The following is a 57,671-nucleotide window of genomic DNA, read 5'->3' as shown; positions in this document are numbered from 1 at the left end:
AGGTCGTTACGGGCGGTGCGTTCCTCCGCGATGACCACGAGGTCGCCCTTCATGCTGCTGCCATCCTCGAACAGGATGCCAGTTGCCGGCAGGTTGGAGCCCGGCATTCCCGCGGCAGTTGAAGCAGCAGAAGCAACGGGAGTGGGGTCGGCAATCACCGCGGTAGGGCGAAGGGTGGTGCGGACGGGACGGACGCCACGGGCTCGGAGCACGGCCTCTGCCTGGCCCGCGGAAGGCCCACTGCCCACCAGGATTCCGAGGGGACGGCGGCCCACCATCCTCGTGACCTCCTTGACGGCTTCACCGATGGTGGCGGCGTCGTCGATGGTGGAGTAGCTCAGGCCGGATTCGGCTCCGGCTACGGGCGGGAGGGAAGGCGCAGAACCGGTGGCGATGACCAACTGGTCGTAGGAGAATTCCAGGCCGTCCACGGTGGTGACTATTTTGGCGTCGGAGTCGATGAAGCTGGCCGGCTGCCCGAAGCGGACCGAAACCTGGGGGAGCTCGGCGAGTTCCAGCAAAGCGTCCGGGCACTCGTCGCGGTTACTGAGGACGGTGATGGTTCCGTCGAAAGCACGTTGCCTGGAGTCTGACCTTCCCGCAAGCCGCCGCACCAATGCCTGGGCCGCTGGGCCTGCGCCTGCGATGACGATGTGGAGGGAGGTTGCGGACGGGGTGGCGGACATGTTTGGCCCTTTCGCTCAGATGACCTGCTGTTGATCTTCAGCGTAGGCGGCCGGTTTTTCGCGGGTGTTTCCCCGCTGTTGCCATCTTGGGCGGATCTGAAGCGTGGTGTTTACCGGCCGGTAATAACGTGCGTCACATTGGGCCTGCCGCTGGCGTCAGTATCGGCGCAGGAGCTCGCGGAAACCGTTCCCCGCGAAGCCTGCCACCGCGCCCGCGCGGTCCACGAATCCGTGGGCGCCCACGGGTTCAACGGACGCCAGAAAGCCGGCAGCATCGGCCAGGCTCATGGTCAGATCGGTCGCCAGTCCACCCACTTCAAGCCGGGCACGCCGCGAATCCGCCCAGGCGTCCGGCCCCGGGTCATCGCGCAACGTGCGGGCCACCACAAGACTTTGCCACCCGCCGTCGACCCTGATGCGGGCACGGTAGGTGACGTCGTCGCCGTGGGTCTCTACGCGCCCGCCCGCCAGGAATGCCCGCCCGAACCGGGAGTGTTCCAGATAGCCGCTGAGCTGCGGCGCTTCGTCCCCGGGATCGGAGGGAAGGACCACTGTGGCCTTGAACGTCACGGGCGATCCGTCCAGGTCGCCCCGGAGGGTGTCGTTGACGCGGACCCCCGGTGGAGGCTCTGTCATCGCCGTGCAGTTCGCATCCTTGGCCAATCCGGCGTCAGTCATCGAACCGAGGTAGGCGCGGGCGTCCCGGTAGCCCATGCCGATCAGCGTATCGGCGTCGATCCTGCCCAGATAGAACTCCGGATCCAAAGGAAGGGGATGCCGGGGACGGACTACGTGCAGCACAAACTCGCGTCCAGCAGCCTTGGCAGCATCGAAATCAGCCAGGAGGGCGCCCATGGCACTCATCTCGATCATGTGCACGTACTGTTCCAGCGGTCCGTCGCCCCAGTAAGGCGTATTTCCGATGCACCAGACCAGCCACACTTCGTCGGCCCCACGCCGCAGTGCTTCGGCCACATTGGCGTCCCTGATCCAGACGGCATCGGTCCAGACTTTTCCGTCCCGGCGCAGAGGCGTCAGGAAGATTGGAAGTGACATGCCAGCAGCCATGAGCCCGGCATCAATGTCCGTGGCGTCTATGGCGTGGCAGCGCTTCTCGGTGAACTCCACCACGTTGAAGGAACCCTCGACGGCGTCCGGTTCCGCTGCGTGGGCCCGGATAGTGGCGTCATTGATACCCAAGGTGGGGAAGACCTTGCTGAGGATACCGTCGGCGTCGCCAACGGCAGGCAACGACCACGGACCCTTGAGATAGTCGCCCACGGGCAGTGCTGAGCCGAAGTCCTTCACGTCGACGCCCGACCACCGGGCACACATCTCATCCGGCGAGACGCCGGAGAGAATCATGCCGGCGGTGAGGATCCCGCCGGAGGTGCCGTCGACGTGCTGGAATTCCAGGCCTTCCTCGGCGAGGGCCTTCACCACTCCGGCCTGCCACGCCACCCGCATGCCGCCGCCGGCGAGGACCAGTGAGCGTTTTGCCGTGTGTTTCATCCCGCCAGCCCGGAGTTGGGAGGCGCGGCGCTGAGACGGCGCCAATGGATGTAGAGGAGAATCGCGGTTGCGAGGTCAAAGAAGGCCACCATCAGGGCAATGGGCGCGAAGACACCGTTGAGGACGCCGATGCCCACGGCCCCGAAAGCGCCGGTTTTCTGGAGCCCGGACCACAGCACCACCTCGGGGGAGGGAACAGCGTTGAGCAGGGTATGGAGGAGCAGTCCACCGACCACCACCATGAACATTCCCACGGTGCCGAACAGTTGGCGGGTTTCAGGTGTGGAGTCCGCGCCGATCAGTTGCAGGACTTGCCCACCAAACGGGACCTGCACGGCTCCGGTCAGGACCGTGATGACGGCGATGGCCGCGAGCACGGCGCGGAGGGGATCGGCCACGGCCCAGGCAATGGTGCCGGGCGGGTGCGTCTTCCGGGGCTGGCGTCCGGAGCGTGCCGGCTGGTGCGCGGTCACGCGTAGGACTCCAGCAGCCGGCCACGGTCCACCAACAGCCAGACCATGGCGGCCCAGGTCAGGGTGGAGACGTAGAAACGGATGTCATTGAGCATCATCCAGCGTTTGAGCAGCAACCTGAGCTCGGCATCGTCCGCGAAATCGCCGCCACGGATCCGGACGTTGATGGGGATGATGATCCCTTGGCCCACCCAGGTCAGGACGATGATTCCCAGCAGGCAAATGACGGCGGGGATTACTCGGACGGTGCCCCATTCAGACCAGACAAGGATGCCGCCGGAGATGAACATGATGGGCACCACGATGGTGAAGAACTTGGTGGCCGCCCGGGTGGGGATGCCGAAGTGCATGTCCACGTTGTCGCGGGCCAACGATTCCCAGGTGGGGTAGAGGAAGAACTTGAGCACCCACATAGTGCCCACGTACATGGTGGCCCCGAAGAGAAAGTAGAGGGCATTGAGCAGGAGGAGCCAGTTCACTGGGCACCGCCACGGGGGTCCGCGCTTGCCCCGGCAGCGCCCGGGACCCGGCTCCGGTCCGGCGGAGCCAGCCATTCCTGCCCTTGGCCCAGGTCCACCACGCTGTCCATCATGTCCCCGCCGCGAAGGGCCACGGCCTCGAGCTGGGTGGGAGCCGTGAGGAACCACGCTTCGTAGTGGTCATCCAGGACTCCGTGGGCTTGGGGCAGCCAGGCAGTGAACACCGGTTTGCTCTCTACTTGCAGGTCCTTTAGAGGCTCGACGCCGGGCGCGTCACCGAGGATGAGCCGCGCCTTGGCTTGGGCGCCGAGGGCGATGTCCCCGGTGGCTTCGAAGTAGATATCCGATTTCCAGAGCATGTTCCGGAAGACGCAGTAGTTGGACGCGTCAAGTTTGAGGGGAAGCTGGGTTGCGCCCGGGGCCGCGGGCCTTTCGATTTCGATGTAGCAACCCAACTGGCCGTCCTTGTCGTACTGGGCTGACACGGTGGAGTCGGTGACCACGAAGTCCAGGTTGGCCTGGTGCTTGGGCATGCCCCAAATTCCCTTGCCCCCTTTCACGGAGACTTCGGTACTGACGGGCAGGTCCACCACGAACTGGCCCAGCTTGAACGTCTTTTGGAAAAGCAGCGGGAGGATGGGCGGGGCAGGCCTGCTGCCGTGGGTGATGGCGATGGCCAGGGAGTACTCGATGTACTTGCCGATGTCCGTGGATTTGTAGTTGACCACTGTCACCACCAGCAGCCCTTTGCCGCCGAGGGTGAACGGCCGCATTTCCGAACCGGGGAGTGCAGCGGCGGCTGCCCGCTTGTTGATGGGGAAGGCCGCCATCAGCACCGGCGAGTCATCGGAATTGACGGGCATGGTGTATTTGATTCCGTCCGCGAACGCATGCTGCCCGCGAAGCCGTTCCTGCCTCCGTGGAACAGGTGAGGGCAGGAGCTTGAGTAAGGGTGCGGCCAGTTCGGTGAGGTTTTTCATGGCTTCGACTCCGGGGCTCGGTTCAGTTCGTCGACGATGATGGGGAAGGTGTCCTGCCAGGCGTGGTCGCCGAAGAAAACGTCCAAATGGCCGTAGCCAGGGATGAGGTGGAGTGAATCCTTCCCGGGGCGGTGCTTCTGGAAAAATTCGAAGGTGCGTTGCTGGCTTTCGGGCAGGAAGCACAGGTTGTCCATGCCGGCGATCAAGGCGAACCTCGCATCGGTCTGAGGGGCTTTGGCCACCAGGTTGTCCGGCAATTCCGGATGGTTGCCGGCGGCCACCATGTGCCCGGCTTTGATGCTGCGGCCCATTTCCTCGAAGAACGTCACGGGCACCTCGGCGAACTCGCCGGCGAGCCATCGGTGGGTGGCGTCGTCGAGGTTCTCATGGGACCAGAGTGCGGGGCGGCCGCTGCCGTAGGTGAAGCTGACCATCTTGCAGACGGTGTTGTCGCATTCATGGTGGGTGGCTTTGACCAGGCCCCGGATGGCCCGGGTGAAGTAGCCCTGGGACTTGTACCCCCATGCAGGCGACAGGTACGGCGTGAAGGCTTTGACCACGGGCGTGAGGTAGTTGATTTTCAGCTGCGAGAACGCCGGCACGACCGGATGCAGGGACACCGCGTTGGACACGATGGTGTCCACCTGCGGCAGCAGCCCCGCCACGGCCGACATCGTGAACGACGTAGAGCCCTGGCAGTGGATCACGGCTTTCATGGTCTCCGCACCGGTAGCGTTCAGGACGTGCTCGACCGCAGCCGGATGGTCATACACGGCGGCGTCGGCAAGCGTCCAGGACAACGGATCAAGGTCGATCGATGCCCGCCAGTTCAGCATCCAAACATCCCAGCCGTCTTCCAGGAGGACATCGACGATTGTGGTGCGGACCGGTGGCCTGAACAGTTCAGCCCGCACTCCGGAACCGTGAACCAGGATCACCGGCCCTTTGATTGCTTCAAGGGGTGAGGTGACGTGGACCAGGCTCAAGGGCGTGTTGTCCCGGGCACGGAGAGGAATGACCTCGGTCCTGTGCTCGGCACGGGTGATGATCATGGGGTGTTTCCCTTCCGTGCGATGGTGATGGGTTCTTCAAGCAGCCGCACGGCAGGCAGACCTGTCAGCGGCACTAGCCGCGCGCCGTCGTCGTTCGTTGCCAGTTGCCAATCGCGGCAGACGGTGTCCACCATCAACGGGTAGACGGTGAGGTTGGCATCCGGCGAGAGGTGGATGCGGAGGAAGCCTTTGTGGTCCTCGATCGCCTGGCCGGACATCTTCCACGAGGCAACCTCGCCGCTGGGCGTCGCCAGGACGTACAGGGCGAAGGCCTCGCTGCCCAGCGCCCACCCGCCCAGATGTACCAAGGCAAGCACCAGAAGCAGGATCACCACGTCCGGCCAGTTCTCCGGCCAAGGAACCAGGATCACGACGGCGGTACTCACCGCGAGCGCGGACAGTTGGTACAGGGAACCGCGGGCGAAAACGACAATGCCCGCCTGGGCCACGCCCATCGAACGCGCGAGCAACGAGGCAATCGCCAGGAGGAGAGGCCCTGCAAGGAGCAGGACAATGACGAGTACCGGGGTGTCTCCGCGGCTCAGGCTGCGCAGGCTGTCCACGAAGGCTTCCCCGCGAAAGGCGCTGAAGACCGTCCACAGCGCCAGGGCGGCCACCACGTGCATGATGCCCAGCGATATTCCGAAGCCGGGGTTGCGGATGGGGAGCCAGAACTGCGAGAAGGGGTTGGCCAGTTGCGGGCCGAGCAGGCGGGAGTTCCCTTGGCCGGGGAAGGTGGTGGGGGTGCGGGTGAAGATGCGGCCTGTGCCCGTCTGTGGTGTGCCTCCTTGTTGTGAGTGCCGGAGGCTGGACGATTCACCGGGAGCGGCCGACGCGGCAGGCAGGGTGAGATGTTCCGGCAGTCCGTGGGTATCCGAGAGGTAGGCGCCGCCCAGCCCGCAGGTGATCATCTGGGTCCTGCCTGGGTCCGCGGTCTGGTGCTGGTTTTGGGAAGGGGAGTCCTCATAGCGGGAGTAGTGGTGGAGGTCTCCGGTGAGCCAGAGCCTGACGCTGGCACCTGTGGCGTCGAACAGGCCCGTTTCAGGGTTGAAGCGGCGGCGCAGGTAGTCCTGCTCGAAGAAGTTCACCTGCCGGAATTCACCCCACCCTGGCTGGGTGGCATCAACCCAGAACGGAGCGGCGACGCAGAGGATGATCGCATCGCCGGGCTGCAGTTGCAGAGTAACGTTCCGGTAGAAATAGTCCAGTTGAGGTTCGTCGATGTACTGCCCCAGTTGGCTGTCCAAGCCCAGCAACCACCAGCCGGGGGTGCCGTTCCGGCCCGGTCCGGGAGGGGTTCCGGTCAGCCGGACGGCAAAGTAGCTCCTGGTTTGGATGGTCCGCCAGCTTCCGATGCTCCGCTGCCTGGTGAACACCCGGATGAACGAGGTGAGGCCGTCGTACCAATCGTGGTTGCCGGGAAGCGCCAGCATGACCGGAGGCGGGTTGTGGGGCCCGGTGTGCGCGGCTTCGGCGCGTCTTGGGGTGCGGAGCGGGCCTCGCAACTCGGGTGGGAATGCCGTCCGGTACGGGCCCGCCATCCGGTTCTCGTACGCCGCCGGGGAGGCCACCGGGTAGACCTCGTCCCCGCCAAGGACCAGCACCCTGCCGCGGGGCAGTTCATGCCCGTCCACCGTCAGCGTGTCCTGGGCCAGCAAGGAGGCCACCGTGTAGGTGGCATCGAAGCCATCGCCGAGGTCGGCCGTGAAGTCGAGCCACATTTCCGTCGCTGCCGGAGCCGCGGCGCGCCCATCCTCGAGGTCGGCAGGTGAGGGAAGCCCGCGGCTGCTGACAACGGGCTGCGCCGGTTGGCCCGGGACAGGAAGTTTGTCCAAGCGCAGGGGGTCCGCAGGAAAGCTGCCCTCAAGCTCGCGCTTATCGCCAAAATCGGCAAAGACTGTGGCCGCCGCGACCTTCAACGCGGTTCTTGCCAAGGACATGGGCGAGAGCCAACGAACCGCCGTCTGGGGTGTGAAGCCCAGTACGGCGTGGTGTTTCGCGAGCTCCCGGCTTTTCATTGCTTTGACGTGAACGGGAAGGGGACGCGTCTGAGACCCTGCCCGTAGACCTGCCAGAGTTCGCCAGCGAACAGTTTGCCGAAGGTCACCAAGCCTGCGGCTGGAGCCGGTCCTTCGGCCCGGAACGTGGTGAGTTGTTTGGCGAAGTCCAGAGGCCGGATATAGAGGATGCCGGCGCCAACTACGCCTGCTTGGACAGCGCCGCTTGCAGCAGGCTGTTCGGGGTGCGGCGGCACAATGTCCGGCGTCCCTGGATCGGGTGGCACAGCATCCGGCGGCACATGGCCACGGAGGATGGTGGCGTACAGGGTGGTGGTATCCGCCCAGAGGTCGAAACCTGCCTCGTTATGGATCAGTTTGTGCCCGGTGAACGTGAACGGCGTGCCGCCCGGGTCCCGCAGCCACAACCGGTAGAGCATGCGCCTGGCTGGTGCCCCGTCGTCGGATGCGTCCGGAACAAAAAGATTGAACCAGCCCCGCTCTACCGGCATCCGGCCACCGAAGTAGTCCGCCAGCACGTAGCCCTCGGCCTTGGCCGGGTGGTTCGGATCGGTCGCGAACGCCTCCATGTCCTGGGCGGTAATGGTCAGCTCGAACATGATCTTCCGGCTGCGGTCCCGGCCCAGGCTCCACCCCTTTTCCGGATCGGCGATGCCTGGACTGAACCAACCGTGCATCTGCTCGGTGAACCGTACGGAGGTGGTCTCCTGATCGGGGGCGACGGGAGCGCCAGGCCTGCCGAGCCCGCGGCTTCGCGCCTGAGGCACCTCAGACACTGCGCTCGCAGGCTGTTCCTCTGGTGCCGCCTTTCCCTTGGTTGCGTCCGGCGCCAACGCGCGCGGAGCGGATGCACCGACGTCGACGACGGCACCAGCTGCATCCCGCTCAGCGCCCACCTTTTCGCTGGGCCCGCCGGAGCCCTCCGCATCTTCCGGACGGATGCCCCGGTGGCCGGCCTTGTCCGCGTTCTCGATGATGTGGGCGCAGGTACGCTCTGCGAACGCCGCGATGGTCAGGGATGGGTTGGCGCCCACCGGACCGGGCATCGCGGCTCCATCAACCACGAATAATCCCGGGTATCCGAACACTTCGCCATACGAGTCGCAGACTGCTTCCCCCGGATGACGGCCGGAGGGGGCTCCTCCGATGGGGTGAACCGTGATGACGCGCTTGGCCCACCACAGGGGGTTGTCAATGAAGTCCCCGTCCAAGTCCTTGGAAATCGACTCCATGGTTTCGCGGACGCGGCCGAAATACTCCTTGGACGTTGCCATGGTCCAGGCGATGGCCAGCCTCCCGTCGCGAAGGGTCATGACACCGTCGGGAATGTCCCTTCCCATTCCCAGCAGAGGCACCGAACTGGACGACAATCGGCCGTCGCCCAATGCTGCGGCGAGGTCGGCGGATACGTTGGAGCGGCCGGCGTCGAACAGCCTGTCCTTGAGCAGTTGTCCTGCCACTTTCACCGTCCGTTTCATGGTGGTGCGCAGCTGGGCTGTTTCCATGAGCCAGTTCATGAAGGCCGGATACCCGGCATCCTCCACGTAGTAGCCGCGACCATCGCCGTCGTCGTCGTTCGAATCGGGGACCCTGATGGCTGTGGTGATTACCGGGCCCCGACTGCCGGCCAACGTGCGGACGCCCGGCCGTGAGCCGTTGGCAGGGGGAGTTTTGGCGCCCATGACGAACGTCAAAAGGTCGCCGTTGCCGCTGAAACGGGCGCCCAGGGTGTCGCTGAGCGCCGGGAGGGAGCCGTGGTTGCGGAGCAGGAGGAAGTTGGTGCCGAACGTGCCGGCACCCAGGACGAGCCGGCGGCAATGGATGATGCGTTCCGTGAGGAGTTCGCCTTGGCGATCCGGGTGATGCACCACATAGCGGACTTCATAGCCCCCGCCCTGCGTTCCGGAGCTTAAGGGCCGGATACCGCGGACGTCGTGGAACGTCCTGACATCGGCGCCCTTGTAGGACGCCGCTGAGATGTAGTTATGGTCCAGCGTATTCTTGGCGCCGGCGTTGCACCCGATGTCGCATTCACCGCTGAGCGTGCAGGTGGTCCGCACCGTGGTGGGACCATGGATGCTGCCGTAGCCGGGCAGGGGCAAAGCATGATTGGTCCGCGGCTCCGTGTCAGGCGCCGCTGAGAACGTGACCGCAATGGGAGGGCGGGTGATGGACAGTCCCAGATTCGCGGCGGACTTCTCCATGGCCAGGGTCTTCGCGGTGTCCTTGTAGGGATACGGGACAGGCTGCAGCATGGCTTCGGCGGCATCGTAATAAGGATCAAGGTCAGCCCGGGTGAAAGGCCAGTTCTCGTAACCACCGCCGGGAATGGGGGATTCGTTGACGAACCACTTCTCGTCCTTGCGCAGGAGGACATTGGCATAGATGAGTGAGCCGCCGCCCAACCCGCTGGACACCAGTCCCTCCGTGCCGCGGAACGTCCAGGCATCAAAGAGTCCGTACAAGCCGCGGTCCGGATCCCAGAAGTTCCGGCCCATCTCCGACGGCGAGCGCGCGAAGCTGCCCGGCGGGTACGGTTTGCCGCGTTCCATGAGCACAACGGACTGTCCGGCCTCGGCGAGTCGAAGCGCCGCAACGGAGCCTCCAAAGCCGGAGCCCACCACCACTGCGTCGACTTTTTCGATGCCGCTGCCGCGGTGGCGTGGCGGATCAGACGCGGGCTCAGACCCCGCATCCCCACTGTTCCCGGTCCCCAGACGACCCATGGCCGTTCCTCTCAGAGGAGAGCTGACTACATAGCTGCAGCTGACGGCGCCGGGTGTGGCCGGGCGTTGCCTCCGCGGACTATGGGGCTTATGTTCCCACCGGGCAGGGGATCTGTAAATGAGGTGGCGTACTTGGATTCAGGGTGCGCTAAACAATGCGGGTGTAGATCATGTCGAAGTCGTGCTCCAGCGGCCCGCCCGGGTAGGTGCCGCGCTCCAGGCGGGCGGTGATGGTGTTGCCGTCCTCGGTGAGGCGGCCAACGAAGCGCTGGGGCCAGTCCGGGTCATCCCGGAAGAGAATCCATAAATTGTCCTTGAGCGTCATGTCGTAGATCCGGGCGATGCCGCGGGAATCGAAATAGTGCTGCTGGAAGGCTCCGTCCGAGCCCGTGGCACCAATGACGCTGACTGCATTGGGGTACTCCGGCCGCTGGACCGTGGATCGTTGGATGAGGAAGCCTCCGCCCTCCAGCCACTCGAAAGTCGTCCGGCCGGAGACCTCCAGGCCAGGGACTGACGTTTCCCACTCGCCGACGAGGATATTCAGTTGCTCCAACGTGGGTTTCGGATCCCGTGCCATGGCTGCCTCTTTTCGCGTCGTCGCGCTGGTGGACAGGTTCAGCGTAGGACTCGTCCGTTCCGCCGTACAGATGCGCCGCCGGATGCTCCGCATAGAACCACCGAACGCCATGCAGGTGGTGCTGTGACGGCCGGGCCGGCCCCTAGGCGCACCGGGCGTGCGGTGGCAGGATGGGCGCATGAGCCGTGTCACTTGTGATCTGACTGTTTCCCTTGACGGATTTGTTGCCGGGCCCAACCAGTCCCTGGACAAGCCGCTGGGGGAGCGCGGCGAGAGCCTGCACCGTTGGCAGTTCGAGGAACGGGAGGCCAGCGTAGCTGAGATCGCTGGCATCCTCGAGGCTGGCGCTTACATCATGGGCCGGAACATGTTCGCCGGTCCAGGATCGGGCCCGTGGGATCAGGAATGGCGCGGCTGGTGGGGTGAGGAACCCCCGTATCATGCACCTGTCTTCGTCCTGACCCACCACCAGCGCGAGCCGCTGGCGATGGAAGGTGGCACCACTTTTCACTTCGTCACTGACGGCATCGAATCGGCCTTGGCCCAGGCCCGGGAAGCCGCCGGGGACAGCGATGTGGCGATTGCGGGGGGAGCGCAAACCGCCCGTCAGTATCTTTCCGCAGGGCTCATGGACGAGCTGCGGCTTCACATCTCGCCGGTGATCCTGGGTGGTGGCGAACGGCTGCTCGACGGCGTGGGGGACGTGACGCTTGAACCGATTGACGCGCGCGGGACCGGACTCGTCACCCACGTGCGGTATCGGGTGCAGCGCTGATCCGGGCCCGGCGCCATCGCGGTATCAGTGCTGGCGGGTGACCCTGCGCGTCTCACGGAACTCCGCGGGTACCGTGATGGCGCCCTTGGGGACGGCGACGGTAATGCCCTTCTTTGTCACACTGGTGACGTTCTGACCCCACTGCTGCGCGTACTCGACGATGGGTCGCGCCGCAGCCCTGTTGCGGACGATGGCGACGAGCACGATTGTGAGGAACCCGAGGGTCAGCAGACCAGGCACCATGATGGCGACCACCGGGCTGATGAGGCCGTTCAGGAACAGGGCCGGACCGAGGAACCAAAGCGCAACCGAGGAGAACATGAATGCGAGAACCAATTTCTCGGAGCGTGCGTGGACGGCCTGCGCGCGTGCCAGCTCATCCGGGTAGCGTTCCTTGACTATGCGTGTGACATCGGCGCTGAGCGCATCAGCGACGTCCTTGCTCCGGGCGGTCATGGCTCTCCAATGCGCGATATCCGGCCACCGCGGTATTGAACCCTGTAGCCGAAGACGGTGGTTTGTTCAGTTCCTGCCAAGTAGCAGTTCGCTTGACCTTCCCTAAAATACCTGTCTTTCGCCAAGACGCATGAACGGCGGCCCTCCATTCCGCCGGCTCCCTGGCGCCGCAGCAAACGTCGCGGAGTGACAACAATGTCCGTCATCCGCTGTACACTCGAGTATCGAACATATATTCGAATAAAGGTGTGTTGTGGGCGTGATAGTCGGCCCCCGCGTGATAGATGCGGGCTTTTCCCTGATGTCGGTTTTGCTGGCACCTCTCCCGGTGGCGGCCGGGTATCCGTCGCCGGCGCAGGACTATTTTGATGGCCGGATCGATCTCAACGAGCACCTTATCAAGGACGTCACCAGCACTTTTGTGGTCAGGGTGACGGGGCAGTCCATGGAAGGTGCCGGGATCAGCGATGGAGACGAGCTGATCGTCAACCGTGCGCTGGAGCCGAAGGATGGGTCCGTCGTCGTGGCTGTCCTCGATGGTGAACTGACCATCAAAAGGCTCCGCGTCACGCCTTCGGGAGTGATCCTTCAGGCGGACAATCCCAAGTATCCGGACATCCGTGTGCCGGCACTGTCCGAACTCACCATCTGGGGAGTTGCCACCACGTGCCTGCACCACATCTGAATCCGACCCGTTGGCAAGGCCCCATTCCCAGCGGGCTTTGGGAGCGGATGGGCGCTGAGTTCGGCCTGCCAAGCCTGGAAAGGGTCCGGAGCCGGCTTGCGCAGATACATGAGGATCCGGAGCCTGTGATGCAACAACTGATGCGGGTGTTTTCTGCGGAAGGAACGTACTGCCCGGGCTTCCAGTTCCGGGAAGACCTGTCCTTGCACCCCGCGGTGACGGGCCTGTTTGTCCGGGCCATGGCCCTGAGGATTCCACATAATTACTTTGCCGCGTGGATGGTCACCGGATGCCCGGAGCTTCGCGGCGCCAGGCCGGTGGACCTGGTGGACCGGCTGGCACCAGCTGTTCTCATCGCAGCCTTGGAGCGCTCTTTTGGACACGGCGCAGGAGGTGGGCGCCCTTCAAGCACGGGAACGTTCCAATGACTATGGCCGCTTCCACTATGGCGGAGTCAGTTTGTCGTGAGGTCGCTGTAGAGGGTTTGGACGCGGGTTTTGATGTCGTCGCGGACCAGGCGCATGCGTTCCATGCCTTCGATGCCACGTTCTGAGGGTTCGTCGGTTTCCCAGATTTCGAAGCGTTTCCCGGTCGGTGGGTCGAGTTTGGCTTCGGTTCCCAGAACGATGACGGCGTCCACGGTGTTGAGGACTTCGTCGGTGATCGGTTTGGGATACTCGCCGGTGACGTCGATGCCCAGTTCGGCCAGGGATTCCACGGACTGGGCGTTCAACGCCGCGCCGGGTTTTGTTCCGGCTGAGTAGACGGTGACGTTGTCCCCAGCCAGTTCCCGCATGAGAGCTGCGGCGAGCTGGGATTTGCCGCCGTTCTTGCTGCAGACGAACAGGACGGCGGGATGTTCTGAGGTCATTAGAGTGCAGTCTCTTTCGTCAGGGATGCGACCAGGTTCTTCACACGGCCGTGGATTTCATCACGGATGGTCCGGACGGTGTCGAGGGGCTGGTCAGCGGGGTCGGTGAGTTCCCAGTCTTCGTAGCGTTTGCCGGGGTAGATGGGGCAGGAGTCGCCGCAGCCCATGGTGATGACCACATCGGAGGCGCGGACGACGTCGTCGGTGAGCGGTTTGGGGTATTCCTTGCCCAGATCCAAGCCCATCTCGTTCATGACTGTCACCACGTTGGCGTCGAGTTCTGATGCGGGCAGGGACCCGGCGGAGCGGACGCGGATTTTGCCTTTGGCTTCGACGGTGAGCAGGGCGGCGGCCATCTGGGAGCGGCCCGCGTTCTGTACGCAGACGAACAACACCTCCGGGGTCTCCGAGGCAAGGGAGCTTTTTGACTTGGCCAGGGCATGGAGCCTGTCGTTGGCAAAGTGCTCGGTGGTCGCGGGCAGGTAAGCGCTGACCTTCGCGGTGCGGGCCAGTGCTGTGTAGGACTCGAAGACGTAGCGTTCGACGGTTTCTGCGGCGAAGATCCCTGCGTAACGTCCGGCGAGCCGGTCACTGATGCGGTGGAGTACTTCGGTGTTGTCCTGCAGGCCGAGCGTGGTTTCCTGGTGGTCGGTCATGACAGTGCTCCAATGGTTGTTTGGGTGACTGGCTTTCAGCTGGTGGTGCCGGATCGGCCGTGTGCGAGCCCGGTCGGGAAGCCGACAAATGCCGGTTCCGGTGTGGAGCAGCAGCCCGACCCTGGCTCCTGCGACGCGGTGGTGGCAGGGGCGGGAACATCGCAGCTGGTACCGGCGTCCGCGGAGCAGACCCCCGTTTCGGGCAGTTCAAGGTGGACGGTGTCCGCCGATTCCTGGTCACCGGCGAGGGCTGCGGCGACGGAACGGACTTGCTCGTAGCCGGTAGCGAGGAGGAAGGTCGGTGCCCGGCCGTAGGACTTCATCCCGACGATGTAGAAGTCTTTTTCAGGGTGGGCCAGGACCTTCGCGCCGTGCGCCGGGACCGTGCCGCAGGAGTGGAATTCAGGGTCGATCAGCGGGCCGAGCCCGGTGGGAGCTTCAACGGCGGGGTCCAGGTCCAGGCGCAGTTCCCGCAGGATCTCCAGGTCCGGGCGGAAGCCGGTGCAGGGGACGATGACGTCGGCGTCGATGGTGCGTCCATCGACGGCTTCGACGCTCACGTGCGAGTCGAGGTTTTTCAGGGCAGCGATGCCGAACCCGGTGTGCAGTTCGATGGTGCCGGCCTCGACCAGGCGGCGGAGGCGGGAGCCGAGCTGGCCGCGTGCAGGGAGCCCGTCGGCGTCACCGCCGCCGTAGACCTTCTCGGCGGAGTTGCCGCGGACGGCCCACAGGATGCGGGTATCGGGTTCGTCCTTGGCGAGGTCTGCGAGGTTGATCAGGGTGTTCGCTGCCGAGTGGCCGGCCCCGACAACGAGGGCGCGGCGGCCGGCGAAAGCGGCGCGGTCGCGGCCAACAACGTCGGGCAGGGGCGAGGAGATCCGGTCAGCTGCCGGGCCTTCGCCGATGGCGGGCAGGCCGGAGGTGCCGAGCGGGTTGCGGGTGGACCAGGTGCCGGAGGCGTCGATGACGGCAGCGACGGTGTGGTCCCGTGTTTCTCCGCCGTCGTGCTCAACCCGGACAACGAAGGGGGTGGTGTTGCGGTCCCGGACGTGGGTTTTGTCCATGCCCTGCCGGGTCACGGCGATGACGCGGGAGCCGGTCTGGAGCCGGGAAGCGATCTGGGGTGTACCCGCCAGCGGGGTGAGGTAGTTGTCGATGAGTTCGCCGCCGTAGGGCAGTGCGGTGGGACGGGGTGATTCCCAGCCGGTGGGTTCGAGCAGGCGGACGGCGGCGTCGTCGAGGTTGAAGCGCCAGGGTGAGAACAAGCGGATGTGCCGCCACTGTTCGATGGCGGCGCCGGCGGAGGGGCCTGCTTCGAAGATGACCGGTTCGAGTCCGCGTTCGAGCAGGTGGGCCGCGGTGGCGAGTCCTACCGGGCCTGCGCCGATCACTGCGATGGGAAAGTTCGTCACTGAATCCATGCTGTCCTCTTGTTTCATCCGTTGGCGTGGCGTTTCGAGTGGTTAGGCGTGGGTTGGTTCTTCGACCAGGGCGGTGGCGATGCTGTGGGCGTCATCCAGGGCGGCAAGGAACCGTTCGGCATCCAGCGCGGCCGCGCAGCCGGTTCCGGCTGCGGTGATGGCTTGGCGGTAGCGGTGGTCCACGGCGTCCCCGCAGGCGAAAACGCCGGAGAGGTTGGTTACCGTGGTGGGTGAGTCGACCTTGATGTAGCCCTCGTCGTCCAAGTCGACTTGTCCGGCAACCAGCTCGGTGCGGGGCAGGTGGCCGATGGCCACGAAGATCCCGGTGGCGTCCTGTTCACGGGTTTCACCGGTGCGGGTGTCCGTGAGGGTCACGCCGGTGACTTTGCTGTCGCCGTGGATGGTGGTGATGGCCGAGTTCCAGGCGAACTTGATCTTGGGGTTGTCCTTGGCGCGCTGGGCCATGATCCGGGAGGCGCGGAGTTCGTCCTTGCGCACTACGACGGTGACGGTCCTGGCGAAGCGGGTCAGGAAGGTCGCTTCCTCCATGGCGGAGTCGCCGCCACCAACCACGATGATGTCCTGTTCGCGGAAGAAGAACCCGTCGCAGGTGGCGCACCAGGACACTCCGTGGCCGCTGAGTTTCTTCTCCTCCGGAAGGCCCAGTTCCTTATACGCGGAACCGGTGGCAAGGATGACGGCCGGGGCCTCGTGGGTCTCGCCGCCTCCAGTGACCACACGCTTGAGGTGACCCCTCAGATCAACTTCAGTGACGTCGTCGAACACTATCCGGGCGCCGAACTTTTCCGCCTGTTCCTGGAGCCCATCCATGAGCTCAGGGCCTTGGATGCCGCCGGGGAAGCCGGGGAAATTCTCCACTTCGGTGGTGTTCATCAGCGCACCGCCGGCGGTGACCGACCCGGCCAGGACCAGCGGGTTCAGGCCTGCGCGGGCGGCGTAGATCGCCGCGGTGTAGCCGGCTGGGCCGGAGCCGATGATGATCAGTTGCTCGGTCTGGACGTCGGTGCTCACGGGAGACTCTCCTGGTGCTCGAAAAAGTGGGTTATTTGGCAGCCGGGACGAGGGAGGCGATCAGGCCCTCGATGCGGGTCTTGATTTCATCGCGGATCGGGCGGACGGCGTCCACGCCTTGGCCGGCGGGGTCTTCCAGGACCCAGTCTTCGTAGCGCTTGCCGGGGAAGTATGGGCATTCGTCGCCGCAGCCCATGGTGATGACGACGTCGGATTCCTTGACGGCCTCGGTGGTGAGGACCTTGGGGACTTCAGCGGACATGTCGATACCCAGTTCGGCCATGGCTTCGACGGCGGCCGGGTTGACCTTGTCGGCGGGCTGGGAGCCTGCGGAGCGGACTTCGATCTCACCCTTGCCAAGGGTTGTCAGGAACGCTGCGGCCATTTGGGAACGTCCGGCGTTGTGGACGCAGACGAACAGGACGGAGGGCTTGTTGGTGGTTTCGGTGCTCACGGGTTTCTCTCCTGAAATCGCGTTGTGTGATCGGGTGGCGGGTACGAAGCGGTGCGCCCAAGCCGAAAGCTCTCCGTGACGAACATTGATGATGATCGATATGTAGAGTATCGGGCGGTAGATTGATGAATGTCAATATTGCGGCGGGCGCCAAGGTGACTAGGCGGCGGTGATGCGTGGCGCGAGGTCGTTGATCCGGCGGGTGATGTCATCGAAGGCACGGTCAAAGGCGGCCGTAGTGTCCAGGCGGAGGGGATCCGGCACGGACCAATGGATTCCGCCCAGCCTGGTCAGTTCTTCGTGCGCGTTGTCGCAGACGGTCACTACCAGGTCGGCCTCCTCTGCAACCTCTTCCAGGGTGCGCGGTGCGATGTCGGGCAGGTCCAGCCCATGACGCCGGGCGGTCTCGATGGCTCCGCGGGCGATGCGGTTTGCGGGGCGCGTTCCGGCCGAGGCTGCGGGGATGTCGCTGACCTGCCGCCAGAGGGCGGTGGCCAGCTGGGAGCGGGCACTGTTGCGCGTACAGACGAACAGGACACGGCTTGCTGTATGTGCCGCCCCGGGCACCAGCCCACTGAGGGCACCGGTGGCGAGGCGGAGGTAGCTGCGGCGCTTGTCGGCTTCGGAGCGATGGCGGGTTGCCAGGCCGGCTTCCTCCAGAGTGCGGAGGTGGTGGGAGAGCAGGTTGGCGGGCATGCCCAGTTCGGCCTGCAGTTCCGATGGCGAGAAGTCACCCAGGGTCAGCAGGTCCATGATGCGCAGGCGTGCCGGATCGGCAAGGGCTGCGTGCCTGGCTACCCGGGCCTGGAATGTGTCGACTGCTTCAATATTCATTGATTCAATTTTGACTGAGTTAATTCCATGCGTCAAGCTGTTGGCATGACTTCACTCCAGCCGCCCCTGTGGCGCCGTGCCATCGCTGAATTCCTCGGCACCGGCCTGCTCGTTGCCATCGTCGTTGGTTCCGGAATTGCCGCAGCCCAGCTCTCGCCCAATGACGCAGGCCTGCAGTTGCTGCAAAACAGCACGGCCACGGTGCTTGGCCTGACGGTGTTGATCCTGGTGTTCGGGCCGGTCAGTGGCGCCCACTTCAACCCGGTTGTCTCCATGGTGGACTGGTTCCTCGGACGGCGCGGCGGATCCGGCTTGTCCTTGCCGGACCTCGGCCTCTACGTCCTGGCCCAGATTGCCGGTGCCATCGGTGGCAGTGTCTTGGCGAACGCGATGTTTGAAGTGGGTACGTCCATCTCGACCAAGGAGCGGGCAATGGTGGGTCATCTGCTGGCCGAGGTGGTCGCGACTGCCGGTCTGGTCCTGCTGATCTTCTCCCTTGCGGCCACCAAACGCGGCGCTTTGGCCGCCCCGGCTGTAGGTGCCTACATCGGCGCTGCGTACTGGTTTACGTCCTCGACGTCGTTCGCGAACCCGGCCGTGACCATCGGCCGCATCTTCAGCGACACCTTCGCTGGCATTGCGCCGGGTTCCGTCCCGCCATTCCTCGCCGTCCAGGTCGTCGGCGCTGCTGTTGGTGTTGGAATCCTGCTCCTGCTCTTCCCGCATGCCGGCCGGGCCGCCGCCGACGTTGTCATCCCTCACTCCGTCGAAGCGGCCAAGCAGTAGTCCCGTCGGCCTAAACATTGATGAATGTCAATGTTGCGGCATAATAGGTAGATGACCTCGCTGCCCTTGCTTGAGCCGGACACGCAGACCATCTGCTGCCCGCCAGCTACCCCTGCCCTTGGCGCTGAGGAGGCACAGCGCCGGGCCATCGTGTTCAAAGCGCTGGCGGATCCCAACCGGCTGCGCCTGCTCTCCATCGTCAAGGCCGCCGACGGCGGTGAGTCCTGCGTCTGCGACCTCACCGAACCGCTGGAGCTGGGCCAACCCACCGTCTCCCACCATTTGAAGATCCTGGTCGAGGCCGGTCTGTTGCACCGTGAAAAGCGCGGCACCTGGGCTTATTACTCGCTGGTCCCCGGAGCCTTGGATGACGTCGCCGGAGTCCTCGCGGCCCTATGAACCGTGATTTTGATGTCCGGTCCATGCATCAAGGCGACTGGCCTGCTGTGCAGCGCATCTTCCAACAGGGTATCGAGACGGGGCATGCCACCTTTGAGGAGAGCGCTCCCGCTTGGGAATCCTTCAACGCCTCCAGGTTGAAGGCGCACCGGCTCGTCGCCGAAGCGTCCGGGCGGGGCGTTCTGGGATGGGCCGCCGTCTCCGCCGTCTCGTCCCGGCCTGCCTACGCGGGTGTGGTCGAACACTCCATCTATGTTGCGCCTGAAGCCCGCGGGCTCGGTCTAGGCAAAGCCATTTTGCAGGCACTCATCGAATCCACCGAGCGCGACGGGGTGTGGACCATCCAATCCAGTGTCTTCCCGGAGAATCAGTCCAGCCTCCGGATCCACGAATCGGCCGGTTTCCGGGTCGTCGGACACAGGAGCCGCATCGCCCGCATGACCTACGGTCCCGCCGCCGGCCAATGGCGGGACACGCTCCTGCTCGAACGCCGCTCACCCGCAGTGTAACTATCTGATTGATACCGCTCACCGAACCGGCGGCATTCTTGTCGATGGTCCGGCCGAAGCCTTCTTGTCGGTGCGGGGCGGTACAGTAGAGCTATTCGAATATATGTTCGAATGTGCGGCGTGTCCTGCTCCGGAACAGCGGCGTGCGTGCTAGGGCCGAACGGAGGAGGACGATGTCCAAGCCAGCGCTCATGCATCAGATGCAGGAGATCGCGCACGTGGATATCAACTGCTTCTATGCGTCGGCGGAGCGTGCGTTCAACCCCTCGCTGGAGGGCAAGCCGCTGATCGTGCTGTCCAACAACGACGGCTGTGCAGTCACCAGGTCTCCGGAAGCCAAGAAACTGGGGATCGGCCTGGGGGAGCCATGGTTCAAACTTGCTCCACGGGCCAAGGAATGGGGACTCATTGCCCTCTCCAGCAACTACGAACTCTATGGGGACATCAGCTCCCGTGTCATGGAACTCCTGGCCCGCTACTCGGCGTGGCAGGAGGTCTACTCCATTGATGAGGCGTTTCTCGGAGTGAAAGGTCAACCGGAAGACCTGCTGGAGCTGGGACGCACCATCAAAGCGGCGTGCCAACGGCACGTGGGGGTTCCGGTCTGCGTTGGCATCGCCAGGACCAAGACCCTCGCCAAGCTGGCCAACAAATGGGCCAAGCACAATCCGGTCTTCAACGGCGTGTGCCGCTGGGATTCGATCCCCGAAGCCCAACGCGAAGCTCTCATGGCACGACTCTCCGTGATGGAGATCTGGGGTGTTGCCACCAGGCTGACCAAACGCCTGAATGCCATGGGAATCTTCTCCATCCTGGACCTGGTCCGGGCTGACCCCGTGGCCTTGCGGGACAAGTTCTCCATCGTCATGATGCGCACGGTGCTGGAATTGCAGGGAACCCCGTGCATCCCGATGGAGGAGGAAAGGATCGGGAGGGACCAGTTGATCTTCTCCCGCTCCTTTTCCACGCCGATTACGACGGCGGCGCAGCTGCGGCAGGTGCTCAGCATCTACGGACAGATGGCCAGTGCCAGGCTGGCCAAACATGACCTCCAAGCAAAGCTGTTGACGGCCTTTGCTGCCACATCGGTCTACAACCCCAACGACAAGTCGTTTCCCACCGTTAACGTCAAACTGCCCATGCCCACTTCGGATCCGGTGCTGCTGACCAAGGCAGCGCATGCGTTGGTTCCAAGGATGCAGGAAGGCGTGAGATACGCCAAAGCCGGGATCATGGTTACCGACCTCCGCCCCAGCGGCAACCAGAAGCCCCTGGAGATCTTCGAAAACCGGCACGAAGAGCGTGGCATCGGCCCCCTGCTGGAGCAAGTCAGCAAGCGGTACGGCCGCGGCTCCATCGGTTTGGGGCACGCTGGAATCAAGGGAGGACCGGATTGGTCCATGAAACGCGACATGCTCAGCCCCCGGTACACCACCAACTGGGATGAACTTCCCTTGGTGAAGGCGGCCTGACGCGGGAGCTAACCACCTCGTAGACGCAGGGAGGCTACGCCCGCAGCCGGTAACCGCGCTTCACTACGGTCTCCACGAGCTTGCCATCCGGTAGCGAGGAACGCAGACGGCTGACCGTCATGTCCAGCGCATGCACAGAGCCGCGAAGGTCCAGCAGGTCCGAGAGCGCTTCCCGGGACAGTACTGCTCCGCCCGCGCCGAGCAGTGCCCGCAGGAGCAGCAGGGGAGCTGGTGCCAGGTCCACCACCTCACCGTTGATCCGCAGGCAGCGCCCGCGCAGTTCGATCGTGGCGCTCTTGGTCTCCAACCGCCGCACATGGTTGAGGGACAAGTGTTCGGTCACCAACCGGATCAGCGCGCCCATCCGGTAACGGTCCGGGATCAGTGGCGTCAGCCCGGCGTCGACCAGCGGTTGCGCGGTGACCGGCCCAACAGCGGCAACGGTGACGGGGCCCTTGAGGGCTTCGATGAGCTGGCGGTACAGGCCCATTTCGTGGGCTGTGCTCCACATGGCGTCTACGGCTGGAGCGCTGGTGAACGTCAGTACGTCCAGGTTGCCGCCCACCACTGCCTCGATCAGGCGCGGCAGCTTGTCTTCACCATCGGGCTTCACCCAGCGGTACGGGGTCACCGTCAGGACCGTGGCGCCGGACATGCGGAGCCGTTCCAGCTGGCGGACATCGGTGTATCCATGAAGTTGCACGGCCACGGTTTTGCCGCGCACGCCTTCTGCAAGCAGCATGTCCACCAGCGTGGCGGTGGTTTCGTCGCTGCTGATTCCGACGTCGGCAAGTCCGGCAGCGCGCACGGCACCGCGGGCCTTGGGGCCACGGACGAACATGCGGCAGGCGGACAGGGTTTCCAGGAGTTGCTCACCGATGCCGAAGGAGTCGGCGGCCTCGCACCAGCGGCGCATGCCGTAGGCGGTGGTGGCGATGCAAATATCCGGCTTTGCAGCAATGATGGTGCGCGTGTCCTCGATGAGGACCATGTCTTCCTGCACAGGGGCGATCTTCAGGGCGGGGGCGTGCAACACGCTGGCACCGCGACGCTCCAGTGCCTCAATGAGGTCACGGGAGCGGCGGTGCGAGGTGACGCCGATTCGGAATCCGTCCAGCGGGGCGTCGACGGCTTCGGAAACCTCCGGAGCGGCAGTAGCGTCGTGGACTTCGATGGCGCGTGCAACAGTCATGTGTTTTTACCTTCAGGCTTCAAGGAGCGAAGCCGCCAGGCGGCTCAGTTCAGCGGATGCTTCTGCATGGTTGCGGTTGGCTTCAGCCACCCGGACCACCTCGCCGATGACCAGCACGGCCGGGTTGCTGCAGCCTGTGGCAGCTGTTTCGATCGTACCCAGATCAGCGATGGTGGTGCGCTGCCCCGGGCGGTAGCCACGTTCCACCACAGCCATGGGCATGTCCGCGTCCATGCCTGCCCGGCGCAGCCCTGCTGCAAGCTGGGGAAGGGTACCAATGCCCATGAGGACCACAATCGTGCCGCCAAGTCCGGCAAGGTGGGTGTGTTCCTTCTCGGTCAAGGGGGCATGGCCGGACACTACGGTGAACATGTGGCTGACTTCGCGGTGCGTGACCGGGATCCCGGCCGCGGCGGGAACGGAGATGGCGCTGGTGACACCGGATATCACCCGCACCGGTACGCCGGCCGCAACACAGGCGGCCACTTCCTCGCCGCCTCGGCCAAATACATACGGATCGCCGCCCTTGAGCCGGACCACGTTCTTGCCCAGCAGCGCAGCTTCCACCATGAGCTTCTCGATGTCACGCTGGGTCACCTTGTGCAGGCCCGGCTGCTTGCCAACATCCACCAGTTCGGCCGAGGTCAGGTCGGCCAGCTCCTGGTACGGGGCCAGACGGTCGTAGAACACCACATCGGCATCACGCAGGGCGTCCACGGCGCCAACCGTGAGCAGGTCCAAGGCTCCTGGACCTCCGCCCACCAAGGTCACGTGGCCGGCGGCGCCCGGTGCCGGCTCAAACGCGACAGGTATCCCCGCATCGCGGCAGCGTTCCACCAGCGGCAGCCACCCTGCGTCGCCGTCGTCCACTATCGCCACCAGGAACGGGCGCTCCGGAAGTTGACCGTCGCCCGGTACACCTTCCGGGGTGCTCAGCCGGTACACGTTGGCACCGGCGGACTGATAGCGGCGTACGGCTTGGCGGGCAGACTTTTCCGATCCCGTGACAAGGACGTCACGGCCGGTGAGATCAATGGTGAGCTGCATGGTGAACCCCTAGTTTCCTGCGCCGACGGTTTCGCTGCGGACCGGGATGGTGGAAGCGATGAGCACGCCGCCCTTTTCCTCGTTGGTGGCCGGGCGGATCTGGCCACGCTCCGGAACGAAGGAGATGGACTCGTCCTTCTGGTCGGGGGCGTTGACAAACGAACGGAAACGGCGGAGGCGCTCCGGGTCCTTCAAGGTCTCGGCCCACTCGTCCTCGTAGGTGTCGATGTGCTTGGCCATGGCCGCTTCAAGCTCTTCGGCGATGCCCAGGGAGTCGTTGACCACTACCTCCTCGACGTGCTTGATGCCGCCGTCGAGTTCTTCCTGCCAGCGCGCGGTGCGCTGGAGGCGGTCAGCGGTGCGGATGTAGTACATGAGGTAGCGGTCGATGTACTTGAGCAGGGTTTCGTCGTCCAGGTCCTTGGCCAGCAGCTGGGCGTGGGCCGGAGTGGCGCCTCCGTTGCCACCGACGTACAGGTTCCAGCCATCGGCCGTGGCGATGACGCCCACGTCCTTGCCGCGGGCTTCGGCACATTCGCGGGCGCAACCGGACACGCCCATCTTCAGCTTGTGCGGGCTGCGGAGGCCACGGTAGCGAAGCTCCAAAGCGATGGCCATGGCTACCGAATCCTGGACACCGAAACGGCACCATGTGGATCCAACGCAGGACTTCACCGTACGGAGGCTCTTTCCGTAGGCCTGGCCGGACTCGAAACCGGCGTCCACCAGTTCCTTCCAGATGTCCGGGAGCTGCTCCAGGCGGGCACCGAACATATCAATGCGCTGGCCGCCGGTGATCTTGGTGTAGAGGTTGTACTTCTCGGCAACTGCGGCGATGACGCCGAGGCCCTTGGGCGTGATCTCACCACCGGCGATGCGGGGGACCACGGAGTACGTGCCGTCCTTCTGCATGTTCGCCAAGGCGCGGTCGTTGGTGTCCTGAAGGGAGCCGCGGCCGGCATCCAGGACGTAGGCCGAGTGCTGGCTGGCCAGGATGGAGGCGATGGTCGGCTTGCAGATATCGCAGCCCGCACCAGTGCCGTACTTGGCCATGATCTCTTCGAATGAGGTGAGTTCCAGGACGCGGATGGCGTCGAACAGTTCCTGCCGGGAGAGACTGATGTGCTCGCACAGCGCCTTGGAGACCTCGATGCCGGACTTCGTCAGTTCGCCTTCGAGGAGCTTCTTCAGCATGGGGACACAAGAACCGCACTGCGTGCCGGCGCGGGTGCAGCCCTTGAGTTCGCCTAGTTCCTGGACGGGAGCATTGCCTTCGCAGGCTCCGCATCCGTTGATGGTGTCCCGGATGGTCCCGGCCGCAACGTTGTTGCAGGAGCACAGGATGGCGTCGTCCGGCAGTTCGGTCTCGGGAGCTTCGCCGCCACCGGCGGCGCTCAAGTATGCACCGGGCTCTGCCGCGAGCTCGCGTCCCAGTAGCGGGCGGAGGCTCATGTAGGGGGAAGCGTCGCCCACGAAGATACCGCCCAGGAGGGTCTTGGCATCGTCTGTGGTGACAATCTTCTGGTAGACGCCACGTGCGGGGTCGGCGTAGACAATTTCCAGGGAGTGCTCGGTCCGGGCAAAGGCGTCGCCGAAGCTGGCAACGTCAACGCCGGACAATTTGAGCTTGGTGGCAGTGTCAAAACCGGGGAACGTCGCTTCGCCACCATGCAGGCGGTCGGCAACGATCTCGGCCATGGTGTTGGCGGGTGCTACCAAGCCAAGGCACATCCCTTCAAAGTTGGCCACTTCGCCGATGGCCCAGATGCCGTCCACTTCAGTGGCGCAGAAATCGTTGATGACCACGCCGCCGCGTTGACCCAGGCTGAAGAGCTGTTCCTCGCCTTCTGCGGCGCGGAACAGATCATCACGGGGCTTGACGCCAATGGCAACAATCACGAGGTCGGCGTCAATCGTGCGACCGTCAGCCATGAGGACACCGGTGACGTTGCCGTCGTCGTTAGTCACCACCTCCGAAGGGAAGACGCCACCGTGGACTTCGAAGCCCTTTGCTTCGATCAGGCGACCGAGCGACTGGCCGGCTCCCTCATCCAACTGGGTATTCATCAGCCAGGGCGCGCCGTTGATGACGATAGGAGTAGCGCCCAACTGCTCGGTACCGGCAGCGGACTCGAGCCCCAGCAGGCCACCACCAATGGTGACGGCGTTGACCTTGCGGCCCAGCTTTTCGCGCAGTCCGGCAATGGCCTTGTTAATCGACCACACGTCGTCGAGCGTGCGGTAAACGTGGGTGTGTTCAGCCCCGGGAATAGGAAGACGGGCAGCGTCCGAGCCTGAAGCCACCACCAGGTGGTCGTATTCGTACTTGTTTCCCGCCGCGGTGAGGACGCTCTTGGCCGCCGGGTCAATCTTGACGGCGCGCTCGCCGGTCTTGAGGGTCAATGCCTCGTGGTCCCACATGGACGCTTCCCCCAAGGTGAGGTCAACGTCGGTTTCCGTGAGGGCTCTGCTCAACGCTACGCGGTCGTAGGGGAGGTGTGCCTCTTCGGTCAGCACCGTAACCTGCCAACCTTCAAGACCGCGATTGACCATGGCATCAGCGAAACGGTGGGCAGCGGGCCCGCCGCCGACGACGACGACGCGGCGCGGGTTCTCTGTACTTGAAGTGTGTCCGGTCACTGGTGGGCCTTTCGCAGATGTTGCAGACGGATCTGTCGCAACTTGTGGTTCCAGCCTAGGGACGGGCAGTTTCGCTTCAGTTTCCCTTTTGTTTCGTGATCTTAACTTCTGCATCACAAGAGCATTTCGTGGGGTGTGAGGTCTCTTTTACGCGTTGGACACACACCCGGACACCTGACGAAACACCCGGGTCCTAGCGTGGAAGAGCGGCCGCAAGCGTGGCCCGGTCCGGGGGAGTGACGGTGTGAACAGCCGCCACCCGGACACAGTGAGAGGGGCTGAAATGACCGTAATTCTGGACCGTGCCGAGGATCTGACCACCACCGGCGAGTGGCACGTCGTGTGCCCGGTGGATGAGCTCGAAGTCGCCTGGGGCGAAGCGGCACTGATCGCTGGCCGCCAGGTTGCCCTGTTCCGCACTACGCCCACCGAAGTATTCGCTGTGGCACAGCAGGACCCGGCAACGCTGGCCAACGTCATGGCGCGTGGCATCATTGGATCCCGCGGAAGCCGGCCGACCATCGCATCGCCGCTCCACAAAGAGGTCTACGACCTCGAAACCGGGGAGTGCTTCACCAACCCCGAGCTGAGGCTCGATGTGTTCGCCACCCGTTTGGTGGACGGCTTTATCGAGGTTGAGCTCTAAGCCAAGCCGGCTAAAGGCCCATGCTTCCTAGAGGCCCAATGCTTCGCGGACATCCCTGAGGACATCGTCCAGGGATGTCCGCGCTGCCTGGCGGGCAGCGGCGAGTTCCGCCGCGGAGTCCACGGCCTGAATGACTTCCAGGTAGCACTTGAGTTTGGGCTCCGTGCCGCTTGGACGGATGATGACCCGGCTTTGGTCGCGGGTGAGGTACAACAGACCGTCTGTGGGCGGCAAGGCTTCGCTTCCTTCGGCCAGGTCAGTGAAGACCTCGACGGCGGAGCCACCGAACGCTTCCGGCGGGTTGACCCGCAGGCGGTTCATCATGGCATCCAGGAGTCCCAGATCCGCTACCCGGATGCTCAACTGGTCGCTGGCGTGCAGGCCGTGCACCAGGTAGAGGTCATCCAGGGTGTCGAAGATCGTCTTGCCCTGGGCTTTGGCAGCGGCGGCAAATTCCGCGATCAGGACTGCAGCTGAAATGCCGTCCTTATCGCGCACCAGATCCGGTGCCACACAGTAGCCAAGTGCCTCCTCATATCCGTAGCTGAGGCCGGGAACCCGTGAAATCCATTTGAAGCCCGTCAGGGTTTCCTCATGCTTGTACCCTGCGGCCGCGGCGATCCGCGACAGCAACCGCGAGGAAACGATCGAGTTGGCGAAGACGCCGTCCCGGGGTTCTTCGCCTTCACTGACGGCCATGCGGGCCACAATGTGGGCACCCAGCAGCGCACCCACTTCATCGCCCCGAAGCATCCGCCAGGATCCCGTCGAGGGGTCCAAGGCCGCGACCGCAGCCCGGTCGGCGTCGGGGTCGTTGGCCAAAACGATGTCCGCACCCGCGTCTGCGGCGGCCGCGAGGGCCAGGTCCAGTGCGCCGGGCTCCTCCGGGTTGGGGAACGCGACTGTGGGGAAGTCCGGGTCCGGCTCGGCCTGTTCGGCCACGAGGGTTACATCCGTGAAACCCGCTGTCTTCAGGACGGAGACAGCCGTTTCGCCGCCCACACCGTGCATGGGCGTCAGGACGATCTTGAGGTCCCTGGCGGGGAAGTGTTCACGATCCACCAAGCCGGCCATGGCGGATTCATAGTCGGCGGCAATGGCCGTCGGCAGCACTGTCCACCCACTGTCTGCCAGTTCGATGGAGTCCAAGGCACCCACGGCTTCAATCCGGGCGGCTATCTCTGCGTCGTACGGCGCGACGATCTGCGATCCGCGCCCGCTCTCCGGCACTGCGTGTCGTCCCAAGTAGACCTTGTAGCCGTTGTCCTGCGGCGGGTTGTGGCTGGCTGTCACCATCACGCCGCCGTCGCAGTCCAGGTTCCTGACCGCGTAGGCGAGCAACGGCGTCGGAAGTGCTGCCGGCATAAGGAACGTCTCGATGCCTGCCGCCGTGAAGATCGCGGCAGTCTCTTCCGCGAAGATGTCCGAGTTGTAGCGGGCATCGAAGCCGACGACGGCGCGAGGCCGGGTTCCCGGCGCAGCGGCAGCTACCGTTTCGGTGAGGAAGGCCGCCAGGCCAGCCGCGGCCCGGCGGACAACCACGCGGTTCATGCGGTTTGGCCCCGGGCCGAGGGCTGCACGTAGGCCGGCTGTGCCGAATTGCAGGGTGCCGTTAAAGCTGTCGCCCAGTTCCTGGGCTGCTCCCGCATCACCGCCGCTGGCGAGGTCGGCCAGCTCCTCCAGGGCAGCGGACGTCGCCGGGTCTGGATCCTGGGAGGCCCACTCGCGGGCGTCGGTGAGCAGCTGTTCAAATGCGGCATCGCTGGATGTCATAGGGTCAAAACTATCCTCAATGAGCCGCGAAGGGGCAACGGGGCGTGGGATCCCGCCTCCAGGGGTGGTTGTAATAGGTGGAATCCCACCCCTCGGCGAACCTTAGAGCGAGCGGGAAGTGATGGTGAAGTCCGTGTTGCCGTCCATGCTGAAGGCTGACGATCCGGTGTTGTCCCAGTCCGGGAAGAAGGTGTCTGAAATGACCGCCTCTCCAGAGCCAATGAAGACCTCCACCGAGGACGCATCCAGGAGAATCGTGAGCCGGACGGTGCGATCGTTTCCGGAGGGCTGCAGCTGAACCTCATGGAACGGACTGAACTTCTCCGAGAAGTTGCTGGTCCCTGCCTTTGACCGATCCACCCTGACGGTGCGTGATTCCTTGGCGTAGGAGATGCGGAGACCGGCTTTGCCATCGGAGGAACGGCGGAGGATAAGGCCGGACTCGCTCGCCGAGGCGAGGTCCATCTCCAGTTCAATCAGCTGTGTCCGGGCTGCGAAGTCCGGACCCAGATCCTGGAGTGAGGAACCGACGGTGAGGTTTTTGTTCTTGACTTCACCGGAGCGTTCCAGCGTTTCCTTTGCGGCACCGGCGATTGCCGATCGCAACTCAAACCGCTTCCCGCCCCGAACAAGGGTGAGTTCACGGGGAACGGCCATGGAACCACGCCACGGCGTGGTGGGCACATCCTGGGCGTAGTCCCAGTTCCCCATCCAGCCCAGGAGCACCGGCTTGTTCCCGGGCGCACCGGAAAAGGAGTTTGCTGCGTAGTAGTCCGCGCCATGGTCCAGCCACTGCGATTCCACGAGCGGTGCATCAGCGGCAGCCGCGTTTTCGGCGGTGAAGCGGGTCCCGTCGAACTCACCCACAAAATACTGCATCCCTGAGCCGCCGGCGATGCCCCCGGGATTGATGCTCAGGAGCATGACCCACTTCTTGGCAGTGGAGTCCTCCACGTCCATCTGCACAAGTTCAGGTACTTCCCAGAGCCCACCTTGGGCACCGGCCCCGGAGAAGTCACTCAGGAACTCCCAGCGGAGGAGGTCCGTGGACTTGAACATTTTCACTACCTGGGCGTCGGCCACCACCGTGGTCATCACCCAGTAGCGGCCGGGCTCGTACCATGTGATCTTGGGGTCGCGGAAATTGTTGTTGGTGGGGGCGAGGTTCAGCACGGGGTTGCCCTGGTACTTCTGCCAGGTGGAGCCGCTGTCCAGGCTGAACGCGATCGATTGCGCCTGCGCGCCCTGGGGGAGCGCGCCGTTCTTGCCATAGGCGCTGGTGTACAGGGCCACCATGGGCGGGTTCTCTGCCGAGCCAAGGCCGGACGCATTGTTCGTATCCATCACGATGCAGCCCGAGAAGATCTCTTCTTCAGAGCTCGCTTGAATGGCTACGGGCTGCTCTTCCCAATGCACCAGGTCCTTGCTGGTGGAGTGGCCCCAGGACATGTTGCCCCACGAGTTTCCGTGCGGGTTGTACTGGTAGAAGGCATGGTAGGTGCCGTTGTGGTGGACAAGGCCGTTGGGGTCGTTGAGCCAGTTCTTCCCAGCCGTCAGGTGTGTGACGGGCCGCCATGGATCCGAAGGGGACGGGCGGTGCCCGCCCGGGGCGGGGGCCGCCGTCGGGCTTTCCGTTTGCGTGCAGGAAGCGGCAGAGAAGGCGACCACGACGGCGGCACTTGCGGCCAGCAATTGGCGGCGGGAGAGGTGGGGGCTGGGGTAAGTCATGGGGAGAAATCCTGAGGGTTGGGGGCGGCAAGGGTGCCGGCTCTTCTGGAGCCGACACCCCTGCCGTGGCCTAAGGGCCGGGGTGTTGCGGCCTACTTGTAGTGGCCTTCGCCGCCAACGCGGACGTTGGTGGGCAGGTAGCCAAACGGGCCAAGGCCGTTCGTGCCGAAGCTGCGGTCAACCTTCGTCACACCGGCTTTGAAATTCATCTTCACGGTGGGCGACAGGGAACCGCCGCGGACGCCGTCCACGTTGTCGATGAAGGACTGGACGAGTCCGCCGGGCTGCACGTAGTGAGAGTACGCCTGGAACTGCCGGCCGTTCTGGCGCGGGTCCGGACCCTCAGGCGCATTGGCCTGCATATTCAGGTCCGTAGGGGAGCCAAGGGCCAAGCCGCTGTTGTTGACCGGTTGGTAGTCGGAGCGGATGCCGTTGCCGACGAAACCGTAGACGCCGTCGGGGCCGCGCATGCCGTCTGCGTACGTGAACTGGTGGCTGATGGTGAACAGGTAGTACTTGTTCTTGCCGTTCTCATTCTGGATGAAGATCTGCGGACGTTCAGTCTGGTCGTTGACGCAGTTGGCGGACAGGATTGGCGGGAGGAAGCTCCACTTGGTCAGGTCCTTGTTATCTGCGACTGCCAAGCCCACGTTCGCGGTCTGGAACCAAGCGCCGGTGCTGTTGACCTGGGCCAAAGTCTCGGCGTTGGGGTCGCCGGCGGCGTAGCCAAGGTCTTCCTGCTTGCACTTATAGGAGCCGCGGGTGCCGCCGGTGTTTCCTTCGAAGACCATGAAGGTCTTGCCGGGGTGTGCCGGGTCGGCGAAGGTGTATGGGTCTCGGAACGCGAAGCCGGGGTTCTGCGCCTTGTTCTGGTAGAGCTTTCCGTCCGGTTCCAGGAGTTTGGTGTGCTGGAAACCGTCGAAGGTCACGCCGTTCTGGTTGGCGTGGATGTTACCCAAGGCCTTGGCGATCGCGGCATCGGGAGCGATCCCGCCGCCCCCTGCGTTCCGCTCGGCCACATCGTAGAACGTGGTGGCCGTGTAGAAGACGTTGATCTTGTTGCCTTGCATGAGGCGGGTGGAACCGGACCACTCCGTGTTGCCGATGGAGGTGTTGTCCAGGAACAGGTGTCCGCCGTAGTTCCACTTGTCCTTGGCCGGATCGGCGTTGGTCTTACGGAAGAAGTAACCGATTCTGGCATTCCAGTGGCGCTGGTCGAAGCCGTAGCCCTCATGCCGGTCGGCCACCAAGGAGAAAATGACGTCCCAGCCTTTGTAGCTGATCTGGTTGGCATTCTCGTCGGTGAGGGACCAGGTGTCCCATACCCAGACGTCGTCGTTCATGGCCGGGAAGTCCTTGGGGATTTCCGGCATCGTGACGTTGGGGCTCATTGAGTTCTGGCCGGGCGCAACGTTGGGATTGCTCTGGGCCATGATCTGCTTGGCGTCGGCCCGCGTCCACTTGGACGTGAAGTCCGCCGCGGGATCGTAGGCCTGCTGCGTGTGCTTGGTAGGCAACGGGAAGCCGGGTGTGGGTGCCGGCATGGTGCTCGACGGCGGATCGGCCGGCAGGTTCGCCTGCGCCGCCGGCGTCACCAGCAGGATGCTGCTGGCCACGCTGGCTGCGGCTGCGAGGGCTACTGCCTGTCGCAGCCGGCGGCGCGGCCGTTGAGGGGTTGAGTGCGTGTTCATGCTTGCTCTTCTCGCGGAGTGTTGGACTTCGTGGAGTGGGGCGCATGCCCTGGCCCCCGGTTGGGGGTTCTCTACAACTGGGGCGTCCATCGATCCGCTGGAGGCGTCACCGAGGGACGCCATCGTTTCGAGGTGCGGCGGAGCCTCGTGGGCCTCCACCGCGGTGGTCCCGGCACGTCGACTTACCGGAACACATTCCACGCTAGACACGTGTTAGGTCGGACATCAAACGGTGTTTAGCGGGTCATTTGAGCTACCGGCGAGTATTTGCGCAAGCGTTTACATTGCCAACGGGCGCGCGTGCCACATCTTGCGGTGCTGGATCAAATGTTGCGCCATAAAACAGATTTATCCTGAGAATTTACAGTGCGTTTACTTCCCGCTCGAGATTGTTAGCGTGCACTTTTAAGCAGCAAAGCGGGGCCACTATGGGATGGTGGCCCCGCTTGTCCGTGACGCGCCTAGAGCTTGGCGATGATGTCCGCCAGCAGCTTCGAGATACGCTTGCCGGCTGCCTGGCCAGCTTCCAGAACTTCGGCGTGGCTCAAAGGAACCGGGCTGATGCCGGCTGCGAGGTTGGTGACCAGGGAAATGCCGAAAACTTCCATTCCCGCATGGCGGCCGGCGATTGCTTCCAGCGCGGTGGACATGCCCACCAGGTCTGCGCCGATCCGCTTGGCGTACTGGACCTCTGCCGGTGTTTCGTAGTGCGGTCCGGTGAATTGTGCGTAGACGCCTTCCTGCAGGGAGGAGTCCACTTCACGGGCGAGGTCGCGGATGCGCGACGAGTAAAGGTCGGTGAGGTCGACGAAAGTGGCGCCCTCAAGCGGTGAGGTCGCCGTGAGGTTGATGTGGTCACTGATGAGTACAGGGGTGCCCGGGGTCCAGTCTTCGTTGAGCCCGCCGCAGCCGTTGGTCAGGACCAGGGTCTTGCAGCCCGCTGCTGCCGCAGTGCGCACGCCGTGGACAACGGAGCGCACGCCGCGGCCTTCGTAGTAGTGCGTCCTGGCACCGAGGACCAGCGCGCGCTTGCCCTCCTTGGTCAGGACGGAGCGGATGGTGCCAACGTGGCCCACCACCGCTGGTTTGTGGAAACCGGGGACCTCCGAAGCGTTCAGGGTGGCGGTAGTTTCGCCGATGAGGTCGGCGGCCTCCGCCCAGCCGGATCCGAGCACCAGGGCTACGTCATGGGACTCGACGCCGGTCTCCGCGGCGATGAAGTCTGCGGCGGCCTTCGCGGCCTCAAAGGGGTCTGTGTTCATCAGCTCAGTGTTACTCACTGGTACAAGCTACCTTGCGGCTGCAGGACTTTGGTAGGGACCCGCGCACTGGTGAGGGTGGGCTGAGTGGCAGCCGACGCGGCGATGAGCGAGAATTGAGGATTGTGACCACCCAAGTTGACTTCAGTGCCCCCCGTATCGCGATCCTGGGAGGTGGTCCCGGCGGATATGAAGCTGCCATGGTGGCCGCCTCACTCGGCGCCCACGTCACCATTGTTGAGCGGGCAGGCCTTGGCGGCTCTGCCGTGCTGACCGACGTCGTGCCTTCCAAGACCCTCATTGCCACCGCCGATCTCATGACCCGCGTCGGTGAGGCGGACGAGCTGGGAGTGAAGTTCGACGGCGACGGCACGGCCTCGAAGCCCCGCGCCGACCTCAAGCACATCAACGACCGCGTGCTCAACCTTGCCCGCGGACAGTCCGAGGACATCCGTGCCGGCCTGGAGCGCCTGGGCGTGGAGATCGTTATCGGTTCCGGCAAGCTGCTGGACAACAACACCATCGAGGTCCTGACCCTCGAGGGCACCCGCACCATTGATGCTGACGCCATCCTGCTGGCCGTCGGCGCCCACCCGCGCGAACTCCCCACTGCCAAGCCCGACGGCGAACGCATCCTCAACTGGGCCCAGATCTACAACCTGGATGAGCTCCCGGAAGAACTGATCGTCGTGGGATCCGGTGTCACCGGCGCCGAGTTCGCCTCCGCCTACAACGGCCTGGGTTCCAAGGTGACCCTGATTTCCAGCCGCGACCAAGTCCTCCCCGGCGAGGACACCGATGCCGCCAAGCTGCTTGAAGGCGTCTTCGAACGTCGCGGCGTCAACGTTTTGTCCAAGTCACGCGCAAATGCGGTGGAGCGAACGGACGACGGCGTCAAGGTCACCTTGGGTGACGGATCGATCGTCACGGGTACCCACTGCCTGGTGTGTGTTGGTTCCATCCCGAACACGGCCGGCGTCGGTCTTGAGGAAGCCGGTGTAACCCTCACGGAGTCCGGCCACATCAAGGTGGACGGCGTGTCCCGCACCACCGCCCCCAACATCTATGCTGCCGGTGACTGCACGGGCGTGTTCGCGCTCGCCTCCGTGGCAGCCATGCAGGGCCGCATCGCGATTGCCCACTTCATGGGCGACGGCGTGAAGCCGCTCAAGCTCAACCAGGTGGCGTCCAACATCTTCACCTCCCCGGAAATTGCTTCAGTGGGTGTGTCCGAGGCCGACCTCGCGTCCGGGAAGTACCAGGGCGATGTTGTGATGCTGTCCTTGCTCAGCAATGCCCGCGCCAAGATGCGCAACACCAAGGACGGCTTCGTCAAGATCATCGCCCGCAAGGGATCCGGCACCGTGATCGGTGGCGTGGTGGTGGGCCCGAACGCCTCCGAGCTCATTTTCCCGATCTCCGTGGCCGTCACGCAGAAGCTCCACGTGGACGACGTCGCCAGCGCGTTCACGGTGTACCCGTCGCTGACCGGTTCCATTTCGGAGGCTGCGCGGCGCCTGCACGTGCACATGTAGCTTCCCCACCCAGCACAGACGCCCGTTTCGGGGCTTCGCTGCGCACCATGCCGTTCGCCCGGCACCCTGCGCAGCGAGCCATCGAAACGGGCGTTTTGCGTTCCTACCCTGGAAGCGCGTTGATTGCCTCCGCCAAGGGCATGTGCAGGGCCGCGCCGTGTCCAGGCAGGATCACGTTGGCTTGGACACTCTCCAACTGCCCGGCAGAGGCCAGCGCTGCCGCCGCATCGAAGTGGTACATCCTGTGCAACATCTGCGGTCCGGATGTTGGGCTGATCGGGTGGCCGCTGACAAAGGTGTCACCCACGGCGATCGCCCCGGCCCCGGGCAGAAGCAGGGCGCTGTTGCCCGGAGTGTGTCCGGGCAGCAGTATGGCCCGCGGCTGGCCGGGGAGTTTCTGGAGCTTTTCCGCAGTCCAGGCTTGGGCACCAGTCGCCGGCTCGGCCTGCAGAGCCTTGGCTTCGATGACGTGGAGCATCCACCGGAGAACACGGGGACGCCAGGCACGGACCAGGACCTGGCCGACTGTGACCTGATGCTTTTCCCTGCCCTGAACGTGGGGGAGTTCCTCGGGAGAGCAGAGGATGGGCGTGCCGAAGGCCCGCGAGAAGTACGCCGCGGACCCCGTATGGTCCACATGGCCGTGGGTGATCAGCATGGCCTTTGCATCGGCCGGGTCCATTCCCAGTCCCCGGATCGATTCCAGGACGAGGTCGCGGTCGGCAGGGTAGCCGCCGTCGATCATCATGAAGCCTGAGGAGTCACGGACGAGGAGCCAGTTTGACGCAGGTCCCTCAACAAAATGGACGCCGGGCGCGGGTTCGGATACCTTCACCCCGGAATTCTAGGCCTGTTCCTTGCTCTGGTGACGCCAGAACGCTGGAATGCTGCGGGCTCGCAGGGCTTACGCGGCGTCAGGCGGCAGCCGCTTGGAAGTGTTTTTCGATGATCCCCTTGATATCCCCATGGCATCCTCCGCAGCCTGTGCCGGCACGGGTGGCCTTGGATACTTCAACCACCGTGCTGCAACCCTCCACCACGGAGCCCTCAATGCTGGCCGCGCTGACCCCTGCGCAACGGCACACGGTCCGCTGGGGATCGTTGCTGGTGGCGCCGGTGTCCAATTGGTCGGGACCATCGAGCCGGAGCAGGAGGGAGCGGTCGGCGGGCAGTTCCGAGGAGCGCTCGAAGAGCACCACCAGCTCAGCAGCCGTCCGGGGCATGCCCACGGCAACGAGGCCTTCCAGCACCCCGCCGCGGGTGGTCATCTTCACGTAGCGGCCGTGTTCGGGATCGGCCCACTGGGAGATCTGCCGGCGGGCACGCCCTGAAGCAGCACCGGCTTCCAGCAATTCTTCATCCCAGGGATCAGCCACGTTGTCTCCCGCCACGGCAAGGTTGATGCTCCGTGACTTCAAGACCACCACTCCGGGCTTTTCCTTGGGGAGCGGCTCGAGGGCATCCGCGGCGGTCTGGCCGTCCCGGGCAAGGACCACAAGGTATTCGGCCAACCACTCGGCCTGCCGCCACCCCGGGCCCACCAGGCCGGACGGGCCGGTGGCCGTGCGGCATTCAACGCAGGAACCGTCCGGGCAGCGCACTTCTGCACAGTCGCCGATCGCGAACATGTGGGGCTCGTGATAGGTCCGGAGGTGGTGGTCCACCAGGATGCCTGCGCCGGTAGGAAGTCCACAGCCCTCGGCAAGTTCGATCCGGGGGCGGACACCACACGACAAGACCAGCAGATCGCCGTCGATCGCTGAGCCGTCATCCAGCAGCAGCGCTGAGAAGCTGCCGTCAGGGCCGGACGTTTCGATGCCGGTGGAACGGGCATTGCCGGCCATCCGGACGCCACCCGCCCGCAGGCTGTTGGTAAGGACGGAGCCACTGCCGCGGTCAATGCTGCGGCCCAGGGGGAACGGTCCGTTGTGGACCACCGTGGTTTGGGCGCCCTCTTCCGAGGCCGCCAGCGCGGTTTCCAAACCGAGCACCCCGCCACCCAGGACCACCACACGCTTACCGTCGGCTACTGCGTCGCGAAGCACAGCAGCGTCCCGCAGATCCCGCAAAGCTGTAACTCCTGCCGGAAGAACGGGCCGGGAGGGATCGGGGTTGAGCCCGGTGAGGTTGGGAATGACCGGACGCGAGCCAGTGGCAAATACCAGGCGGTCGTAGTGTTCAGAGGTGCCATCGGAGAGGACTACCTGCTGGCGGGCGCGGTCGATCCTTTGAGCCTTGGTGCCCAGGCGGACGTCAACGCCGTCGGACGTCAACCCGGACGCATCGGCCATCGCCAACGCCTCGGCCGTGGTGCGCCCCACGCCGAGCTCAGCAACCATGACCCTGTTGTAGGCAGCCTCAGTCTCCTGGCCCACCACCAGCAGCTGGACCAGCCCCCTGCGGACGGCGGGGAGCATCTCGTCAATAAGCCGTGCTGCGACCGGCCCGAATCCAACAACAACAATGCGCTCGCTCATGAGGCCTCCTTGACGTGCAGTGGCAGCCGCGTCCCGGCAGGAACTGCGTACGAGTCCAATTCCTGGGTGGAGACTGCCCGCCGGACCCATACCCGGCTGGTCTTGAATTCCGGCATGCCGGAGATGGGATCTGTGGCCGCTTCGGTGAGGCGGTTGGCGTTTTCCTGGCCGGGGAAGTGGAACGGCAGGAAGACAGTGTCGGGTCGGACGGTGGTGCTGAGTTCAGCGCGGCACAGCACTTCGCCGCGCTCATTCGTGACGGTGGCGTAGTCGCCGTCGGCGATGCCGCGGGCAGCTGCTGTGCCTGGGTGGATGAGGAGCCGGGCCTGCGGCTGTGATGCCATCAGCTCGCTCACGCGACGGGTCTGGGCGCCGGACTGGTAATGCTCCAGGAGCCGGCCGGTTGCCAAGGCCAGGGAATCGTCCGCAAACGAACGGACAGCGCGCTTGGAAGGAGTGACAGGAACCATGACGGCCCGGCCATCGGCGTGAGCAAATCCGTCGGCGAAAAGTCGCGGAGTCCCGGTGCTACCAACAGGGTAGGGCCAGTAGGCAGCTTCGCCCCGGTCCAGCATGGCGTAGTCGATGCCCGAGTAATCGGCCAAACCACCTGCGGATGCCAGGCGCAGCTCTTCAAAGACCGTTTCGGGATCATCGCTGAACGTTGAAGGGGCCTCAAGAAGTTCAGCCAGCCGCGCCATGAGCCACAACTCGCTGCGAACACCCGGGGGAGGAGTCAGTGCCCGGCGACGTCGGATCACGCGGCCTTCGAGGTTGGTCAGCGTGCCCTCTTCCTCGGCCCACTGCGTCACAGGCAGAACCAAATCCGCTTCAGCAGCTGTCTCTGACATGAAGAAGTCGCAGACCACCAGAAAGTCCAGGCTGCGAAGTCCTCGGATCACTGCGTTCGTGTCCGGCGCCGAGACCACCACGTTGGCACCGTGCACGAAAAGGCACCTGACGCCGTCGGACTGTCCAAGAGACTTGAGAAGTTCGACGGCGGGCAGGCCGGGACCGGGGATGAGCGACTCGTCGACGCCCCACACTCCGGCGACGTGGGCGCGCGCGGCGGGATCGGTGATCTTGCGGTAGCCCGGGAGTTGGTCGGCCTTCTGGCCGTGCTCACGGCCGCCCTGGCCGTTGCCTTGGCCGGTGAGCGTGCCGTATCCGCTGCGCGCAGAGCCGGGCAGGCCCAACAGAAGGCTGAGGTTGATCGCCGCCGTGGCGGTATCCGTGCCGTCCACGTGCTGTTCCACACCGCGTCCGCTGAGGATGTAGCTGCCGCCGTCGCGGGCTCCTTGCGCCAAACGGCGGGCGGTTTCACGGATCAGGGTGGCTGGGACGCCGGTGATGGACTGGACGCGCTCGGGCCAGAAAGCGTTGAGGCTGCGAACCACCGCCGCGTAGCCGGTGGTTTTGGCCTCGATGTATCCGGTGTCGGCCAAGCCTTCGTGAACCACCACGTGGCTGATGCCCAAAAGGAGGGCCAAATCGGTACCGGGAGTCGGCTGCAAGTGGAGGCCTCCGCCGTCGGACGTGAACGCAGCAGTAGCCGAACGGCGCGGGTCCACCACAATCAGCCCGCCCGCGTCGCGGGCGCCCTGCAAGTGCTGGACGAACGGAGGCATGGTCTCGGCAACGTTGGAACCGAGCATGAGGATGACGGACGCGGTGTCGAGGTCCGTGACAGGGAAGGGCAGTCCGCGGTCCACACCGAAGGCGCGGTTGCCTGCCGCAGCAGCGGAGGACATGCAGAAGCGGCCGTTGTAGTCGATGCGCGACGTGCGCAGCGCAAGGCGGGCGAATTTGCCCAACATGTACGCCTTCTCGTTGGTGAGGCCGCCTCCTCCGAAGACACCCACGGCGTCGTTCCCGTACTGCTGCTGGGTGTCCTTCACAGCGGCAGTGAGGAGCATGAGGGCCTGGTCCCAGGAGATCGGCTGGTGGACTCCGTCGGAGCCTTTGAGCATGGGTTCGGTGACGCGGCCGTTGTGATGCAACAACGACGCCGATGTCCAGCCTTTGCGGCACAGCCCACCCCGGTTGGTGGGGAAGTCGCGCCCGGATACTTCCAGGGGAGCGGCGGGCTTGTCCGGTTCTGCGGTGGGTGCGGGCGCTGCCGCTGCCCCTCGAACTGCGGGCGCAGCCGGGGTCAGCGTCATGGCGCACTGGAGCGCGCAGTAGGGGCAGTGGGTATCGGCGCCGTTGGGCATCTAGATGTGTCCGATCGTGTTGCGTTTCTGCGCAGGACGGATGTAGCAGACCCAGCAGACAGTGAGCATCAGGACGTAAGCTCCAACGAATCCGTAGAACGCCGGGGTGTAGGAGCCGCTGGCCGAGTTTGAGGCATTGAGTACCTGCGGGATGACGAAGCCGCCGTACGCGCCTATGGCGGAGATCAGGCCCAGCGAGGAAGAAGCGAGCCGTGCAGTGGTGGCACTCGGGGCGCCTGAGCGGGCCGCCCGGCTGGACGTTGCGAAGATCACCGGGATCATGCGGTACGTTGCACCGTTTCCGAATCCGCTGGCCAGGAAGAGCAGCAGGAACAAGGTGAGGAAGAGCCAGAAGTTCTTCAGTGGCAGCGTCCAGATCATGGTCAACGTGATCACAGCCATGGATGCGAACGAGGCGATGGTCATCCGTGCGCCACCCATACGGTCGGCCATGCGTCCGCCGTAGGGGCGGGCCAAGGATCCAACCAGCGGGCCGAGGAAGGCCAGGGAGAGCGCCACTGCGCCAACATGGATGGAAGAGAAGTCAGGGAAGTAGTCCTTGATCAGCTTGGGGAAGACACCTGCGAAGCCGATGAACGAGCCGAACGTCCCGATGTACAGGAACGCCATGATCCATAGGTGCGGTTCTTTGAGTGCGGCCAGGGAGCCAGCCACGTCACCCTTGGCGCTGGTGAGGTTGTTCATGTACTTGTAGGCGCCGAACGCGGCAATGATGATCAGCGGGATCCAGATGATGCCTGCCGTGGGCAGGTTGACGGTCCCGGCAGCCAGCAGGGTGATGGCGATGGGGACAACAAGCTGTGCGACGGCGGCACCGAGGTTGCCGCCGGCAGCGTTCAGGCCCAGCGCCCACCCCTTTTCGCGGGCGGGGTAGAAGAAGGTGATGTTGGCCATGGAGCTGGCGAAGTTGCCGCCACCGAAACCGGCGAGTGCTGCCATGAGGAGCATGATTCCAAAGGGCGTTTCCGGATTGGAGACACAGATGGCCAGGCCCGTGGTGGGGATCAACAGGAGCAATGCGGAGGCGATGGTCCAGTTCCTGCCACCGAACTTGGGGACCATGAAGGTGTAAGGGATGCGGAGCGTGGCGCCCACGAGGCTGGGGATGGAGATGAGCCAGAAGATCTGGTTGGTGTCGAACTTGAAGCCGGCTGCGGGGAGCTGGACCACCACGATGGACCACAGCTGCCAGACGACGAAGCCGAGGAACTCGGCAAAAATGGACCAGTAGAGATTGCGCTTGGCGATGGACCGGCCTTCGGACTCCCATTGGCCCTTGTCTTCGGCATCCCAGTTGGCGATCCAGCGGCCGGGGCGGTGCTCAAGGGTGGAAGTGGCGGTGGCAGTGGACTGGACGGGAGCCAGTGCATCTGCGGTGCGGTCAACAGTCACGGAAGTGCCTCCTTGGTGGGGGACGTTGTTCTTCCAAGGTAGGTTTGGCGCATTTCGTGGACGGTCGCCGTTTGTAAACGGCCTGTGACATTTCCCTATCGGCGGGGTCACCGGCGCGTGAGGCTGTGGTGAGGTAGTGTGGCGCGGACCACAAGATGAGATTTTCTGGTAGGTCCGCATGTTGGACTTAGTTGTCCAGTCAATGGACAGCGGGAACTATTATTGAACTCTCGAATAATCCTTCGCCGGGTAGGCTCTCGGGGCTTCGGCCGGCGTGAAAGAAAGCTGCAAATACATGTCTTCCACCGCACCATCCAAGGAAGGCGAGTCCACTAAGCCAGTGAACTCGCGGGGCAAGGTGATCTTCGCGAGCCTGATCGGCACGACGATCGAGTTCTACGACTTCTACGCCTATGCCACCGCGTCGGTACTCGTCTTCCCGAAGCTCTTCTTCCCGGACGCCACTGACATCAATGCGCTGCTCAGTGCGTTTGCCATCTTCGGTGTTGCCTTCTTCGCGCGGCCCATCGGTGCCGTGGTCTTCGGCCACTTCGGCGACAAGATCGGCCGCAAGGGCACCCTGGTGGCATCGCTGCTGACCATGGGTATTGCGACCTTCCTCATCGGTCTCCTCCCCACAGCTTCCATGCCGGGTTGGGCCATCCTGGCCCCGATCATGCTGGTTATCCTGCGCTTCTTCCAGGGCTTGGCACTGGGCGGCGAATGGTCCGGTGCGGCGTTGCTCGCCACGGAGAACGCTCCCGAGGGCAAGCGCGCCATCTACGGAACGTTCCCGCAGCTGGGCGCACCCATCGGCTTCATCATCGCCAACGTCATCTTCATCTGGATGAACGTCTCCCTCAGCGCCGAAGAATTCCTCGCCTGGGGCTGGAGGGTTCCCTTCATCCTCAGCGCCGTCCTGGTAGTGGTGGGCCTCTACGTACGCCTGAAGCTGGTGGAGAGCGCCTCCTTTACCAAGGTCATCGAGCAGGAAAAGGTGCAGAAGGTGCCCCTGGCGGCAACCCTCAAGAGCCACTGGCGCCCCGTTGTGGCAGGTACCTTCATCATGTTTGCCACCTATGTGCTCTTCTACATCATGACCACCTTCACCCTGTCCTACGGCACCAAGCCCACCCTGGCCGGTGCGCAGGCAGCGGCTGAAAAAGCCGGCAAGCCTATGACGGCCGACCAGATTGCCGCCTTCGTCCCAGGGCTGGGAATCACCCGGTCCGACTTCCTTTGGATGCTGATCATCGGCGTCGTCTTCTTCGGCATCTTCACCGTGGTCTCCGGGCCGCTCGCGGAGAAGTGGGGTCGGCGCAAGTTCCTGTTGGGCGTCACCGCAGGCATCTTCGTGTTCGGTGCGCTCTGGTTCACCATGTTCGGTCCCGGCCAGGCAGCTGCCATGGTTGGCCTCATTGTGGGCTTCACGCTCATGGGCCTGACCTTTGGGCCCATGGCAGCGATCCTTCCTGAGCTGTTCCCGGCCAACGTCCGCTACACCGGATCCGCTGTGGCGTACAACCTGTCCTCCATGATCGGTGCCGCTCCTGCCTCGTTCGTGGCCATTGCGCTCTGGTCTGCAGCTAACGGCAGCACGTGGCTGGTGGGCGTCTACATGGCCGCAGCCGCAGTGGTGACCTTCATCGCGCTCTGGCTGACGCGCGAGACCAAGGACATGGATTACGAGAACAACGTGTCCTAAGCAGCCCAATAACGACGGCGGCTCCGCACCATTGGTGAGGAGCCGCCGTCGTTAAGAGGTGCTGTGAGTTAGTCCTCGATGGTGGCAATGACTGCGCCGGCGGCAACAGTCTCTCCGGCCGTGGCAGCGAGGCCACGTACGGTTCCGGCCTTGTGGGCGGTGAGGGGCTGCTCCATCTTCATGGCTTCGAGAACCACGATCAGGTCGCCTTCAGCCACCACGTCGCCTTCAGCAGCTGCCACCTTGACGATGGTGCCCTGCATCGGTGAGGTCAGGGCGTTGCCACCGGCTGCAGCAGCCGCAGCGCCAGCTGAACGGGAGCGCTTCTTGGACTTGCCGGACTTGGTGCCCGAACCGCTGGAAACTGCCGCGACACCGCCGCCTAGGCCGGACGGCAGGACGACCTCAAGGCGCTTGCCGCCAACCTCGACGACGACGCGCTGGCGCTCACCGGCGTCGGGCGTCTCAGCACCTGCTGCGTTGGCAGACCATGCCGGGATGCTGTTGACGAACTCAGTCTCGATCCAGCGTGTGTGGACCTTGAACGGGCCTTCCGCCGGGGCGAAAGCGGGATCGGTCACCACTGCGAGGTCGAAGGGGATAACAGTGGGAATGCCCTCAACCACCATCTCCTCCAACGCCCGGCGTGAGCGCTGAAGTGCCTGTTCACGGGTGGCGCCGGTGATGATCAGCTTGGAGAGCATGGAGTCGAAGTTGCCGCTGATGACGTCGCCCTGCTCCACGCCGGAATCGATCCGGACGCCGGGGCCGGTGGGGTTCTTGAGGGTGGTGATGGTGCCGGGGGCGGGCATGAAGTTGCGGCCCGGGTCTTCGCCGGTGATGCGGAACTCGAAGGAGTGGCCGCGGACCTCGGGGTCTTCGTAGCCAAGCGCTTCGCCGCGGGCAATGCGGAACTGCTCGCGGACGAGGTCGATGCCCGTTACTTCTTCGGAAACACAGTGCTCCACCTGGAGGCGGGTGTTCACCTCGAGGAAGGAGATGGTGCCATCCTGGCCCACCAGGAATTCGCAGGTTCCGGCGCCCAGGTAGTTGGCTTCCTTGAGGATGGCCTTGGAGGACTCGTAGAGTCGCTTGTTCTGCTCTTCGGTCAAGTACGGAGCAGGGGCTTCCTCGACGAGCTTCTGGTTGCGGCGCTGCAGCGAGCAGTCGCGGGTTGAGACGACCACCACATTGCCGAAGGAGTCGGCAAGGCACTGGGTTTCGACGTGCCGCGGAGCATCCAGGAAGCGCTCGATGAAGCACTCGCCGCGGCCGAAAGCTGCAATGGCTTCGCGGACGGCAGATTCGTAGAGCTCGGGGATCTCGTCCATGGTGCGGGCAACCTTGATGCCGCGTCCACCGCCGCCGAAGGCAGCCTTAATGGCGACCGGGAGGCCGAATTCCTCCGCGAACTTCAGGATTTCATCGGCCGATTCCACCGGATCAGCCGTGCCGGGGACCAGCGGAGCGCCCACCTTTTCGGCGATGTGGCGGGCCTGGACCTTGTCGCCCAAGGCTGAGATGGCCTCGGGGGAGGGGCCGATCCACGTGATGCCGGCGTCGATGACCTTGCAAGCGAAATCGGCGTTCTCCGCCAGGAACCCGTATCCGGGATGGATCGCGTCCGCGCCGGACTGCTTGGCGACGTCGATGATCTTGTCCATCACCAAGTACGACTCAGCAGCCGTGTTGCCGCCCAAAGCATAGGCTTCGTCGGCCAGTCGGACATGGAGTGCGTCACGGTCAGGGTCGGCGTAGACCGCTACGGAGGCAATGCCTTCGTCCCGGGCGGCTCGAATGATGCGGACCGCGATTTCGCCGCGGTTGGCAATCAAGACCTTGGTAAGAGGGCTGGAAATGGGCTGCGCCGGGTTAGCTGACAAGTTGTTGACTCCTTCTGTCCTTGAGGAGCCTAGCGCGATTGTGAGGGTTCCGCCCATATTGATGGGGGATTCCGTGTGTGAGGCGATGTTCCTTTGTAGGGTTACTACAAACGTGTTCTACTGCTCATCGTTGTCCCACAGCTCGGTGATTCCCACGTTCGCGTGGACCAGCAAGTCCCGCAGCGTGGAGATGGAAAGCCCGACGACGGCGTGCGGGTCGCCGTTGACCTTGCGGATGAAGGCCCCACCCAGGCCGTCTATGGTGAAGGACCCGGCGCAGTGAAGGGGCTCTCCGGTGGCGATGTAGGCGTCGATTTCCCGTGGGCTCATCTGGGCAAAGTGGACCTCGGCGCTGGATACTCCGCCGACGGTAGCGCCGGTCCCTTCGGGAGTCTCATTGCCAGCTTCATCTTCCTCGTCGGCACCAGCGGCGGTGTCCCGGCAGTCCACCAGCCAGTGGCCGGTGTGCAGTACTCCCTGCGAGCCGCTCATCCGCAGCATCCGTTCCCGTGCGACTTCCGCTGTGTAGGGCTTGCCATGGGACTCGCCGTCGAACTCGAACACCGAATCGCAGCCGATGACCAGCGCACCTTCGGCTTCGGGGAGGGCGGCAACTGCCTCGGCCTTGGCCCGTGCCAGCAGGAGCGCTGTATCGTGTGCGTCCGTTACGCCGTACTTGGCCTGCACCGCGTCCTCGTCAACGTCCGAAACCAGGACGTCATGCCGGATTCCGGCGTCCGTGAGCAGCTTGGTGCGGGCGGGGGACTGGGAGGCGAGGATCAATCGGGTCACGCCACCCAGCCTAATACGAACCCTCTCTCACTTCCCGCGTGCTTAAACCGAACGCTCACTCACTTGCCTCCAGCAAGTGAGTGAGCGTCCGTGAATATCGACTGCTATGTGAGAGACCGTTTAGTGGACGAGTTCTCCGGCGTCGGCCTTCCTGCGGTCGCTGCGCTCCAGCTTGGCGCCTTCAACATCGACGTCCGGAAGAACACGTTCCAGCCACTTGGGCAGCCACCAGGCCTTCTCGCCCAGTAGGTACATCACAGCGGGAACGATGGTCATGCGGACGACGAAGGCATCAATCAGCACACCGAAGGCCATGGCGAAGCCCAGCGGCCGGACCATCGTGAGGTGGCTGAAGATGAAGCCGGAGAACACACTGACCATGATGATCGCGGCGGCAGTGACCACGGCGGAGGCATGGCTGAAACCGGAGCGGACCGCGTGTTTGGCGGACTCGCCGTGCATAAATGATTCCCGCATGCCGGAGGTGATGAATACCTGGTAGTCCATGGCAAGACCGAAGAGCACGCCGATCAGGATGATGGGCAGGAAGCTCAGGACGGCGCCCGGGTTGGCGACGTCGAAGATCCCTCCGAGCCAGCCCCACTGGTAGACGGCAACTACGGCACCGAAGGCAGCAGCGAGGGACAGAAGGAAACCACCGGTTGCCAGCAGGGGCACCACAATCGAGCGGAACACCAGGAGCAGCAAGAGCAAGGACAGCCCGACGACGATTGCCAAGTACGGCGGCAACGCGGCTCCGAGCTTGTTGGAAACGTCAATGTTGCCCGCGGTTTGTCCGGTCAGGCCGATTTCCACGTCGAGGTCGTCGCTGATCACAGCACCCTTGGCTCGGAGATCGGAGACCACCTGCACGGTGCCGGCGCTTGCGGGGCCTTCCTTCGGGATGACCTGGAACACTGCGGTGCGGCGGTCTTCGCTCAGGGCAATCGGTACAGCCGCGATGACGTTTTCTACACTGCGAAGTTCGTCCGCGACATCGAACTGCTTGTTCTTGGCGTCGTTTTCGCTGAGGCCTTCAGGGAATTCGCCGACGACGACGATCGGGCCGGTGACGCCTTCGCCGAAGCTGCTGCGGGTGAGGTCATAGGCCTTGAAGGCCTGCGAATCGACCGGCTCGGAGCCGCCGTCGGGAAGTGCCAACCGAAGCTGGGAAGCCGGCAACGCAACGGCTCCGAGAAGGACGACGCTGAGGACTAAAGCAACCCACGGGTGACGCGTCACCATGCCGCCCCAGCCCCCGCTGCTTCGCTTCTCTTCGAGTTCGCGATCGGCAGCTTCGTGGCCGGGCTCAGCGTTGTGCTTGGCGGCCTTGGCCCAAGCGCGCTTGGAGATCAGCCTGCGGCCGATCAGCGCCAGGACGGCTGGCGTCAAGGTCAAAGCGACGACGACGGCGACAGCAACGGTCGCTGCGGCAGCAACACCCATCACTGCCAGGAACGGCAGGCCGGGAACCACCAATGCCGCCAAGGCGATGATGACGGTGAGACCGGCGAACAACACAGCGTTACCCGAGGTGCCGGTGGCCAGCGCCGCGGATTCCTCGGCGTCCATGCCGGCCAGAAGCTGGGTGCGGTGTCGGTTGACGATGAACAGGGAGTAGTCAATACCAACCGCGAGGCCGAGCATCAGGGCAAGCATCGGGGAGATGGAGCTCATGTCGATGACGCTGGTCAGTGCGAACGTTCCGCCGACACCTACAGCTACGCCGATCAGGGCCATCAGGAGAGGAAGCCCGGCAGCGATGAGTGTTCCGAGCATCAGGATCAGGACCATGGCCGCGACTGCGACGCCCACGATTTCAGCAATGCCAAAGATCTCCGAGACGTCCTCGGTGATTTCCTTGCTGGCGTAGGCCGTAACGCCGGCGGATGAGACTCCGTGGACGATCTCCTGGACCTCTTCGCGGACGGCGGGGTCGACCGCGTTGATGGAGGTCTTGAACTGGACCTGGGCTACCGCTGCTTTGTTGTCGCTGGATACAAAGCGGAGGCCTTCAGAGGCTTCGAGCTGACGCTTGCCAAGAGCCAGCGTGGCGGCGCCGTCGGCAGCCTCCTTGGCTCCGGCGTCGAGCTTTTCCTTACCGGCAGCAAGTTCTGCGCGCTGCGGAGCCATTTGCGCCTCAATCTGCGCGGGTGTCAGGCCTGAGGCGGCCAGTTGCTGTTCGGCCCCGGCCAGTTGGGCCTCACTCGCTTCAATCTGCGCACGGGAAGCGTCTAGCTGTGCCTTACCCTCAGCGGCCTTGGCTTCACCGGCTGCGATCTCGCCGGCGGACTTGTCCAACTGCTCCTGCGTGGTGAACGGGTTCACCGTCCCCTGCACGTCCGGCATGGCTTCAAGCTTGGTCAGCGCATCGGCCACTGCGTCCTTCTTGGCTTGGTCGAATCCGCCGTCCCCGGCATCGAAGACCACGCTTGCGGAGCCTCCCGAAGAATCAGGGAGCGCTTCCTTGAGTTTGTCGGCCATCTGCTGGGTTTCGGTGCCTGGGATGGTGAAGTTGTTGGACATGGTGCCGTGGAAGGCTGCGGCCGAGCCGCCCACTGCCACCATGACTGCCAGCCATATGGAGATGACCAGCCAGCGGCGCCGATACGAAAACTTGCCGAGACGGTAGAGGAACGAGGCCATGTCAGAACCGATCTGTGGTGGTTGGAACGGAGGGGAAGGCTGCTGAAGCGTGGACAGACGCGTCCGACGGCGGCGCAAAGCCGGCGCCGAGGAGGCCCATCGCATCGATGAGGTGCTGGCGAAGAACCGCGAGGGACTCTGCCGAGAGATCCGGGCCGCGATCGGCGAACCAGACGGTCATTGCGGCTTTGCCGCAGGAGATCACTGAACCGGCCAGTGCGTGGAGATAGAGCTCACTGATGCCGGCACCGAGCCTGCTGCGGGCGGCGTCAATGATCTGCTCGGTGCAGTGCTCCCAGGCTTCAAGCTCGGAGCGGGCCAGCTGGCGGTTGTCCTGGGTCAGGCTGAACAGTTCGGCCATGGGCGCCACGGACATGGGATCGGCCAGCGCCATGAGTGCTGCCTGGGCGGATTCGAGAATTGACTCGTCCGCCGGGCGTAGCCGGAACTGCTCCAAGGCGTGGTCCATGAAGCCGTCGGCAACGGATGCCAAGGCGGCCTCGAGGCTGGGGAAGTAGTTGAAGAAGGTCCGCCGGGAAACGCCTGCGCTGGCTGCGATGTCCTCGACGGTGAAATTGCCGGAACCGTTGCTTCGCAACAGATCCAGGGCCGCGGAAGCGATGGAGCTGCGGGTGGCCGCCTTGTTGAGTTCACGCCTGGAAGGGGCGGCCGGCTCGGAAGGGGACGACTCCGCAGCGGCATCATGGGTGCTGGTTTGGGTCACATACTTACACTAAGTGCAAGTTTGCACTCTGCGCAATTTGAGCGTGCCCGTGCCCCTGATACGCAAAGTCCCGCCCTCGTTCGCTCAGGTCACCGCTGGGCGGCGAGGAGACGAAGGAGGGCGGGACCTTTGGGCTGATCCGACTAGAACTGGTGAGGCTGGGCCGGGGGAGTCTGCGGGGTAAATTGCTGCTGCTGGGCGGGCTGCTGGGCTGACTGCTGCGGCTGTGTCGGCTGAGCGGGCTGTTGCGTGGCCGTCTTGGTCAGATAGACCGACTGTCCCGTAGCTCCGGGTTCGCCTTCACCCAACGGCAGGACATACACGGCGGTGCCGTACGCGCAGACTTCGGTCCAGTTGGTGCCCATTTCAGAGGTGTCGAACCGCATGGCGACGATGGCATTGGCGCCACGTTGCTGCGCTTCATTGACCATGCGTGCCATAACTTCCTGGCGGCTTTCATAGAGTGCCTTGGTCATTTCGGGCAGTTCGCCGCCGCCGAGGGAGCGGAAGCCGGCCAGCATTTGCGAGCCGATGTCCCGTGAGCGGACGGTGAGGCCCATGACTTCGCCGAAGACGGCGTCGATCCGGTGGCCCGGGATTTCATTGGAAGTGACGATCAACATGGTCCGAGCCTATCCAGAGTTGGCCCTTTAACGGGGAAATCCCCCGGGGAGAACTCCCCGGGGGATTTCCCCGTTTCAAAGGGACTGAAATTAGGCCTTCGAGTCGGCCAATTCGCGATGGTCCGCTTCGGCTGCTGCCTTGTCGGCGGCGTACTCGTCGGCAAAGGCTGCACCGTTGCGGGGTGCGTTGTACAGCGATTCATCCAGGATGCCCTGGCGCTTGGCCACGATGGCCGGGACAAGTGCCTGGCCCGCCACGTTGACGGCGGTCCGGCCCATGTCCAGGATGGGGTCGATGGCCAGCAGGAGGCCGACGCCGGCCAGCGGCAGTCCCAGCGTGGACAGGGTCAGCGTGAGCATGACGACGGCGCCGGTGGTACCGGCGGTAGCGGCCGAACCAAGGACGGAGACCAGAACGATGAGCAGGTACTGGCTGAAGTCAAGGTTGATGCCGAAGAACTGCGCCACGAAGATGGCTGCGATCGCCGGGTAGATCGCTGCGCAACCGTCCATCTTGGTGGTGGCGCCCAGCGGCACGGCGAAGGAAGCGTAGCCGGAGGGGACGCCGAGGTTCCGTTCAGTGACGCGCTGCGTGAGCGGCAGCGTGCCAATGGACGAGCGGGAAACGAACGCCAGCTGCACGGCCGGCCACACTCCGGAGAAGTACTGCTTGATGGAGAGCCCGTGAATGCGAACCAGAATGGGGTAGAGGACGAAGAGCACCAAGGCCAGGCCGATGTAGATGGCCGCAGTGAACTTGCCCAAAGAACCGATAGTGTCCCAGCCGTAGATGGCCACAGCGTTACCGATCAGTCCTACTGTGCCCAGCGGAGCGAGGCGGATGATCCACCACAGGACCTTTTGGATGACGGCCAGCGCTGAAGCGTTGAACGTCAGGAAGGCCTCGGCCTGCTTGCCAACCTTGAGGGCAGCAACACCGATCGCGATCGCAATGACCAGGATCTGCAGCACGTTGAAGTTGACGGCAGTGCTGACGGTGGTGGCAGCGTTGGCGCTCTCGGTCACAGTGGAGCTGGCGCCGAGTCCCAGGAAGTTCTTCGGGAAGAGGCCGATCAGGAAGGCCCACCAGTCACCGGTCTTGCCAGCGTACTTGGCTTCTTCTGTAATGCCGGTAGCTGCGCCCGGCTGCAGGAGTACGCCCAGGCCGATGCCGATCAGAACCGATACCAGCGAGGTGATCGCGAACCAGAGCAGTGTGTTCCATGCCAATCGGGCGGCGTTGGACACCTGGCGCAGGTTGGCGATGGAGCTCACCACAGCGGTGAAAATCAAAGGTACGACGGCGGTCTGCAGCAAGGAGACGTAGCTGGAGCCGATCGTCTGGAGAGTAGCCCCCAGGGCATTGGGGGCGGTCTTGGTGCTGCCCGTGTACTTGGCGATGAGGCCAAGGATGAGGCCCACAATGAGGGCTGCGATGATCTGGACGCCGAAGGAACCGGCCCACTTGGGGAGCCGGAAGCCGCTCTTGCCAGCTGCTGGGGAAGTGTTGGTTGAGGTGCTCACCGGAACACGTTAGGTGCAGTGCCAATAACATAGCGAACGGACGTTGAGAAATGTTACGTGCGCAAAAGTTATTCCCGCGGTTTTGTGACGTTGATCTCAGTCGAGGGCGTTCGGGCCGGATTGCAAGGCCGTGGATCCCGTCTTTGCGGTCGTGGTCGCTGAGCAGCGGACTCGCATGCTGGCGTATGTTGCCACGGGGTGCGGAATGTCCGTTGGCGTTGCCCCCGTTCGGTTTCTCTGTTTGTTGGATTTATTCCGTGGTGTTGCTAGTTTGGGGGCGTCTGGTTGCCTGGGCTGGTTTGGCTTGGGTGTTGCGATTGTTCTTATTGGGAGGAAAGTTCTATGTCGCGTGTGTTGTCTACTGAGCAGGCCAAGGCTGCTATTGGTCAGGTGCAGTCGATTATTACTGGTGGGTTTACGGATCAGATTTCTGCGTTGGATGCGCAGGGTCGTGTGTTGTCGGATCCGAATGTGTGGGATGGTCCGTTGGCTGCTGAGTTCCGTGGTTCGACGTGGCCGGAGACGAAGGCTGCGTTGGATAAGGCCAAGGAAGAGCTGGAGCAGTTGCGGGGTCAGTTGCAGAAGATCTCGCAGGATATTTTCTCTGCCGGTGGCGGGGCCTGATTCTTTTTTTGGTGTGAGTGTGGGGGCCGGGTGATCGTGCTGCGTTGATGCGTGGTGTGGTTGCCCGGCCGTTGCACTGTGTTGTTGTGGTGCGGGTTTTGTCCACCCTGTTGTGGTGCGGGTTTTTGTGGGTTGTTGGGTTTTGTTCGCGTTCTTGTTCTGTGGGGGGCTGTGGTTGTGACCGAGTTCGTTGAGATGCCGTTGTTGCCGGATTCCGATGCTGCCCATGGTGGCCGGTTTGTGTATGGGGTTGCTGAGTCGGTGAAGGGTGCTTTTGAGTCCGCAGCGTCGCGGGTCCAGGAGCATTCGGGCTCGCGGACGCCGTTGGTGACCGGGGCGGGGGAGGATTTCCGGGGGCATTTTTCGGAGGTGTTCGCGGCGAACGCGGTGACGGCGTCCCGGGACGCGGAGTCCTTGGCCTCGGCGTTACGGACGGTGGCCGGGTATGTGGGGACCATGATTTCCGAGGCGCGGAACGAGGATGACCGGCGCCGGGAGAACAACGAGTGGGTGCGGCGGCATAACAACCGCAATTGGCTTGAGCAGTTTGGTGACAGCCTTTGGGGTGAGGAAGCCCGGCCGAATATGGAGCCGGGGAGTGCGCCGTCGTTCCCTTCGGAAGCCCCGGTACCGGGGTCGCGGCAGACTCCTCCCCAGGGTGGCGGGTATGGGGGCGGGACGTCCTCGGCCCGTCCGGAGTCGTTGCGGAGTTTCGCTGCGGGTTCCCGTGGCCTGGATGACGGGATCGCGTCGGTGCCGGGGTCCTTGGAGGGGGAACTGTCCTCGTTCGCGGACCGGTGCGGGTGGGGCCGGATCGACGCTGCTGGTGTGGTGACCGCGTTCCGGGAGTATTTGCGGTTGAACGACGCTGACGCGGCGTGGGCGGTGGTGGTCGCGGACGCGTTCGCTGCCGCCGGCAGCGAGGGGGCGGTTTCGACCCTGTCGGACGCGGCGGTGAACGAGGCGTTGGCCGCGGCGGGGGTCTCGGGGACCCGGACCGGGCTGGTCATTGACCCGCCCACGGCGGCCGGGGCGATGCCCTCGTCCGGGTACGCGAATGATCCGGTGAACACGGCCACGGGGAATTTCATTGAGCCGGAAACGGATCTGGGGTTCGCCGGGGCGGCCGCTGACCTGGCGGTCACAAGGATGTATAACTCCCTCGGCTCGGGCCTGGACACTGTTGGGGTGTTCGGTCCGGGGTGGGCCTCGGTGCTGGACCAGCACCTGGTCCTGACTGATGAGGGGTGCCGGTGGGTGATGGCCGACGGGCGGGCGGTGGACTTCCCCCGTGAGGGTACCGGCTGGGCCCGCGCCGTCGGGGAGAATTACTGGCTCACCCGCGAAGATGCCAGCACACCGTGGTTGGCGGAGCTGACCTCCGTGCCTGAAGGCGTCGGAGAGGTGTTGGTCGTGGCCGATAACCAGGGCGCTTGGTGGGCTTACACCACTGCCGGGGTGTGGCTCGGGACCGGGGCAGGACCCGGCCGGACCATCTCCGCCCACCGCCAAGAAGGTATCGACGGCGGTGGGTCGGGGACGGTTAACCGGTTGGTGCATGTGCGGGGCCGGTTCGTGGAGATCGACTACGTCGACGGGCTGGTGGGCGTGGTTCGTTCATCGGATGGGCGCCGGGTTGAGTACGGGTACGACGCCGAGGGCCGTTTAGTCACCGTCGGCACGGAGACCGGCACCCGTACGTATGGGTGGAACGAGGCCGGCCTGATCGCTTCGGTGGTTTCTGCCGCGGGGGTGGTGGAGGCCGAGAACACGTATGACGAGTCCGGCCGGGTCATCCTGCAGGTCACACAGCATGGGCGGCGGACGAGGTTCGCGTATTTACCGGGCCGGGTCACGGTGGTTTCGGACGAGGACGGGTCGCGGTCCAATTCCTGGGTTGCTGATGGCAAGGGCCGCCTGGTGGGGGTGCTGGACGCGGAGGACCGGCGCCAGTCCATGTCCTATGACGCGCACTCGAATCTGGTGTCCTTGACTGAGCGTGACGGCGCGGTCACTGTCCACGGCTATGACGCCCGGGGCCGGAAGACCCGGACGGTGACCCCGGAAGGGGCGGACCTGAGCTATGGGTGGGACGACCAGGACCGGATCACCACCTTGGTGACCGCCTCCGGTGCGGTCATGGCCTATGAGTACGCCGATGACCTCTCCCGGGACCCGTCCGTGGTGGTGGACCCGCTGGGTGGCCGGACCGAACTTCAGTGGCGGGACGGGCTCCTGACCCAGGTCACCGACCCTGTAGGGGTCACCATCGGTTTTGAGTACGACACGTTCGGGGACCTGGTCGGGACCCGTAACGCAGCCGGTGACACCGCGAGGATTGTGCGGGACCAGGCCGGGCGCCCGGTGACCGCGGTGACCCCGTCCGGGGCTGAGACCCGGTTCAGTTATGACGACGCCGGTGTGCTGGTTCGGCGCCAAGATCCGGATGGGGCGGTGTGGGCGTTTGAGCATGACCCCGCGGGCCGGACCACCGCGATGGTCGCCCCGGACGGGGGCCGGACCGAATTCCAGTACGCGGCCAATGGTGAACTGGTCCGCACCACCGACCCGCTCGGACGGGTCATCGAGCGGGTCTTTGATGAGCTCGGGAACCTCACCGCCGCGGTGCTGCCCGACGGCGCGTCGTGGGGGTTCACCCATGACAACCTCTCCCGGCTCGTGGGCATCACGGACCCTGCCGGGCATGACTGGGTGCGGGAGTACGACACGGTCGGTGCCCTCACCGCCGTCGTGGATCCGACCGGGGTCCGCACCGCGGCCGTCACGGACCGGGGGACCGGGACCGCGACCCTGACCGACGCCTTCACCACGAATACCTACAGTTTTGATGAGTACGGCCGCCCCACGAAAATCGAGTCCGTGGATGGGTCCGCGGAGCTGGTGTCCTATGACGGGGCGGGGAACCCGGTCGAGTTGGTTGATGGTGAGGGCGGGTTGACGGTCCTGGGCCGCGACATTGCCGGGAAGATCACCTCGATCACCTCCCCGACGGGGGCGGTGACCCGGTTCGAGTACGACCATTGCGGCCGACCGTTCCGCAGTATTGATCCGGTCGGGGCGGTCACGGAACTGTCCTACGACGTCGATCAGCGCCTCACGGCGAGGAGACTGCCGACTGGTGAGGTCGAAACCTTCGCCTACGACGCGTGTGGGCGGTTGACCGCGAGGCATACTCCGGGGGAGGGGACGGCCCGGTATGGGTATGACCGGTGCGGGCGGCTGAGTTTCGCCCAGGATTCCTGGTACGGGACCCGCCGCTTCGAATACAACCTCGCCGGGGAACTGACCGGGACCATCAACGGGGTGGGTGGCAGGACCCGGTTCGAATACGACACCCGCGGCCGCCTCACCCGCATCACCGACCCCACCGGCGGGGTGACCACCCGGACGTACACGGCCACGGACCAGGTCGATAGTGTCACTGACCCGCTCGGGAGGGTCACGACCGCGACGTATGACCCGGCGGGCCGGCAGCTGTCGCAAACGGACCCGGACGGGCACACGACCACCTGGGCCTACGACCCCGCCGGACGGGAAGCGACCACGTCGGTGGACGGTGCACTGATCGCGGCCATCACCCGTGACCTTGCCGGCCGCAGGGTGGTCATCACCGACCATACGGGTGGGGCCGGGTATGCGGTGGAGCACGAACTGTGCTTTGACCGGCGCGGACTCCTCACCAGCCGCACCAACGGGACCAGGACGCTGAGGTGGGAGTACGACGGTGACGGGAACCGCACCGGGTTCACCACCCCGGCCGGCACCACCACCCGCTACACCCGCGACCCCGCAGGCCGGGTCACGGCCGTGTCGAACCCGTTGCTCGGGGACGCGGCCTTCACCCACGACCCCTCCGGGCGGATCACTTCCGCGACCGCGGGCCAGTACACCCAGGAATGGGTGTACCGGGACGGGGCACTGGTCGAGCACATCCGCACCCACACCGATAACCCCGGCGTAGCTGATGTGACGCTCATCGGTCGTGAAGACGGCGGCAGGATTACCGGCCTGGCCCGGAACGGGGTCGTGACCCGGTACGGGTACGACACCGCCGGGCAACTGATCACCGCAACCACCAGCACGACCAGCGGCAGCGCGGGGGCCTCGGCTTCGGTGGTGGGGTGGGTGTACGACGCCGGTGGGCGGCTTCTCCGCGAAACCACCCCCACCGGGGCGCGCACGTTTGAGTATGACGCCGCGGGGCAGCTGTCGTCCGTGACGGAACCTGATGGTTCGGTCACCGAGTACGTGTATGACGGACTGGGCCGCCGGGTCAGGGTGATCGACCCGGGCGGGTCCTGGACCGAATACGCGTGGGGACCCACCGGCTACCTCACCGGAACGATCGACAAGGACCGGGACGGAGCCGAGGTGTCCCGGCACCGACTCCACGTCGACGCGCTCGGTGAACTCGCCACCGTGGACGGGACACCGTTGTGGTGGGACACCGCCGCACCCGTGCCGAACCCTGGCCGGTATCAACACCACCCAGGTGTTGTCCCTGCCCGGCGGTGTCACCGGCATCGGGGACGCGTGGACCGCGCCCGGGTGGCGTGCCGCCCGCCCGACCGACCAGCACGACCCCTGGGCCGTCCTCGGCACCCCCACCACCCCACACCCCACCCCCGGAACCACCACAACAAACGGTGCCGGGCTGGCCGGTGCCGGTGCCGGTGCTGGTGCGGGTTTGGGTGCCGGTGGTGTGTTGCCAGCCGGTATCGCCCTGACCGCAGGCGGTGGGATCGACATCGCCGGACTCGAATGGCTCGGCAAACGCGCCTACGATCCGGCTACCCGGGGCTTCCTTTCCACCGACCCTCTCGCCCCTGTCCTCGGCGCGGGCTGGGACGGGAACCCCTACGCCTACGCCGGGAACAACCCCCTCAACACTTCTGACCCCACCGGCCTGCGACCCCTGACCGACGCTGACCTGAAAGCCTACGACGGCTCCTCCCGCGGCGCCATCGCCGCAGCAGGAGACTGGCTCGGCGACAACTGGGAATATTTGGCCGGTGGCGCGATGGTGATCGCCGGCGGTGTGTTGATGGCTACCGGTGTTGGTGGGCCGGTTGGTTTGGCCTTGGTTGGTGCGGGTGCTGACACGATTATTCAGAAAGCGACCACCGGTTCGGTCAATTGGGGGCAGGTGGCGTTGACGGGTGCTGTTGGTATGGTTGCGGGGCCGTTGGCTGGGAAGGTCAGCAGTGCTGTGACTGCAGGGCTCGGTCGGGCTGGTACGGCGGTGAGTACGCAGTTGCTTCCTGCGATGGGCCGTGCTGGCTCGGTGGTTGCGACGGGTGCGGCCAGGGCGGGATCTGCTGTGTCGGCTGTCGGTTCGCGTGTTGGGACTGCGGTCACTGCGGGGGTGAACCGCGTCAGTGCCGGTGCGGGGAGTTACTTGTCGCAGTTGTCGGCCCAGCAGATGGGCCGGGCCGCACTGACCAATGGAATATCGGGGGGCCTGGGCAACACAGGCATGTACCTTGTACAGCGGTCTCCGAACGAGTGGAAACCCGAGGGCGTCTTAGGAGCTGCAGGTGGCGGTATCGTGAGCGGCGCCCTGGGCTCCCAAGCGGGCTATTTAGCCCAACCGCTGTCAGGTCGGTTCTCATCGTTCGTTCAATACGGTGTCGGCGCGGGAGGATCACTAGCTGGCGGCTCCGTTGATCATGCGATTCGTGGTGAGGGCTACGGGGCCGCGGAGATGGTCTATGACGGCTTGGGCGGGGGGCTGCTTACACGCTTCCCAGGGGCCGCGGAACTGAGTCCCAATCCAGGCTGGATGACTCACAGCATGGCAGCCTACGGCGGAGCGCATGCCGGGGCTATCGTTGAAAGCGTGAAATTTGTGGGCAATGAAGTTGTAAAGCAAGGAACAGGGGCGCCACTGTGGTAGATGATGAGAATGGCGCAAAGGGAAATTCGGAGGCAGAGGATGATTTCACGGATGAAGATCTGCGATTGGGAAGGAAAGCCTGTAAGTATATAGACATACTTTGCGTGATTGTCGCACTGCTATGTGTAGGTATTGCAGTGTTTGTTTTCGCTCACGTCCCTTGGGATACACGAATGCCCTACGACGGAAGGTTTGATCGCTCTGGCAATGGGATTCCAATGCAGATGGCCATGCTCATTGTGTTTGTTGTGCTCTTCCTCTTTTGGCGGTCCGGTAGAAAGCCCGATGCGCACCGGATGCGAAAAGGATCTCGCATCGGGACCTACATTCTAGGAACAGCGATGATCATGGCATGTCTTGCTGGTCAGTGGGTTATGGGTCAGTCCATCCTCGCTGCTGGTGGTTACTTTGGAAGTTAGTATTTCTTTCCATTCTGTGGTGGCGTGAATTTTCCGGTCTTGGGTGGAGACGGCATCTCGTTGAGGTCGCTTTCCGGGTTTGGTATGGGGTGCGCTGCTGAGTCTGCCTCTACTGCTCGCCGGGAACAATCCCCTCAACACTCCTGACCCGACCGGGTGCGGCCCCTGAATGACGCGGACTTGAAAGCCACGACGGCTCATCCCGCGGCGGCCTCGCCGCAGCAGGAGACTGGTGGAAAGACAACTGTGAATACGTCGCCGGGGGGGGGGGGGGGGGGGGGGGGGGGGGGGGGGGGGGGGGGGGGGGGGGGGGGGGGGGGGGGGGGGGGGGGGGGGGGGGGGGT

The 57,671-nt window shown here is 64.4% G+C and carries 46 protein-coding genes and 1 pseudogene (1 of these 47 running past the window's edge); 14 read left to right on the top strand and 33 right to left on the bottom strand.

Annotated features, from left to right (window positions below):
- The 9 genes from ABIE35_RS03030 to ABIE35_RS02990 form a co-directional block, all read right to left on the bottom strand.
- Positions 1 to 686 carry the 5' portion of an FAD-dependent oxidoreductase gene (locus tag ABIE35_RS03030; RefSeq protein ID WP_354512399.1) on the bottom strand. 226 nt of this gene lie to the left of the window's left edge, so only the first 686 of its 912 coding nucleotides appear in the window; its start codon is at positions 684 to 686; its stop codon lies beyond the left edge, outside the window.
- A 156-nt stretch (positions 687 to 842) separates the two neighbouring features.
- Positions 843 to 2,198, bottom strand: a complete 1,356-nt coding sequence (locus ABIE35_RS03025) for a patatin-like phospholipase family protein (protein WP_354512398.1) — start codon at positions 2,196 to 2,198, stop codon at positions 843 to 845.
- Positions 2,195 to 2,671, bottom strand: a complete 477-nt coding sequence (locus tag ABIE35_RS03020; RefSeq protein ID WP_354512397.1) for a hypothetical protein — start codon at positions 2,669 to 2,671, stop codon at positions 2,195 to 2,197. The genes ABIE35_RS03025 and ABIE35_RS03020 overlap by 4 nt, the downstream gene beginning before the upstream one ends.
- Positions 2,668 to 3,150 (bottom strand): hypothetical protein, encoded by a 483-nt coding sequence (locus ABIE35_RS03015; protein WP_354512396.1) that lies wholly within the window; start codon positions 3,148 to 3,150, stop codon positions 2,668 to 2,670. The genes ABIE35_RS03020 and ABIE35_RS03015 overlap by 4 nt, the downstream gene beginning before the upstream one ends.
- Positions 3,147 to 4,130, bottom strand: a complete 984-nt coding sequence (locus ABIE35_RS03010; protein WP_354512395.1) for an acetoacetate decarboxylase family protein — start codon at positions 4,128 to 4,130, stop codon at positions 3,147 to 3,149. The genes ABIE35_RS03015 and ABIE35_RS03010 overlap by 4 nt, the downstream gene beginning before the upstream one ends.
- Entirely contained in the window at positions 4,127 to 5,182 is a 1,056-nt protein-coding gene (locus tag ABIE35_RS03005; protein ID WP_354512394.1) for an alpha/beta fold hydrolase, read from the bottom strand. The genes ABIE35_RS03010 and ABIE35_RS03005 overlap by 4 nt, the downstream gene beginning before the upstream one ends.
- The gene (locus ABIE35_RS03000) at positions 5,179 to 7,122 is read right to left on the bottom strand and encodes a hypothetical protein (protein WP_354512393.1); all 1,944 of its coding nucleotides are present in this window, start codon (positions 7,120 to 7,122) and stop codon (positions 5,179 to 5,181) included. The genes ABIE35_RS03005 and ABIE35_RS03000 overlap by 4 nt, the downstream gene beginning before the upstream one ends.
- A 74-nt stretch (positions 7,123 to 7,196) precedes the next feature.
- On the bottom strand, positions 7,197 to 9,926 hold the full coding sequence (locus ABIE35_RS02995) for a GMC oxidoreductase (protein ID WP_354512392.1): 2,730 nt from the start codon (positions 9,924 to 9,926) through the stop codon (positions 7,197 to 7,199).
- Between the two features lie 148 nt (positions 9,927 to 10,074).
- Positions 10,075 to 10,506, bottom strand: a complete 432-nt coding sequence (locus ABIE35_RS02990; protein WP_354512391.1) for a hypothetical protein — start codon at positions 10,504 to 10,506, stop codon at positions 10,075 to 10,077.
- Between ABIE35_RS02990 and ABIE35_RS02985 the strand changes: the two genes are divergently transcribed.
- A complete protein-coding gene (locus tag ABIE35_RS02985) occupies positions 10,505 to 10,633 on the top strand; it encodes a hypothetical protein (RefSeq protein WP_354512390.1) in 129 nt (42 codons plus the stop codon). The genes ABIE35_RS02990 and ABIE35_RS02985 overlap by 2 nt on opposite strands.
- Positions 10,634 to 10,684: 51 nt before the next feature.
- Positions 10,685 to 11,281: a dihydrofolate reductase family protein gene (locus ABIE35_RS02980; RefSeq protein ID WP_354512389.1), complete on the top strand. Its 597-nt coding sequence runs from the start codon at positions 10,685 to 10,687 to the stop codon at positions 11,279 to 11,281.
- 24 nt (positions 11,282 to 11,305) lie between these two features.
- Here ABIE35_RS02980 and ABIE35_RS02975 read toward each other — a convergent pair whose 3' ends face one another.
- On the bottom strand, positions 11,306 to 11,737 hold the full coding sequence (locus ABIE35_RS02975) for a hypothetical protein (RefSeq protein ID WP_354512388.1): 432 nt from the start codon (positions 11,735 to 11,737) through the stop codon (positions 11,306 to 11,308).
- Positions 11,738 to 11,990: 253 nt separating this feature from the next.
- On the opposite strand from ABIE35_RS02975, the gene ABIE35_RS02970 reads away from it, so the two are divergent.
- Positions 11,991 to 12,422, top strand: coding sequence for a LexA family protein (locus tag ABIE35_RS02970; RefSeq protein WP_026542753.1), 432 nt, complete (start codon positions 11,991 to 11,993; stop codon positions 12,420 to 12,422).
- A 125-nt stretch (positions 12,423 to 12,547) separates the two neighbouring features.
- The gene (locus ABIE35_RS02965; protein WP_354512387.1) at positions 12,548 to 12,850 is read left to right on the top strand and encodes a hypothetical protein; all 303 of its coding nucleotides are present in this window, start codon (positions 12,548 to 12,550) and stop codon (positions 12,848 to 12,850) included.
- 26 nt (positions 12,851 to 12,876) lie between these two features.
- On the opposite strand, the gene ABIE35_RS02960 is transcribed toward ABIE35_RS02965, so the two are convergent.
- The 6 genes from ABIE35_RS02960 to ABIE35_RS02935 form a co-directional block, all read right to left on the bottom strand.
- On the bottom strand, positions 12,877 to 13,293 hold the full coding sequence (locus ABIE35_RS02960) for an arsenate-mycothiol transferase ArsC (protein WP_354512386.1): 417 nt from the start codon (positions 13,291 to 13,293) through the stop codon (positions 12,877 to 12,879).
- Positions 13,293 to 13,949, bottom strand: a complete 657-nt coding sequence (locus ABIE35_RS02955; RefSeq protein WP_354512385.1) for an arsenate reductase ArsC — start codon at positions 13,947 to 13,949, stop codon at positions 13,293 to 13,295. The genes ABIE35_RS02960 and ABIE35_RS02955 overlap by 1 nt, the downstream gene beginning before the upstream one ends.
- Positions 13,950 to 13,984: 35 nt before the next feature.
- Positions 13,985 to 15,370, bottom strand: coding sequence for an FAD-dependent oxidoreductase (locus ABIE35_RS02950; protein ID WP_354512384.1), 1,386 nt, complete (start codon positions 15,368 to 15,370; stop codon positions 13,985 to 13,987).
- A 42-nt stretch (positions 15,371 to 15,412) separates the two neighbouring features.
- Positions 15,413 to 16,402: a thioredoxin-disulfide reductase gene (gene trxB / locus ABIE35_RS02945; protein ID WP_354512383.1), complete on the bottom strand. Its 990-nt coding sequence runs from the start codon at positions 16,400 to 16,402 to the stop codon at positions 15,413 to 15,415.
- 31 nt (positions 16,403 to 16,433) lie between these two features.
- Positions 16,434 to 16,856: an arsenate reductase ArsC gene (locus ABIE35_RS02940; protein ID WP_354512382.1), complete on the bottom strand. Its 423-nt coding sequence runs from the start codon at positions 16,854 to 16,856 to the stop codon at positions 16,434 to 16,436.
- Positions 16,857 to 17,015: 159 nt separating this feature from the next.
- Positions 17,016 to 17,690 (bottom strand): arsenate reductase/protein-tyrosine-phosphatase family protein, encoded by a 675-nt coding sequence (locus ABIE35_RS02935; protein WP_354512381.1) that lies wholly within the window; start codon positions 17,688 to 17,690, stop codon positions 17,016 to 17,018.
- A gap of 45 nt (positions 17,691 to 17,735) precedes the next feature.
- Here ABIE35_RS02935 and ABIE35_RS02930 point away from each other — a divergent pair, with 45 nt between their 5' ends.
- The 4 genes from ABIE35_RS02930 to ABIE35_RS02915 all read left to right on the top strand — a co-directional run bounded on the left by ABIE35_RS02930 (position 17,736) and on the right by ABIE35_RS02915 (position 20,856).
- Positions 17,736 to 18,476 (top strand): aquaporin, encoded by a 741-nt coding sequence (locus ABIE35_RS02930; RefSeq protein WP_354512380.1) that lies wholly within the window; start codon positions 17,736 to 17,738, stop codon positions 18,474 to 18,476.
- 51 nt (positions 18,477 to 18,527) lie between these two features.
- Positions 18,528 to 18,875, top strand: a complete 348-nt coding sequence (locus tag ABIE35_RS02925) for an ArsR/SmtB family transcription factor (protein WP_354512379.1) — start codon at positions 18,528 to 18,530, stop codon at positions 18,873 to 18,875.
- Entirely contained in the window at positions 18,872 to 19,384 is a 513-nt protein-coding gene (locus ABIE35_RS02920) for a GNAT family N-acetyltransferase (protein WP_354512378.1), read from the top strand. Before ABIE35_RS02925 ends, ABIE35_RS02920 begins: the two co-directional genes overlap by 4 nt.
- Before the next feature lie 173 nt (positions 19,385 to 19,557).
- Positions 19,558 to 20,856, top strand: coding sequence for a Y-family DNA polymerase (locus ABIE35_RS02915; RefSeq protein ID WP_354512377.1), 1,299 nt, complete (start codon positions 19,558 to 19,560; stop codon positions 20,854 to 20,856).
- Between the two features lie 34 nt (positions 20,857 to 20,890).
- Here the strand turns inward: ABIE35_RS02915 and ABIE35_RS02910 are convergent, their stop codons facing one another.
- From ABIE35_RS02910 to nirB, 3 genes are read right to left on the bottom strand one after another with little or no spacing between them, the layout of a single operon-like run.
- The gene (locus tag ABIE35_RS02910; RefSeq protein WP_354512376.1) at positions 20,891 to 22,048 is read right to left on the bottom strand and encodes a uroporphyrinogen-III synthase; all 1,158 of its coding nucleotides are present in this window, start codon (positions 22,046 to 22,048) and stop codon (positions 20,891 to 20,893) included.
- 12 nt (positions 22,049 to 22,060) lie between these two features.
- Complete coding sequence (gene cobA / locus ABIE35_RS02905; RefSeq protein WP_354512375.1) at positions 22,061 to 23,095, bottom strand: uroporphyrinogen-III C-methyltransferase; 1,035 nt, start codon at positions 23,093 to 23,095, stop codon at positions 22,061 to 22,063.
- A 9-nt stretch (positions 23,096 to 23,104) separates the two neighbouring features.
- Positions 23,105 to 25,735 (bottom strand): nitrite reductase large subunit NirB, encoded by a 2,631-nt coding sequence (nirB, locus tag ABIE35_RS02900; protein WP_354512374.1) that lies wholly within the window; start codon positions 25,733 to 25,735, stop codon positions 23,105 to 23,107.
- Between the two features lie 283 nt (positions 25,736 to 26,018).
- Between nirB and nirD the strand changes: the two genes are divergently transcribed.
- Positions 26,019 to 26,381 carry a nitrite reductase small subunit NirD gene (gene nirD, locus ABIE35_RS02895; RefSeq protein WP_280627562.1) on the top strand — a complete coding sequence of 121 codons (363 nt, stop codon included), beginning with the start codon at positions 26,019 to 26,021 and terminating at the stop codon, positions 26,379 to 26,381.
- A gap of 27 nt (positions 26,382 to 26,408) precedes the next feature.
- Here nirD and ABIE35_RS02890 read toward each other — a convergent pair whose 3' ends face one another.
- The 4 genes from ABIE35_RS02890 to ABIE35_RS02875 all read right to left on the bottom strand — a co-directional run bounded on the left by ABIE35_RS02890 (position 26,409) and on the right by ABIE35_RS02875 (position 32,835).
- On the bottom strand, positions 26,409 to 28,154 hold the full coding sequence (locus tag ABIE35_RS02890; protein WP_354512373.1) for a phospho-sugar mutase: 1,746 nt from the start codon (positions 28,152 to 28,154) through the stop codon (positions 26,409 to 26,411).
- A gap of 102 nt (positions 28,155 to 28,256) precedes the next feature.
- Positions 28,257 to 29,882: a glycoside hydrolase family 32 protein gene (locus ABIE35_RS02885; RefSeq protein WP_354512372.1), complete on the bottom strand. Its 1,626-nt coding sequence runs from the start codon at positions 29,880 to 29,882 to the stop codon at positions 28,257 to 28,259.
- 92 nt (positions 29,883 to 29,974) lie between these two features.
- Entirely contained in the window at positions 29,975 to 31,573 is a 1,599-nt protein-coding gene (locus tag ABIE35_RS02880) for a glycoside hydrolase family 68 protein (protein ID WP_354512371.1), read from the bottom strand.
- A 461-nt stretch (positions 31,574 to 32,034) separates the two neighbouring features.
- A complete protein-coding gene (locus ABIE35_RS02875; protein ID WP_207596877.1) occupies positions 32,035 to 32,835 on the bottom strand; it encodes a purine-nucleoside phosphorylase in 801 nt (266 codons plus the stop codon).
- A 122-nt stretch (positions 32,836 to 32,957) separates the two neighbouring features.
- On the opposite strand from ABIE35_RS02875, the gene ABIE35_RS02870 reads away from it, so the two are divergent.
- Positions 32,958 to 34,367 carry an NAD(P)H-quinone dehydrogenase gene (locus ABIE35_RS02870; protein ID WP_207596878.1) on the top strand — a complete coding sequence of 470 codons (1,410 nt, stop codon included), beginning with the start codon at positions 32,958 to 32,960 and terminating at the stop codon, positions 34,365 to 34,367.
- Between the two features lie 103 nt (positions 34,368 to 34,470).
- Here the strand turns inward: ABIE35_RS02870 and ABIE35_RS02865 are convergent, their stop codons facing one another.
- The 4 genes from ABIE35_RS02865 to ABIE35_RS02850 all read right to left on the bottom strand — a co-directional run bounded on the left by ABIE35_RS02865 (position 34,471) and on the right by ABIE35_RS02850 (position 40,470).
- Entirely contained in the window at positions 34,471 to 35,202 is a 732-nt protein-coding gene (locus ABIE35_RS02865; RefSeq protein WP_354512370.1) for an MBL fold metallo-hydrolase, read from the bottom strand.
- A gap of 79 nt (positions 35,203 to 35,281) precedes the next feature.
- A complete protein-coding gene (locus ABIE35_RS02860) occupies positions 35,282 to 36,844 on the bottom strand; it encodes an FAD-dependent oxidoreductase (protein ID WP_354512369.1) in 1,563 nt (520 codons plus the stop codon).
- The gene (locus tag ABIE35_RS02855) at positions 36,841 to 39,057 is read right to left on the bottom strand and encodes a molybdopterin oxidoreductase family protein (RefSeq protein WP_354512368.1); all 2,217 of its coding nucleotides are present in this window, start codon (positions 39,055 to 39,057) and stop codon (positions 36,841 to 36,843) included. The genes ABIE35_RS02860 and ABIE35_RS02855 overlap by 4 nt, the downstream gene beginning before the upstream one ends.
- Complete coding sequence (locus ABIE35_RS02850) at positions 39,058 to 40,470, bottom strand: MFS transporter (protein ID WP_354512367.1); 1,413 nt, start codon at positions 40,468 to 40,470, stop codon at positions 39,058 to 39,060.
- 295 nt (positions 40,471 to 40,765) lie between these two features.
- Between ABIE35_RS02850 and ABIE35_RS02845 the strand changes: the two genes are divergently transcribed.
- Positions 40,766 to 42,175 carry an MFS transporter gene (locus ABIE35_RS02845; protein ID WP_354512366.1) on the top strand — a complete coding sequence of 470 codons (1,410 nt, stop codon included), beginning with the start codon at positions 40,766 to 40,768 and terminating at the stop codon, positions 42,173 to 42,175.
- 68 nt (positions 42,176 to 42,243) lie between these two features.
- On the opposite strand, the gene ABIE35_RS02840 is transcribed toward ABIE35_RS02845, so the two are convergent.
- The 6 genes from ABIE35_RS02840 to ABIE35_RS02815 form a co-directional block, all read right to left on the bottom strand.
- Positions 42,244 to 44,115 (bottom strand): acetyl/propionyl/methylcrotonyl-CoA carboxylase subunit alpha, encoded by a 1,872-nt coding sequence (locus tag ABIE35_RS02840; protein ID WP_354512365.1) that lies wholly within the window; start codon positions 44,113 to 44,115, stop codon positions 42,244 to 42,246.
- 60 nt (positions 44,116 to 44,175) lie between these two features.
- The gene (locus ABIE35_RS02835) at positions 44,176 to 44,850 is read right to left on the bottom strand and encodes a Maf family protein (protein WP_354512364.1); all 675 of its coding nucleotides are present in this window, start codon (positions 44,848 to 44,850) and stop codon (positions 44,176 to 44,178) included.
- Positions 44,851 to 44,970: 120 nt separating this feature from the next.
- Positions 44,971 to 47,496: an MMPL family transporter gene (locus ABIE35_RS02830; protein ID WP_354512363.1), complete on the bottom strand. Its 2,526-nt coding sequence runs from the start codon at positions 47,494 to 47,496 to the stop codon at positions 44,971 to 44,973.
- Position 47,497: 1 nt separating this feature from the next.
- Positions 47,498 to 48,220 carry a TetR family transcriptional regulator gene (locus ABIE35_RS02825; protein WP_354512362.1) on the bottom strand — a complete coding sequence of 241 codons (723 nt, stop codon included), beginning with the start codon at positions 48,218 to 48,220 and terminating at the stop codon, positions 47,498 to 47,500.
- A gap of 143 nt (positions 48,221 to 48,363) precedes the next feature.
- Positions 48,364 to 48,843, bottom strand: a complete 480-nt coding sequence (locus tag ABIE35_RS02820) for a YbjQ family protein (protein WP_354512361.1) — start codon at positions 48,841 to 48,843, stop codon at positions 48,364 to 48,366.
- Positions 48,844 to 48,933: 90 nt separating this feature from the next.
- Positions 48,934 to 50,367: a dicarboxylate/amino acid:cation symporter gene (locus ABIE35_RS02815; RefSeq protein ID WP_089594257.1), complete on the bottom strand. Its 1,434-nt coding sequence runs from the start codon at positions 50,365 to 50,367 to the stop codon at positions 48,934 to 48,936.
- A 342-nt stretch (positions 50,368 to 50,709) separates the two neighbouring features.
- On the opposite strand from ABIE35_RS02815, the gene ABIE35_RS02810 reads away from it, so the two are divergent.
- The 3 genes and pseudogenes from ABIE35_RS02810 (at position 50,710) to ABIE35_RS02800 (ending at position 56,908) form a co-directional block, all read left to right on the top strand.
- Entirely contained in the window at positions 50,710 to 50,991 is a 282-nt protein-coding gene (locus ABIE35_RS02810) for a hypothetical protein (RefSeq protein WP_026547649.1), read from the top strand.
- A 195-nt stretch (positions 50,992 to 51,186) separates the two neighbouring features.
- A pseudogene (locus ABIE35_RS21180) lies at positions 51,187 to 53,751 on the top strand (DUF6531 domain-containing protein); the annotation flags it as partial.
- Between the two features lie 1,963 nt (positions 53,752 to 55,714).
- Positions 55,715 to 56,908, top strand: coding sequence for an RHS repeat-associated core domain-containing protein (locus ABIE35_RS02800; protein ID WP_354512360.1), 1,194 nt, complete (start codon positions 55,715 to 55,717; stop codon positions 56,906 to 56,908).
- The last annotated feature ends 763 nt before the right edge of the window (positions 56,909 to 57,671 follow it).

Source organism: Paenarthrobacter sp. 4246 (assembly GCF_040546855.1).
GTDB lineage: Bacteria > Actinomycetota > Actinomycetes > Actinomycetales > Micrococcaceae > Arthrobacter.
Note: the sequence above shows the minus strand (reverse complement) of the source record. Positions and strands in the feature narration are given on the sequence as shown.

Bases quoted from the DNA above. Each gene is read 5' to 3' on its own strand.
- ABIE35_RS03025 (WP_354512398.1), bottom strand. From the start codon at position 2,198: ATGAAACACACGGCAAAACGCTCACTGGTCCTCGCCGGCGGCGGCATG.
- ABIE35_RS02910 (WP_354512376.1), bottom strand. From the start codon at position 22,048: ATGACTGTTGCACGCGCCATCGAAGTCCACGACGCTACTGCCGCTCCG.
- ABIE35_RS02830 (WP_354512363.1), bottom strand. From the start codon at position 47,496: ATGGCCTCGTTCCTCTACCGTCTCGGCAAGTTTTCGTATCGGCGCCGC.
- ABIE35_RS02985 (WP_354512390.1), top strand. From the start codon at position 10,505: ATGGCTGCCTCTTTTCGCGTCGTCGCGCTGGTGGACAGGTTCAGCGTA.
- ABIE35_RS02860 (WP_354512369.1), bottom strand. From the start codon at position 36,844: ATGAGCGAGCGCATTGTTGTTGTTGGATTCGGGCCGGTCGCAGCACGG.
- ABIE35_RS02820 (WP_354512361.1), bottom strand. From the start codon at position 48,843: ATGTTGATCGTCACTTCCAATGAAATCCCGGGCCACCGGATCGACGCC.
- ABIE35_RS02855 (WP_354512368.1), bottom strand. From the start codon at position 39,057: ATGCCCAACGGCGCCGATACCCACTGCCCCTACTGCGCGCTCCAGTGC.
- ABIE35_RS02880 (WP_354512371.1), bottom strand. From the start codon at position 31,573: ATGAACACGCACTCAACCCCTCAACGGCCGCGCCGCCGGCTGCGACAG.
- ABIE35_RS02950 (WP_354512384.1), bottom strand. From the start codon at position 15,370: ATGGATTCAGTGACGAACTTTCCCATCGCAGTGATCGGCGCAGGCCCG.
- ABIE35_RS02995 (WP_354512392.1), bottom strand. From the start codon at position 9,926: ATGGGTCGTCTGGGGACCGGGAACAGTGGGGATGCGGGGTCTGAGCCC.
- ABIE35_RS02915 (WP_354512377.1), top strand. From the start codon at position 19,558: ATGTCCAAGCCAGCGCTCATGCATCAGATGCAGGAGATCGCGCACGTG.
- ABIE35_RS02980 (WP_354512389.1), top strand. From the start codon at position 10,685: ATGAGCCGTGTCACTTGTGATCTGACTGTTTCCCTTGACGGATTTGTT.
- ABIE35_RS02925 (WP_354512379.1), top strand. From the start codon at position 18,528: ATGACCTCGCTGCCCTTGCTTGAGCCGGACACGCAGACCATCTGCTGC.
- ABIE35_RS03000 (WP_354512393.1), bottom strand. From the start codon at position 7,122: ATGTCCTTGGCAAGAACCGCGTTGAAGGTCGCGGCGGCCACAGTCTTT.
- ABIE35_RS03010 (WP_354512395.1), bottom strand. From the start codon at position 4,130: ATGAAAAACCTCACCGAACTGGCCGCACCCTTACTCAAGCTCCTGCCC.
- ABIE35_RS02840 (WP_354512365.1), bottom strand. From the start codon at position 44,115: ATGGGCGGAACCCTCACAATCGCGCTAGGCTCCTCAAGGACAGAAGGA.
- ABIE35_RS02885 (WP_354512372.1), bottom strand. From the start codon at position 29,882: ATGACTTACCCCAGCCCCCACCTCTCCCGCCGCCAATTGCTGGCCGCA.
- ABIE35_RS02975 (WP_354512388.1), bottom strand. From the start codon at position 11,737: ATGACCGCCCGGAGCAAGGACGTCGCTGATGCGCTCAGCGCCGATGTC.
- ABIE35_RS02845 (WP_354512366.1), top strand. From the start codon at position 40,766: ATGTCTTCCACCGCACCATCCAAGGAAGGCGAGTCCACTAAGCCAGTG.
- cobA (WP_354512375.1), bottom strand. From the start codon at position 23,095: ATGCAGCTCACCATTGATCTCACCGGCCGTGACGTCCTTGTCACGGGA.
- ABIE35_RS02890 (WP_354512373.1), bottom strand. From the start codon at position 28,154: ATGACATCCAGCGATGCCGCATTTGAACAGCTGCTCACCGACGCCCGC.
- ABIE35_RS02935 (WP_354512381.1), bottom strand. From the start codon at position 17,690: ATGAATATTGAAGCAGTCGACACATTCCAGGCCCGGGTAGCCAGGCAC.
- ABIE35_RS02920 (WP_354512378.1), top strand. From the start codon at position 18,872: ATGAACCGTGATTTTGATGTCCGGTCCATGCATCAAGGCGACTGGCCT.
- nirD (WP_280627562.1), top strand. From the start codon at position 26,019: ATGACCGTAATTCTGGACCGTGCCGAGGATCTGACCACCACCGGCGAG.
- ABIE35_RS02955 (WP_354512385.1), bottom strand. From the start codon at position 13,949: ATGACCGACCACCAGGAAACCACGCTCGGCCTGCAGGACAACACCGAA.
- ABIE35_RS03005 (WP_354512394.1), bottom strand. From the start codon at position 5,182: ATGATCATCACCCGTGCCGAGCACAGGACCGAGGTCATTCCTCTCCGT.
- ABIE35_RS02990 (WP_354512391.1), bottom strand. From the start codon at position 10,506: ATGGCACGGGATCCGAAACCCACGTTGGAGCAACTGAATATCCTCGTC.
- ABIE35_RS02810 (WP_026547649.1), top strand. From the start codon at position 50,710: ATGTCGCGTGTGTTGTCTACTGAGCAGGCCAAGGCTGCTATTGGTCAG.
- ABIE35_RS02875 (WP_207596877.1), bottom strand. From the start codon at position 32,835: ATGAACACAGACCCCTTTGAGGCCGCGAAGGCCGCCGCAGACTTCATC.
- ABIE35_RS02930 (WP_354512380.1), top strand. From the start codon at position 17,736: ATGACTTCACTCCAGCCGCCCCTGTGGCGCCGTGCCATCGCTGAATTC.
- ABIE35_RS02960 (WP_354512386.1), bottom strand. From the start codon at position 13,293: ATGACCTCAGAACATCCCGCCGTCCTGTTCGTCTGCAGCAAGAACGGC.